This window comes from Epibacterium ulvae, assembly GCF_018678075.1.
In the GTDB taxonomy this organism is placed as follows: domain Bacteria; phylum Pseudomonadota; class Alphaproteobacteria; order Rhodobacterales; family Rhodobacteraceae; genus Epibacterium; species Epibacterium ulvae_A.
On record NZ_JAHHIR010000005.1, the window covers coordinates 172,800 to 226,595 of the forward strand.

The 53,796-nt window shown below is 59.5% G+C and carries 60 protein-coding genes and 1 pseudogene (1 of these 61 cut by a window edge); 18 read left to right on the top strand and 43 right to left on the bottom strand.

The window, feature by feature from the left end; all coding sequences use genetic code 11:
• From KMP13_RS01215 to KMP13_RS01285, 15 genes are all read right to left on the bottom strand, one after another.
• Window positions 1-354: the 5' end (the start) of a DUF2163 domain-containing protein gene (locus KMP13_RS01215; protein WP_215263613.1), read on the bottom strand. 531 nt of this gene lie to the left of the window's left edge; the window shows 354 of its 885 coding nt (coding positions 1-354); its start codon is at window positions 352-354; its stop codon lies beyond the left edge, outside the window.
• Window positions 354-986, bottom strand: a complete 633-nt coding sequence (locus tag KMP13_RS01220) for a DUF2460 domain-containing protein (protein ID WP_215263614.1) — start codon at window positions 984-986, stop codon at window positions 354-356. Before KMP13_RS01220 ends, KMP13_RS01215 begins: the two co-directional genes overlap by 1 nt.
• Before the next feature lie 16 nt (window positions 987-1,002).
• Complete coding sequence (locus tag KMP13_RS01225; protein ID WP_215263615.1) at window positions 1,003-1,662, bottom strand: phage tail tape measure protein; 660 nt, start codon at window positions 1,660-1,662, stop codon at window positions 1,003-1,005.
• Between the two features lie 12 nt (window positions 1,663-1,674).
• The gene (locus tag KMP13_RS01230) at window positions 1,675-1,884 is read right to left on the bottom strand and encodes a rcc01693 family protein (RefSeq protein WP_215263616.1); all 210 of its coding nucleotides are present in this window, start codon (window positions 1,882-1,884) and stop codon (window positions 1,675-1,677) included.
• Complete coding sequence (locus KMP13_RS01235) at window positions 1,881-2,204, bottom strand: gene transfer agent family protein (protein WP_215263617.1); 324 nt, start codon at window positions 2,202-2,204, stop codon at window positions 1,881-1,883. The genes KMP13_RS01230 and KMP13_RS01235 overlap by 4 nt, the downstream gene beginning before the upstream one ends.
• Complete coding sequence (locus KMP13_RS01240) at window positions 2,204-2,617, bottom strand: phage major tail protein, TP901-1 family (RefSeq protein WP_215263619.1); 414 nt, start codon at window positions 2,615-2,617, stop codon at window positions 2,204-2,206. The genes KMP13_RS01235 and KMP13_RS01240 overlap by 1 nt, the downstream gene beginning before the upstream one ends.
• A 59-nt stretch (window positions 2,618-2,676) precedes the next feature.
• Entirely contained in the window at window positions 2,677-3,096 is a 420-nt protein-coding gene (locus tag KMP13_RS01245; RefSeq protein WP_215263621.1) for a DUF3168 domain-containing protein, read from the bottom strand.
• Window positions 3,093-3,431: a head-tail adaptor protein gene (locus KMP13_RS01250; protein WP_215263622.1), complete on the bottom strand. Its 339-nt coding sequence runs from the start codon at window positions 3,429-3,431 to the stop codon at window positions 3,093-3,095. The genes KMP13_RS01245 and KMP13_RS01250 overlap by 4 nt, the downstream gene beginning before the upstream one ends.
• On the bottom strand, window positions 3,428-4,027 hold the full coding sequence (locus KMP13_RS01255) for a head-tail connector protein (RefSeq protein ID WP_215263623.1): 600 nt from the start codon (window positions 4,025-4,027) through the stop codon (window positions 3,428-3,430). The genes KMP13_RS01250 and KMP13_RS01255 overlap by 4 nt, the downstream gene beginning before the upstream one ends.
• A 170-nt stretch (window positions 4,028-4,197) precedes the next feature.
• Window positions 4,198-5,358: a phage major capsid protein gene (locus KMP13_RS01260; protein ID WP_215263625.1), complete on the bottom strand. Its 1,161-nt coding sequence runs from the start codon at window positions 5,356-5,358 to the stop codon at window positions 4,198-4,200.
• 12 nt (window positions 5,359-5,370) lie between these two features.
• Window positions 5,371-5,931: an HK97 family phage prohead protease gene (locus KMP13_RS01265; protein WP_215263627.1), complete on the bottom strand. Its 561-nt coding sequence runs from the start codon at window positions 5,929-5,931 to the stop codon at window positions 5,371-5,373.
• 23 nt (window positions 5,932-5,954) lie between these two features.
• Window positions 5,955-6,173, bottom strand: coding sequence for a GTA head formation protein, RCAP_rcc01685 family (locus KMP13_RS01270; protein WP_215263629.1), 219 nt, complete (start codon window positions 6,171-6,173; stop codon window positions 5,955-5,957).
• Window positions 6,166-7,380, bottom strand: a complete 1,215-nt coding sequence (locus KMP13_RS01275) for a phage portal protein (RefSeq protein ID WP_215263630.1) — start codon at window positions 7,378-7,380, stop codon at window positions 6,166-6,168. The genes KMP13_RS01270 and KMP13_RS01275 overlap by 8 nt, the downstream gene beginning before the upstream one ends.
• Before the next feature lie 225 nt (window positions 7,381-7,605).
• Window positions 7,606-8,832 carry a DNA-packaging protein gene (locus KMP13_RS01280; RefSeq protein ID WP_353055665.1) on the bottom strand — a complete coding sequence of 409 codons (1,227 nt, stop codon included), beginning with the start codon at window positions 8,830-8,832 and terminating at the stop codon, window positions 7,606-7,608.
• A 52-nt stretch (window positions 8,833-8,884) separates the two neighbouring features.
• Window positions 8,885-9,232: a recombinase gene (locus KMP13_RS01285; RefSeq protein ID WP_215263632.1), complete on the bottom strand. Its 348-nt coding sequence runs from the start codon at window positions 9,230-9,232 to the stop codon at window positions 8,885-8,887.
• 359 nt (window positions 9,233-9,591) lie between these two features.
• Between KMP13_RS01285 and KMP13_RS01290 the strand changes: the two genes are divergently transcribed.
• The 7 genes from KMP13_RS01290 to KMP13_RS01320 all read left to right on the top strand — a co-directional run bounded on the left by KMP13_RS01290 (window position 9,592) and on the right by KMP13_RS01320 (window position 15,447).
• On the top strand, window positions 9,592-10,035 hold the full coding sequence (locus KMP13_RS01290) for a hypothetical protein (RefSeq protein WP_215263634.1): 444 nt from the start codon (window positions 9,592-9,594) through the stop codon (window positions 10,033-10,035).
• A 178-nt stretch (window positions 10,036-10,213) separates the two neighbouring features.
• Window positions 10,214-11,083, top strand: coding sequence for a PhnD/SsuA/transferrin family substrate-binding protein (locus tag KMP13_RS01295; protein WP_215263636.1), 870 nt, complete (start codon window positions 10,214-10,216; stop codon window positions 11,081-11,083).
• Window positions 11,076-11,948: a phosphonate ABC transporter ATP-binding protein gene (locus KMP13_RS01300; protein ID WP_353055666.1), complete on the top strand. Its 873-nt coding sequence runs from the start codon at window positions 11,076-11,078 to the stop codon at window positions 11,946-11,948. Before KMP13_RS01295 ends, KMP13_RS01300 begins: the two co-directional genes overlap by 8 nt.
• Entirely contained in the window at window positions 11,941-12,747 is an 807-nt protein-coding gene (gene phnE / locus KMP13_RS01305) for a phosphonate ABC transporter, permease protein PhnE (RefSeq protein ID WP_215263638.1), read from the top strand. Before KMP13_RS01300 ends, phnE (KMP13_RS01305) begins: the two co-directional genes overlap by 8 nt.
• Window positions 12,744-13,388 carry a class I SAM-dependent methyltransferase gene (locus KMP13_RS01310; protein ID WP_215263640.1) on the top strand — a complete coding sequence of 215 codons (645 nt, stop codon included), beginning with the start codon at window positions 12,744-12,746 and terminating at the stop codon, window positions 13,386-13,388. Before phnE (KMP13_RS01305) ends, KMP13_RS01310 begins: the two co-directional genes overlap by 4 nt.
• Window positions 13,389-13,390: 2 nt before the next feature.
• Window positions 13,391-14,602 carry an alpha-D-ribose 1-methylphosphonate 5-triphosphate diphosphatase gene (locus tag KMP13_RS01315; RefSeq protein WP_215263642.1) on the top strand — a complete coding sequence of 404 codons (1,212 nt, stop codon included), beginning with the start codon at window positions 13,391-13,393 and terminating at the stop codon, window positions 14,600-14,602.
• A 29-nt stretch (window positions 14,603-14,631) separates the two neighbouring features.
• Window positions 14,632-15,447 carry a sugar phosphate isomerase/epimerase family protein gene (locus KMP13_RS01320; RefSeq protein WP_215263644.1) on the top strand — a complete coding sequence of 272 codons (816 nt, stop codon included), beginning with the start codon at window positions 14,632-14,634 and terminating at the stop codon, window positions 15,445-15,447.
• On the opposite strand, the gene KMP13_RS01325 is transcribed toward KMP13_RS01320, so the two are convergent.
• From KMP13_RS01325 to fabD, 22 genes are all read right to left on the bottom strand, one after another.
• Entirely contained in the window at window positions 15,448-16,074 is a 627-nt protein-coding gene (locus KMP13_RS01325; protein WP_215263646.1) for a DapH/DapD/GlmU-related protein, read from the bottom strand.
• A gap of 24 nt (window positions 16,075-16,098) precedes the next feature.
• Complete coding sequence (locus tag KMP13_RS01330) at window positions 16,099-16,632, bottom strand: AAA family ATPase (protein WP_215263648.1); 534 nt, start codon at window positions 16,630-16,632, stop codon at window positions 16,099-16,101.
• Window positions 16,629-17,486 carry a phosphonate ABC transporter, permease protein PhnE gene (gene phnE, locus KMP13_RS01335; RefSeq protein WP_215263649.1) on the bottom strand — a complete coding sequence of 286 codons (858 nt, stop codon included), beginning with the start codon at window positions 17,484-17,486 and terminating at the stop codon, window positions 16,629-16,631. The genes KMP13_RS01330 and phnE (KMP13_RS01335) overlap by 4 nt, the downstream gene beginning before the upstream one ends.
• Window positions 17,483-18,430, bottom strand: a complete 948-nt coding sequence (phnE, locus tag KMP13_RS01340; protein ID WP_215263650.1) for a phosphonate ABC transporter, permease protein PhnE — start codon at window positions 18,428-18,430, stop codon at window positions 17,483-17,485. Before phnE (KMP13_RS01340) ends, phnE (KMP13_RS01335) begins: the two co-directional genes overlap by 4 nt.
• 82 nt (window positions 18,431-18,512) lie before the next feature.
• On the bottom strand, window positions 18,513-19,433 hold the full coding sequence (phnD, locus tag KMP13_RS01345; RefSeq protein ID WP_215263651.1) for a phosphate/phosphite/phosphonate ABC transporter substrate-binding protein: 921 nt from the start codon (window positions 19,431-19,433) through the stop codon (window positions 18,513-18,515).
• A gap of 36 nt (window positions 19,434-19,469) precedes the next feature.
• Window positions 19,470-20,273: a phosphonate ABC transporter ATP-binding protein gene (phnC, locus tag KMP13_RS01350; protein WP_215263653.1), complete on the bottom strand. Its 804-nt coding sequence runs from the start codon at window positions 20,271-20,273 to the stop codon at window positions 19,470-19,472.
• Window positions 20,274-20,419: 146 nt separating this feature from the next.
• Window positions 20,420-21,607 carry an alpha-D-ribose 1-methylphosphonate 5-triphosphate diphosphatase gene (locus KMP13_RS01355; protein WP_215263654.1) on the bottom strand — a complete coding sequence of 396 codons (1,188 nt, stop codon included), beginning with the start codon at window positions 21,605-21,607 and terminating at the stop codon, window positions 20,420-20,422.
• Window positions 21,594-22,313 (bottom strand): phosphonate C-P lyase system protein PhnL, encoded by a 720-nt coding sequence (locus KMP13_RS01360; protein WP_215263656.1) that lies wholly within the window; start codon window positions 22,311-22,313, stop codon window positions 21,594-21,596. Before KMP13_RS01360 ends, KMP13_RS01355 begins: the two co-directional genes overlap by 14 nt.
• Window positions 22,310-23,107, bottom strand: coding sequence for an ATP-binding cassette domain-containing protein (locus KMP13_RS01365; protein WP_215263658.1), 798 nt, complete (start codon window positions 23,105-23,107; stop codon window positions 22,310-22,312). The genes KMP13_RS01360 and KMP13_RS01365 overlap by 4 nt, the downstream gene beginning before the upstream one ends.
• The gene (locus tag KMP13_RS01370) at window positions 23,104-24,024 is read right to left on the bottom strand and encodes an alpha-D-ribose 1-methylphosphonate 5-phosphate C-P-lyase PhnJ (RefSeq protein ID WP_215263659.1); all 921 of its coding nucleotides are present in this window, start codon (window positions 24,022-24,024) and stop codon (window positions 23,104-23,106) included. The genes KMP13_RS01365 and KMP13_RS01370 overlap by 4 nt, the downstream gene beginning before the upstream one ends.
• Window positions 24,021-25,088: a carbon-phosphorus lyase complex subunit PhnI gene (locus KMP13_RS01375; protein WP_215263660.1), complete on the bottom strand. Its 1,068-nt coding sequence runs from the start codon at window positions 25,086-25,088 to the stop codon at window positions 24,021-24,023. The genes KMP13_RS01370 and KMP13_RS01375 overlap by 4 nt, the downstream gene beginning before the upstream one ends.
• Window positions 25,088-25,624 (bottom strand): phosphonate C-P lyase system protein PhnH, encoded by a 537-nt coding sequence (gene phnH / locus KMP13_RS01380; RefSeq protein ID WP_215263661.1) that lies wholly within the window; start codon window positions 25,622-25,624, stop codon window positions 25,088-25,090. Before phnH ends, KMP13_RS01375 begins: the two co-directional genes overlap by 1 nt.
• Complete coding sequence (locus tag KMP13_RS01385; RefSeq protein ID WP_215263662.1) at window positions 25,624-26,058, bottom strand: phosphonate C-P lyase system protein PhnG; 435 nt, start codon at window positions 26,056-26,058, stop codon at window positions 25,624-25,626. The genes phnH and KMP13_RS01385 overlap by 1 nt, the downstream gene beginning before the upstream one ends.
• Before the next feature lie 3 nt (window positions 26,059-26,061).
• Window positions 26,062-26,775, bottom strand: coding sequence for a phosphonate metabolism transcriptional regulator PhnF (gene phnF, locus KMP13_RS01390; RefSeq protein ID WP_215263663.1), 714 nt, complete (start codon window positions 26,773-26,775; stop codon window positions 26,062-26,064).
• Window positions 26,776-26,894: 119 nt separating this feature from the next.
• Window positions 26,895-27,290: a carboxymuconolactone decarboxylase family protein gene (locus tag KMP13_RS01395; RefSeq protein ID WP_215263664.1), complete on the bottom strand. Its 396-nt coding sequence runs from the start codon at window positions 27,288-27,290 to the stop codon at window positions 26,895-26,897.
• A 231-nt stretch (window positions 27,291-27,521) separates the two neighbouring features.
• Window positions 27,522-27,962 (bottom strand): ribose 5-phosphate isomerase B, encoded by a 441-nt coding sequence (gene rpiB, locus KMP13_RS01400; protein ID WP_215263665.1) that lies wholly within the window; start codon window positions 27,960-27,962, stop codon window positions 27,522-27,524.
• A gap of 269 nt (window positions 27,963-28,231) precedes the next feature.
• Window positions 28,232-29,386 carry an endolytic transglycosylase MltG gene (gene mltG, locus KMP13_RS01405; protein ID WP_215263666.1) on the bottom strand — a complete coding sequence of 385 codons (1,155 nt, stop codon included), beginning with the start codon at window positions 29,384-29,386 and terminating at the stop codon, window positions 28,232-28,234.
• Window positions 29,387-30,652 (bottom strand): beta-ketoacyl-ACP synthase II, encoded by a 1,266-nt coding sequence (fabF, locus tag KMP13_RS01410; RefSeq protein WP_215263667.1) that lies wholly within the window; start codon window positions 30,650-30,652, stop codon window positions 29,387-29,389.
• Window positions 30,653-31,042: 390 nt separating this feature from the next.
• The gene (locus KMP13_RS01415) at window positions 31,043-31,786 is read right to left on the bottom strand and encodes a HisA/HisF-related TIM barrel protein (RefSeq protein WP_215263668.1); all 744 of its coding nucleotides are present in this window, start codon (window positions 31,784-31,786) and stop codon (window positions 31,043-31,045) included.
• A gap of 247 nt (window positions 31,787-32,033) precedes the next feature.
• Window positions 32,034-32,267, bottom strand: a complete 234-nt coding sequence (locus KMP13_RS01420; protein ID WP_146345061.1) for an acyl carrier protein — start codon at window positions 32,265-32,267, stop codon at window positions 32,034-32,036.
• Between the two features lie 283 nt (window positions 32,268-32,550).
• The gene (gene fabG, locus KMP13_RS01425) at window positions 32,551-33,288 is read right to left on the bottom strand and encodes a 3-oxoacyl-[acyl-carrier-protein] reductase (protein ID WP_215263669.1); all 738 of its coding nucleotides are present in this window, start codon (window positions 33,286-33,288) and stop codon (window positions 32,551-32,553) included.
• 63 nt (window positions 33,289-33,351) lie between these two features.
• On the bottom strand, window positions 33,352-34,284 hold the full coding sequence (fabD, locus tag KMP13_RS01430; protein WP_215263671.1) for an ACP S-malonyltransferase: 933 nt from the start codon (window positions 34,282-34,284) through the stop codon (window positions 33,352-33,354).
• Between the two features lie 184 nt (window positions 34,285-34,468).
• Between fabD and KMP13_RS01435 the strand changes: the two genes are divergently transcribed.
• Complete coding sequence (locus KMP13_RS01435) at window positions 34,469-35,836, top strand: cytochrome b/b6 domain-containing protein (RefSeq protein WP_353055667.1); 1,368 nt, start codon at window positions 34,469-34,471, stop codon at window positions 35,834-35,836.
• 55 nt (window positions 35,837-35,891) lie between these two features.
• Here the strand turns inward: KMP13_RS01435 and KMP13_RS20760 are convergent, their stop codons facing one another.
• Complete coding sequence (locus KMP13_RS20760; RefSeq protein ID WP_215263673.1) at window positions 35,892-37,685, bottom strand: Hint domain-containing protein; 1,794 nt, start codon at window positions 37,683-37,685, stop codon at window positions 35,892-35,894.
• A 281-nt stretch (window positions 37,686-37,966) separates the two neighbouring features.
• On the opposite strand from KMP13_RS20760, the gene KMP13_RS01445 reads away from it, so the two are divergent.
• On the top strand, window positions 37,967-39,082 hold the full coding sequence (locus KMP13_RS01445; protein ID WP_215263674.1) for a CobW family GTP-binding protein: 1,116 nt from the start codon (window positions 37,967-37,969) through the stop codon (window positions 39,080-39,082).
• A gap of 85 nt (window positions 39,083-39,167) precedes the next feature.
• Here the strand turns inward: KMP13_RS01445 and KMP13_RS01450 are convergent, their stop codons facing one another.
• Both KMP13_RS01450 and KMP13_RS01455 read right to left on the bottom strand, forming a co-directional pair.
• Window positions 39,168-39,746, bottom strand: coding sequence for a YceI family protein (locus tag KMP13_RS01450; protein WP_215263675.1), 579 nt, complete (start codon window positions 39,744-39,746; stop codon window positions 39,168-39,170).
• Window positions 39,747-40,445: 699 nt separating this feature from the next.
• The gene (locus KMP13_RS01455) at window positions 40,446-40,994 is read right to left on the bottom strand and encodes a hypothetical protein (protein WP_215263676.1); all 549 of its coding nucleotides are present in this window, start codon (window positions 40,992-40,994) and stop codon (window positions 40,446-40,448) included.
• 314 nt (window positions 40,995-41,308) lie between these two features.
• On the opposite strand from KMP13_RS01455, the gene rpsF reads away from it, so the two are divergent.
• The 7 genes from rpsF to KMP13_RS01490 all read left to right on the top strand — a co-directional run bounded on the left by rpsF (window position 41,309) and on the right by KMP13_RS01490 (window position 46,286).
• Window positions 41,309-41,662 carry a 30S ribosomal protein S6 gene (gene rpsF / locus KMP13_RS01460; RefSeq protein ID WP_215263677.1) on the top strand — a complete coding sequence of 118 codons (354 nt, stop codon included), beginning with the start codon at window positions 41,309-41,311 and terminating at the stop codon, window positions 41,660-41,662.
• 28 nt (window positions 41,663-41,690) lie between these two features.
• Window positions 41,691-41,918 (top strand): 30S ribosomal protein S18, encoded by a 228-nt coding sequence (rpsR, locus tag KMP13_RS01465; RefSeq protein WP_005982441.1) that lies wholly within the window; start codon window positions 41,691-41,693, stop codon window positions 41,916-41,918.
• 12 nt (window positions 41,919-41,930) lie between these two features.
• Window positions 41,931-42,548, top strand: a complete 618-nt coding sequence (rplI, locus tag KMP13_RS01470; protein WP_215263678.1) for a 50S ribosomal protein L9 — start codon at window positions 41,931-41,933, stop codon at window positions 42,546-42,548.
• Window positions 42,549-42,744: 196 nt separating this feature from the next.
• On the top strand, window positions 42,745-43,443 hold the full coding sequence (locus tag KMP13_RS01475) for a VPLPA-CTERM sorting domain-containing protein (protein ID WP_215263679.1): 699 nt from the start codon (window positions 42,745-42,747) through the stop codon (window positions 43,441-43,443).
• A 400-nt stretch (window positions 43,444-43,843) separates the two neighbouring features.
• Window positions 43,844-44,218, top strand: coding sequence for a glycine zipper domain-containing protein (locus KMP13_RS01480; protein WP_215263680.1), 375 nt, complete (start codon window positions 43,844-43,846; stop codon window positions 44,216-44,218).
• A gap of 299 nt (window positions 44,219-44,517) precedes the next feature.
• A complete protein-coding gene (locus tag KMP13_RS01485) occupies window positions 44,518-44,988 on the top strand; it encodes a lytic transglycosylase domain-containing protein (protein WP_215263681.1) in 471 nt (156 codons plus the stop codon).
• A 260-nt stretch (window positions 44,989-45,248) separates the two neighbouring features.
• Window positions 45,249-46,286 carry a Hint domain-containing protein gene (locus KMP13_RS01490; RefSeq protein WP_215263683.1) on the top strand — a complete coding sequence of 346 codons (1,038 nt, stop codon included), beginning with the start codon at window positions 45,249-45,251 and terminating at the stop codon, window positions 46,284-46,286.
• A 184-nt stretch (window positions 46,287-46,470) separates the two neighbouring features.
• Here KMP13_RS01490 and tig read toward each other — a convergent pair whose 3' ends face one another.
• Window positions 46,471-47,802 (bottom strand): trigger factor, encoded by a 1,332-nt coding sequence (gene tig / locus KMP13_RS01495; protein WP_215263685.1) that lies wholly within the window; start codon window positions 47,800-47,802, stop codon window positions 46,471-46,473.
• Between the two features lie 270 nt (window positions 47,803-48,072).
• On the opposite strand from tig, the gene KMP13_RS01500 reads away from it, so the two are divergent.
• Window positions 48,073-48,279, top strand: a complete 207-nt coding sequence (locus tag KMP13_RS01500) for a hypothetical protein (protein ID WP_215263686.1) — start codon at window positions 48,073-48,075, stop codon at window positions 48,277-48,279.
• A gap of 15 nt (window positions 48,280-48,294) precedes the next feature.
• On the opposite strand, the gene KMP13_RS01505 is transcribed toward KMP13_RS01500, so the two are convergent.
• Window positions 48,295-52,371 (bottom strand): non-ribosomal peptide synthetase, encoded by a 4,077-nt coding sequence (locus tag KMP13_RS01505; protein WP_215263687.1) that lies wholly within the window; start codon window positions 52,369-52,371, stop codon window positions 48,295-48,297.
• Between the two features lie 1,022 nt (window positions 52,372-53,393).
• Window positions 53,394-53,582: pseudogene (locus KMP13_RS01510) on the bottom strand (hypothetical protein); the annotation flags it as partial.
• Between KMP13_RS01510 and KMP13_RS01515 the strand changes: the two are divergent.
• On the top strand, window positions 53,550-53,796 hold a 247-nt coding region (locus tag KMP13_RS01515; protein ID WP_215263688.1), incomplete at its 3' end, for a hypothetical protein. The pseudogene KMP13_RS01510 and the gene KMP13_RS01515 sit on opposite strands and share 33 nt — an antisense overlap.

Below are 53,796 nucleotides of genomic sequence, written 5' to 3' on the forward strand. Positions count from 1 at the left end.
GCCGATGTAGCCGCGAAACTGCAACCAGCGCATATCGGGTGCGGCCCAATTGACCAGCCAGCTTTGCACCTCGGCCTCATCATACCGCCCGGCCTCAATATCCGCATCGGTGACGGCTGCGGCGGACAGCGCGCCCAAGGCCTCGCTGTTGTCCACCGACAGGCCGGTGGCCTGTTCCAACTGGCGTGCAGTCAACCCGGTGTCGGCGCGAAACGTCAGGCCGTCAAAGGTCAGATCGCAGTCATGGTCGGTAAAGCCCAACTGCTGCCCATCACGCCGGGTGATCGCCCAGGCCCGGCACAGCGTTGTGCTGCCCGTGGCCAGATGGGCGCGCAAGTCATCGGGTATCGCCATCACACACGCACCTCCACCACCGGAACATTGGGGGCTTCGCCGGCTTGGAAGGACGCAACGCTGGTCTGGATCCGGTCGGTGTCAAACCGCACCGGCACATCAAATTCGAAGCCCGCGACAACCTCGGTGCCGATTTCGGGTGCAAAGACAAATTGCACCCGCCCCAACGTGGTATCGAGGGAGTAATCCACCCCCTCGCGCAGCTCATCCTGGTTCAAGCCCACTTTGACCGTGCCTGCCACCGGTTTCGTTATGGGCCGGGCATAGCTGTTGGGGCCAGATGTATAGTGTTTCACCAGTTGAAACGCGCTGGTGATCCCGTCACCGGTGCCAATCACCTGGTCGCGAAACGTCACCTCGGCCGAGGCAACGGCGGATTTGTAATCCGACCAGTCTTTCCAGCGAAACCCGTTCACCTGCCCCTGACGGGCCTCAAAAAAGGCGATCAGCGTCTCAATATCCTCTAGCGCGCGCAGACCAAGCCCCGCGTCATAGCGGCGGCGCGAATGGGCCCAGGGGGTGTTGCGTTCCTCAAACCCATTGGCCAGCGTCACCACATCGGTGCGCCGCTCGGGGCCTCCGACCGAGCCAAAGCTGAGCGAGGCTGGAAATCTCACGTCGTGGAAGCTCATGGATTTCTCCCTTGTGTTACCGGTTGCGATTGCCACGGCTGAGCGCGCGCGACATTTGTGCGGCGATCTGGCCCTGGCTGCGTTGAAAGCTCTGCGCGTCTTGGGTCTGGATATTCATCACGATGGTCGGGCTGCTGCCGCCGCCAGCGCTGCGCACGCCGAGCGATCCATCCGCGCCGCGTGCCAGCGGCATGATCGCTTCGGGGCCGGCTTCGCCCATCAACCCGGTGCCGCCGCGCATGGGAAACTGGGTGGGGCCGGACACCACGCCGCCTCGGGCAAACGGTGTCACCCGTCCCTGGCTAAAGGCGGCGCCATCGGCAAAAGGCAGCAGGTTCCCCACCAGCCCTGCCAAACCGTCACTCAGCAGATTTCCGGCCTGATTTGCGACCGGGTTCACGGCGGCATTATAAGTGGTGCGGATCACGGATCGCGCAACAGTTTCAAGCGTTTCTGACAGGTTTCTCCCATCAAACACCAACCCGTCAAAGGCCCGGCGCAACCCGCGCGACAGGCCGCGTTCCAGCGTTTTGGCGTCCTCACCCGTGGCGGCCAACGCGGCGCGCACGCGGGACAGTTCACCATCAAAGGTGGCGGCCATCTGCGCCGCGCCGCCAAGGGAGTTCTCCAGCGCTTCAGCGCTCAATTCCAGCGCGGTGATGTCTTCCAGGGCCATGTCTCGCTCCTCTTATGGGGTTGGGGTCTTGCTCGGACCGTCCGGAAAAGCGCGCATCAGATCGCTGAGCCGGTCGCGATCCATCGGCGCAGGCGCAGCGGGCCCCAGCAGGAGCCGCAGCTCAGCCGGGGTCAGCGCCCAGAACGCATCCGGCGACAGGCCAAGGCCCGCGATGCCCGCCCGCATCATGGCCGGCCAATCAAAACCAGCCTCCGCGGTCATTGAGGCCCCGCAAAGGCACGCGCCAGCAGTTGCGCGGCGGCACGAGTGGCGGCCATCGGCCCGCCTGCGATCTCAGCCGAGGCAAGCTCAGCCGCTGTGATTGCCGAGCCACCGCCGCGTAGGCCCGCCAGCAACAGCCCCATCAAATCGCGTGAGGAAAACCCATTGTTTTCAAATCGCTGCACAAGGGAGATAAGGCTACCCTCGCCCAGGCTTTCCTCCAACTCCGCAAGCGCGCCGAGGGTCAAGCGCATCACCTGCGCATCACCGTTGAGGATCAGCGCCACCTCGCCGCGATAGGGGTTGACCGGGGTTTCCATCACGCGGCCTCAAACGTCAGGGCACCGGCGCTGGCGAGGCTCAGCTCATAGGTGGCCTCACCATTGTGGGAGCCTGCATATTCAAGCGACGTCACCTGAAAGGCACCTTGGACGGTTCCAAAGTCTGGGATAACCACCTGAAAGGACGGAACTTCTCCGTCAAAGAACAGCTGGCGCGCGCGGGCATCGGTATTGGCGTCACGAAACACCCCAGAGCCCGAGATCGCGGCAGAGCGCACACCGGCCCCCGCCAACAGTTCGCGCCAGCCGCCCTGGCTTTCGAGGCTTGTAATATCAACGGTTTCCGCGTTGAAACTGATGCGGGTGGCACGCAGTCCTGCCAGGGTTTCAAAGAATCCGTCGCCGGTCATATCCACCTTGATCAAAAGGTCTTTGCCGTTTTGGGCTGCCATGTCTCGTCTCCTTGGGGCTCATCCGCCAAAGCGGGGTGAAATTCATGGTTAACAGATGGTTAAGGGGTCGCGTTTACGTCATCCACATGCACCCGGAACCGAAGGCTGACTTCGCGCCCGCCAGATTTCAGCGACCGCGCTACCGCCCGGTCAAACCAGCGCCCCGTCACCGCACCGCGCGCCAGTGTCAAAGGGGATGACAAGAGCGCGTCGCAAATGTCGCCGGCCACCTGTTTGGCCCCGGCAAAACCGGCGCTGTCACTGATCACCCGCAACGTCATCAGGTAGAGCGCGGCCTGGGTGCCTTGATCGGAGCGATCGCGGGCTTCTTCGGTGCCGATCAGCACATAGACCGGCGGCAAGGCACCGCTGGGCAGCGCGTCATAGATATGGCCGGATGTAGATGCAAAAACCGCGCTATCTGATTGTAACGTCATATAAATCGCAGCCTGCAAGGCGGCAGAGGTTGCATAGCTCATAGCGCCACCTCCTCAACTGCGAAACAGGTGAGGTATCGCCCCAGCGCGTCTGCTTCGGCGACCGCGTGGATCAGAAAACGGCGGTTGCCTTCCAGCAGATATTGGTCCGGGCGGGGGCGTTCGGGGCTGCCTTCGGGGGCGGCGCGCAGGGTGATGCGATAGCGTTGCAATGACAGCGCCGCGCCGTTTTGGGCAGTGTTGCGCCCGGTCAAGGCGCGGACCTCGGCCCAAAGCTCCCCGATCGGGGTTTCGACCTCCTTGTAGCCACCCGCACCATCGGCGGTGCGTTCAGGAGCAACCAGAGTCAGCAAACGGTTCAGGTTCACGGGTTTCATGCGCGTCCCCCCAATGCGAGGCGCAGCACCCGGTGGCGTTCAATCAGGGAGGTGACACCAAAGGGCATGCAGCCCCGGTGCAGTCCGGTGTCGTCGCGGTGTTCATAGTAATGCGCCGCCAGCATCATCACCGCCTGCACCAAATCCGCCGCCAACGCGTCAAACCCCGTTGCCAGTCCGGCGGTGAACTCAACCCGCATATGGCCGCCGACAGGAATGCTGGGAAGACAGACACTTGTCGGACGCAATTGCGCGACCTGGGCGTCACTGTTGAGGGTGTAAAGGCCCGCGTCCAACAGGGTCTCGCCCCCGTCGCGGTCCACGGACACCAGCACCGTCACGGCTGTCACCGGCACCAAAGGCAGCGCCAGAACCGAAGGGTCACGCCAGCGGTTGACGTTCAGCGTATAATCACGCGTGATCAGCACTTTGCCGATGCGGGTTTCAATGGCGGCCAGGCTTGCGCGCAGAAACCCAAGCAAGAGCGCATCCTGCAGGCTTTCGGTGCCAAAACCGCGCCCCAGTCGCAAATGGGCCTTGAAAGCATCAAGCGGCAAGGCCGCGTCTGGTATCTGGGTGCGTTCTGTCACGATCATCGCGTTCATCTCCGCAGGCGGGCGTTGGCGTTTCGGGTGGGGTTTAAGGTCGGCGCGCACCACTTGCGGTGCCTGGACGGTTGGGTGCAGCAAGGCGGCGCAATATGGGCGATGCGCACCGACCGACGGAGACGGGCTGCCGCCCCCGTCATTCGGGCCTCATGGTCGGATCACGAGGTGCCGAATTTCAGCAGTTTGATCGCCGCAAAATCGCTGACGTCGCCGCCGACGCGTTTGGTGGCATAAAACAGCACATGCGGCTTGGCGCTGAAGGGGTCGCGCAGCACCCGCAGGTCGGGGCGTTCGGCGATGGTGTAGCCGCTGGCAAAATCGCCAAAGGCAATGGAATAGCTGTTGGAGCCCACATCAGGCATGTCCTCGGCAATCAACACCGGGTAGCCGAGCAGCATCGCAGGCTCACCGGCCGCTAGCCCATCGGTCCACAGGAAGCGGCCATCGCCGTCCTTGAGCTTGCGCACGTGGCCTGCGGTTTTGGAGTTCATCACAAATGCCCCATTGGCGCGGTATTGTGCCCCCAGCGCATAGACCAGATCGATGATCGGATCACCGCTGTCCAAAAGGCCGTTGGTCCCGGTGACCACATAGCCCAGGTTGCCCCAGCTCCAACTGTCGTTTTCGGTGACCGGATGGGTCAGGAAGCCGGTGGGTTTGTCGATGCCGTCGCCGTTCACAAAGGCCTCGGCCTCGGCGCGGGCAAAGGTGGTGGCGATGCGGCCGGCCAGCCAGCCCTCAATCTCAAACGCGCTGTCGTCCAGCAAACGCTGAGAGACCTTGGGCAGTGCCGACAGCTCATGCAGCGGGATGGAAATGCGTTCGATGGTGCCGGTTGTGGTCTCGGACGCATTTGCGGTCTCGGACGCCCAGCCAGAGCCCATCTCGGCGTGGTCGACCAGCACATCATAAGACGTGGCCTCAACATGAACCACGGAGGCAATCGAGCGGACAGAAGCGGAGGTCGCCAGAACCGCATTCACGCTCTCGGACGTTACGGGATCCACCAGATAGCCGCCATCGGTATTGACGGCCGTCGACAGCGCTTTGGTGTCAAATTCCAGCCCGCGCATGGCGGCGTCATCGCCGGTGCGTAGATAGGTGTCAAAGGCCTTTTGGTGCGGCGCTTCGACATCGGCGGTGGTGGCCAGCTGAGGGCGGGCAATGTGCTGTGCAGTCTGGCGAGTGGTTCGGTCCAACATGGTCATACGCTCATCTTGTTGTTGCAGTTTATTTTTCACTTCGCTTTGCAAGGTGCTGATTTGGTTCACAAACCCATTCAGCGCTTGATGCAGGTCATGGTCGGTCACGTCAGTCATCGGCGGTCTCCTTCACAAGGTTTCGCGTTGCAGCTGCTGGGTCGCCTGGCGCAAAGCCTGCGCCAGAACATGCAGGTTTTCGGTCCGTTCGGATTTCTGCGCGGGGCGCACGCGGGCGGTGGGCAACATGGGAAATGTCACCAGCGAGACCTCCCACAGGTCCAGCTCCAACAGCTGGCGGCCGCCACTATCGTTGCGCGCGCTTTTGGTGGTGCGATAGCCGATCGACAGACCATCCAGCGCGCCGGCGGCGATCAGGGCTGCGGCCTCGGCCCCTTGGCGGGTTTCGGTGAGGATCCGGCCGGAAACATACAGGCCCGTGGCGTCCTCGCGTAGCTCATCCCAGATGCCAATCGGCTGGGTCGGATCGTGTTGCCACAGCATTTTCACCCGGCGCCCCTGCGCGGCCAGCCGCTCTAGCGCCCCAGTGTAGGCGCCGGGCATGACCTGATCGCCGCCCTGGTCGACCTCACCAAACCGGGAGGCATACCCTTGGATCCGCGCGCCTTCCGTCAGGGTGATCGGCGCGGGGTTTTCGGCAAATTTGACTTCTAGTTGCGGCTCGATATGCATCAACTTCTCCGGTTAACCAGTTGTTAAGGAACGATCATGAAGGACTGCGCCGCCTGGGCGAGGATCACGGCCGCAACGCCGTAAACCGTGAGCCAGAGACGTTTTTCCAGCCGTTCCATCATCATCTCGATCCGATCCAGACGCCGGTTCAGCGCCTCCTGCTGGATCTGATAGATCCGCTCATGGGCCGACAGGCGCAGCCCCGGTGAACAGTCAAAGGCGCTGTAGGGTCCATCAGCCATCGGCGTGCTCCTGCATCTTGGGTGGCAGGCCCAGAAGATGGCGTTTTTCCGCATCGGTCAGGAAATCGGCAGCTGAAATGCGCCGCCACTGCGCCTCGCGTTCGGTAGCCAAGGCGGGTACTTGGTCAAGGTCGGGCGCAAGGGTCAGCGGCGTGCCCATATAGCGCGACAGCCAATCCGACAGATCCGCCGTCACCCGCGTGGCCAGCGGCAGCACGGTCAGCCGGTAAAAGGCGCGGTTGGCTTCCTGGTAGTTGGCATAGGTCGCATCCCCCTTGATCCCCATCAGCATCGGCGGCACCCCAAATGCGAGGGCGATTTCGCGGGCAGCGGAATCTTTGGTGGCCTGAAACTCCATATCAGAGGGTGAGAACCCCATCGGTTTCCAGTCCAGCCCTCCTTCCAGCACCATGGGCCGGCCGGCATTGCGCGCCCCTTGGAAGCTTTCAGCGATCTCATCCGACAGGCGGCGAAACTGTTCCTCGCTCAAGGTGCCAAGCGCGTCAGAGCCGTTCCAGACCAAGGCTCCCGACGGGCGCGCGGCATTGTCCAGCAAGGACTTTGACCAGCGCGAGGCGGAGTTGTGCACATCCACCGCCATGGCAGCGGCCTGCAGCGGGGAGAACCCGTAGTGGTCGTCCTGGGGGTGGAAATTGCGGATATGACAGATCGGAGAGATCGCGCCAGTGGCCGCAAACCGGTGCTTGCGCCCGCCCACCGCATATTCATAGGCCTGCGGCCAGCCGTCACTGCCCGGCACCACCCGCATCCGGTCCGAGCGCAGCACGTGCAGCTCTCCCGGCAGATCACTGGCAAGGTCATCCGCCATCGCCGCCGCCTCAACATAGGCATTGCCGGACAGCAGAAGATGTCCATAGAGCGCTTCCAGAAATTCGGCGCGCCCCTGTGCGGTATTGGGCCGGGTGATGAGGGCGAGCATCGGGTGGCTGTCATAACGGCGTGTGCTGTCTTGTAGGGTCAAGGGCAGCGCGGCGGCGGCCTCCGCGATCAGTTTGACGGCGCGAAAACCGACCGGATTGGCGGCAAAGCCTGCGCGGGTCAGAGTGGCCGTGTCACGGGGGCTCCAGGCGGCCTGGGCGCTGGTGGTCCTATTGACAAGACGCGCGGCGGCGCTGGCCTTGGTCTCCACCGTTGGGGCAGGTTTGGGTGCGCCAGATGGGGGACGGCGCAGACGATCAAACAGCATGGGTGGGCTCCTCTGGTGCGGTGGGGCAAGGGATCAAAGCGTGGGGACAAGAATGCGGCATGGGTCCTAACAAGGTCGTTCCGAGCCGTGCGCCGAAGCCGCAACACTTGGTTAACCACGGAGTGCAAGACATTGTTTAAAAAGAAAACGGCCCGCAGATGCGGACCGTTTCAAGTGTTGCATTGGCCGGATTTTGACCGATTATTTGCCCGTCCATTTGACCATCTAGAGGCTGCGCGCACGGGGCATGGCAAAGTTCTGCGCGGGGTCAATCATCAGCTCTGTCAGCGCCCAGACCAGCGCATCGAGCCGGTCTGGTGATCCCTGCCCCTGATAGCCCTGCGGCGTCATCTGGCACATCTGATCCTCCAACGCTTGTAACCCTGGCAGATGGCGGATTTTACCCTGTTCATAAAGCGCGGCCACCGGTTCGGCGCGGGCGGATTTGCCCTTGCGGGCGTGGCGCGGTTTGAAGGGCACCAGCGCGTCCACCTGCCGCAAGACGGTTTCCACCAATGCGCCGCCCTGGTTGACCTCAGCCACGATCCGGTCGGCGTTGTGAACCTCGGCTGCGCGCACCGCCGCTGTGGCCCATTCCAGCGGGCTGGCGCCGGTTACAGTATGATCCGCCAGCACATAGCCGCGCCAGTCTTTGGGTCCCCCATCCGTCACGGCCCCCACCACAAGGATGCCGCAAGCGTCAGAGTTTTCATGATGCGACACGGCGGGGTCCACCGCCACCACCACCCGGTTGAGGGGGGGCGCGCGTTTCACCTGTGCCGCGATCAGCTGCGCACTGCGCCAGAGCGCGCCGTCGGCTTCGCCCAGAAGTGCGCCCTCCAGCTCCTGTTGACCCAGACGGGTGCCGCCATAGCGATCTTCGACCTCGGTCAGGAAAGACGGTGCCAGATTGGCTGCATTGGCTGAGGTGGGCGCGCTGGTCTGCACGGTTGAGGGGCTGGTGATCAACTGGCGCAGCACCTCAACATTGCGCGGTGTGGTGGTCACACAGACCTGCGGCTGGTCGCCAAGGCGCAGGGCGAATTGCAGCATGTCCCAGCTGTCTTCGCCTTTTTTCCACTTGGCCAGCTCATCCGCCCAGGCGACATCAAATTGCGGACCCCGCAGAGCTTCGGGGTCATGGGCGGAAAACGCCTGTGCCTCGGCTCCGTTTGGCCAGATCAGCCGCCGTTCGCTGGCCTTCCAGACCGGGCGACGATCCGGGGGCGAACAGGCGACAATGCCGCTGTCGCCTCGGATCATCACATCGCGCACCTGATCATAGGTCTCCCCCACCAGGGCCACCCGGCAGGCGCGCCCTGCCGAAAGCGCCGTGGCCCCTTCGACCTGGGCGCGCACCCATTCGGCGCCGGCGCGGGTTTTGCCGGCCCCGCGCCCGCCCAGGATCACCCAGGCGCGCCAGTCGCCCGGCGGTGGCAGTTGGTGATCCATCGCCCAAAAGGAGAACTCATACGGCAGGGCCGCATATGTGGGTTCTGAGAGGTCATTCAGGAACGCCGCCGCCCGGCTGGGTGGCGCGCAGGCGAGCCAATCTGCTGTTGATCTCGACGCGCACCGCCTCGAAATCATAGGCGGGCGTTTGGGTGGATGCATCGGTGATGAGGGCGCTTTGGTCGACAAGGGTTTTCTCCACCTTTTGGCAATCACGGATCAGGGTTTCGAGCTTGTTGATCTGGGGTTTGACACCACCTGTGTCAGGGTTGATCGCATCTTCAGCGCGCAGTTGTTCGCGCAGGGCTTCGGCCTCGTTGCGCAGGGTGAGGATGGAATCGTGAAGCGAGCGCAAAAGATCGGCGGTTTTGCCGATCAGCGTTTCAGGAGGATGTTTCATGAGGAGATCAGGGTCCGGTTCAAGCGCCTGTTTAGCGCTGCAATGGCCCGTCCTGCCGCACCAATGTGGAGCAGACAGCTGCAAGACCACCCTACCCTAGAAATCGACAAAAGTCAATATTTTCAGACATATGGCGCGCGTCTCGGTTTAAAACCCCTAAAGGCAGCGCGCGGTGGTTGCGCAACACCCCGCACCGCGCTGTCAGGTTTTTCAGCAATCTTACAGGCGGCGGTGTCACGATCCCGTGTCACAGGCGTGCTCCACCTGAACATTTGTAAGCGATCCGCTTATCTGGAGACGATGCAGACACGTCTCCCCGTGCTGCGCGTCTTAACCTTAGTCATTGAACAAGGCCCGTTATGGAAAAATCCAAACTTGCACTCGCGCTGTTGATCATGCGCCTTAGCGCTGCTGCGTTTATGATCGCCTGGACCAGCCTGAAATTCCGTGTTCCGCAGTCCTTTGAAAACATCTTTCACAAATTCTACGGGCTGCATTTTGTCACCCAGGATCTGGCCTGGATCGTGGGCGGCATTCAGATGTTGATCGTGCTGGCTTTTGCCATCGGTATCCTGCGCACCTACACCTATGGAGCGGTTTTGTTGATGCATGGCGTGGGCACGCTGTCGTCGATCCCCAATCTGATCGATTACACCACCTATCCCAACCAGCTGATGTGGGCGGCAGTGCCGACGCTGGGTTCCATGGTGGCGCTGTTCTTGTTGCGTGCGGACGACCAATTCTCGGTCGATGGGATGCGGATGAAATCTGCGCCCGCGGTCGAGGCAACTCCGGGCGAGTAATTCCACAGCCCAATTCGCCGCGTTTGAAATTGACCTGTCAGGTGATCCGCCTGGCAGGTCTTTTTTATGCCCGCGCGCAGTCGGAGGGGGCGGCTTTCACAAAAGATTAAAGATCAGGTCACGCATCCGTCACGAAGGACTGAAATTCATTCGTATGAATTTCACCTGGAGAGAACCGATGAAACTGAAATCACTTGTACTGGGCCTCGGCCTTGCAGCGGCATCTGCGTTTGGCGCAGCGGCTGAGACTTGGAAACTGGCCGTCACCGACGTTGAAGGCCTGGAGCGTTTGCAGCTGGAATGGGGCCCTTTCAAAGAGGCGCTGGAAACTGCAACCGGCGACACCTTTGAATTCTATGCTGTAAACTCCCGCACCGCCGCCGCCGAGGCGCTGCGCGCTGAGACGGTTGATTTCGTGGTATCCGGTCCTGCGGAATATGTGGTCATCAACAAGCTGACCAAAGCCACACCGCTGATCGGTCTGGGTCGCCCTGACTATCACTGTGCCATCGTTGTACGTGCTGACAGCGGCATCAACGTGCCGGCGGATCTGAAGGGCAAGAAAGTGGCCTTTGGTGACATCGGTTCGACCTCCAACATGCTGTGCCCGATGCAGGCGCTGGCTGATCACGGTGTTGATCCGGTCAACGACATCGACAAGACCCACACCAGCCGCAACATCGCCCACGAAGCGTTGAAGAACGGCGACATCGACGCGCTGGGCTCCAACGCAGGCAGCTGGTTGCGTGTACGCAACAAAGAGACCGACCTGCCCTATGGTTTCTTCAAGATCATCACCCGTTCCGGTGATCTGCCCAACGACATGATCATGGTTGGCGCGCATGTTCCAACGGATGCAGCCGAAGGTCTTAAAACCGCGATCCTTGAGAACAAAGAGACCATCATTGCCGGGATCCTCGCCCATGAGGAAAACGACAAATACACCGGCATGGATCTGGTTGCGATCGAAGACAGCGCCTATAACTACGTGCGCTCCATGTACACCACAGCGGGCTTCCCGCAATTTGACGACTTCATCGGTGACTGATCCGGTGAACGAGATCCTGGCACCCTCTCGGGTGTCAGACCGAGCCGGGGCGCAGCGCGTCCCGGTTTCGGGTGATGTGCAGGCGGGTTCTGCTGCCGCGCCGGTTGTATTGCAAGACGCAATGCCGCGTCATGACGTGAGCGTTCAGGGGTTGACCAAAAACTTTGGCCAGACGCCGATTTTTGCCGACGTCAGCTTTCGCCTGCTGCGCGGAGAGGCCGTGGCGCTGGTGGGCGCCAATGGCACCGGAAAATCCACGCTGCTGCGCTGCCTGCTGGGGTTGATCCCGGCAAGTTCCGGCACGGTTGAGGTTCTGGGACGTCGCATCACCGACGCGCGCTCTGCTGATCTAAGGGTCTTGCGCTGTCGCACCGGGCTGGTGTCGCAAAAGCACAATCTGGTGCCGCGCCTGTCGGTTCTGTCCAATGTCCTTCATGGGCTGTTGGGATCGCACAGCGGTCCGCGCTATTGGTCGCAAAGCTTTGCACCGTTGCCTGCGCGACGTGCCGCGATAGACGCGCTTGAGCAAGTGGGGCTGGCAAATCTGGCGTCGCGACGTGCCGACCGCTTGTCCGGTGGACAGTCCCAACGGGTCGCTATTGCCCGCGCGCTGGTGGCCAAGCCGCAGTTGCTGATTGCCGACGAACCCTGCGCCTCCCTTGACCCAGCTGCGGGTGAAGAGGTGATGGCGCTGTTCTTCAAACTTGTGCGCGAAAATGGCGTCACCGTTGTCTTTACCTCCCACCATGTGGATCACGCGCTGGATTACGGCGACCGGGTGATTGGTCTGGCCGGGGGCAAGCTGGCGCTGGATGCTACTGCCGCCTCCCTCACCGCATCTGACCTGAGAGGGCTTTATGACTGACCATTCCCTTCCCCGCCGTCTGGAACGTCCTTCGGCGCTGGCCTTCCTGGGCTATGTTGTGGCCATTGTCATTGTGATCTGGGCCTTTCAGGGTGCCGGGTTTTCGCTGGACAAAGTGCTGACCTCACCACCGCGTTTTGCTGATTTCATGTCGCGCGCCTTTCCGCCCAATCTGGAATCGGAGGTCATGGCGCGTCTGGGCCGCAAGATGGTTGAAACCTTGCAAATCGCCTTTGCTGGGGCCGTGCTGGGGGTGATCCTGTCGCTGCCCGTCGCGCTGCTGGCCGCACGCGGATTGATTGCCGGTCCGTGGATCAATGGGATCGTGCGCAATATCCTGGGCTTTATCCGCGCGGTGCCAGACATCGCCTGGGCGCTGGTCTTTGTTGTTGCTGTGGGTCTTGGCCCCTTTGCCGGCACGCTTGCCATTATGATCGACACCATTGGGTTTTGTGGCCGCTTCTTTGCCGATGATATGGAAGCCGTCGACAAGGGCCCGTCCGAGGCGCTGACCGCCACCGGTGCACGCCGCCTGGATATCACTGCCTGTGCGACTTTGCCTGCGGCCGCGCCTGCCTTTGTCTCTACCGCGCTCTATGCGCTGGAGAAAGCGGTGCGTTCTTCCACCATTCTGGGCCTTGTCGGCGCAGGAGGGATCGGGATCGAGCTGAAGGTCGGCTTTGATCTGTTTGACTATCCCACTGCGATGACTGTGATCTTGATGATTGCCGTGGTTGTCATCGCGATCGAAGCGCTCAGCACCTGGGCGCGCAAAACCATTATCGGAGAGCAGCGATGAAGACCGATACCGCCGATCAGCATTGGAACGCGCAATGGTCCAAACCTCAGGTCGAGGAAAAATGGCTGACCCCGGAAGAGGATGTAAAACGCTGGGCCGCAACCCTCACCCAAGGCGCGCGCATTCTGGATCTTGGCGCCGGTGTTGGCCGCCACGCGCTGTGGTTGGCGGATCAGGGATTTGACGTGGTGGCGCTGGACGCCGCTCCCGATGGTCTGGCCGAGATTGACCGCGCGGGCGGTGTCACCACCCAATTGGGCCGTATGGATGCACTGCCGTTTGCGGATGGCAGTTTTGACCATGTCCTCAGCTGGAATGTGATCTACCACGGGGACGAAGATATCCTGTTGCGCACCATTGGCGAAATCCGCCGGGTGCTGCGGTCGGGCGGCAGTTATTTGGGCACCATGCTGTCCAAACGACGCCTGCCCCATGAATTGGCCAAAGCCGAGGGGCGCGAGATCAGTCTCAACACGTGGGTGTTTGACAGCGCGACCTCTGACAAGAAACATCCACATTACTACTGTAGTGCAGCGGAGCTGCTATCGCTGTTTTCGGGATTTGAAGTGCAGGCACTGGACGACCGGCAGCATGAAAAACCCGGATCCTACCACTGGCATCTTTTGATGGAGCGTCTTTGACCATGAACACCACAACCTTTACAGGCGCAACCGTTTACCTGCCGGACCAAAGTGTTGAAACCACAGTAACCGTGGCCGATGGCACCATTGTTGAGATCGGCGGCCCGGTTCAGGGAACTGAGGTCGCAGCCACGGGCTGCATTCTGGCCCCGGCCCTTTTGGATGTGCACGGAGATGCGTTTGAGCGCCAGTTGATGCCGCGCCCAGGCGTGTTTTTCCCGACCGAGGCTGCGGTGATTGACACCGATCGGCAATTGGCGGCAAACGGCATCGCCACCGCCTATCACGCCATCACGCTGGGCTGGGAGCCGGGTTTGCGAGATGTGGCGCGCGGACGCAACCTTATGGAAACCATGCTCAATCTAGCCCCGCGCCTGACGGTGGAAAACCGAGTGCAGCTGAGATGGGAGACCTTTGCCTTTGAGGCCTTGGACACCATTGAATGGGCGCTGGGCAGCGATCTGCACCCGTCGGTGGCGTTCAACGATCACACCTCGATGACCATGCGGGCCTATGATGTGGCCATTCAGGATCGCGCCTTTGAACTGGGTCCGGATTTCTCCATCGCGGCGCTCGATGATGCGCGGATGAAACAGCGCACCGCCTCAAAAGCCACCCGCGCGGGCCTGTCGCAAGAAGACTACATCGCGCTGTTGGGCAAGGTCTGGGAGCGCCGAGACGAGGTACCTGCGATGATCGGCAAAGTGGCCGATCTGGGCCGCGCGGCCGGAGCTGCAATGCTGAGCCATGATGACACCCGCGCCGAGACCCGCGCCTTTTTCCGCGAACTGGGGGCCGGTGTGTCGGAATTCCCGATGGTTCTGGAAGCGGCCGAAGCCGCGCGCGCTGCCGGGGATCTGATCGTCTTTGGCGCGCCAAATGCTGCGCGCGGCGGCAGCCATATCGGATCGCTTGCCGCCGGTGACATGGTTGAGGCGGGCCTGTGTGATGCGCTGGCCTCTGACTATTTCTACCCGGCGATGCTGGCGGCGGTGGCGCGACTGGACGCGGAACAGCGCGCCGATCGTCTGGCGATCTGGTCACTGGTCTCATCTGGTCCGGCGCGCGCCATGGGCCTGACAGACCGGGGTGAGATTGCCGTCGGCAAACGCGGTGATCTGGTGCTGGTGGATTGGCCCGAAGGCCACGCCCCCGCCATCCAAGGCACCTGGGTCGCCGGGCGCTGCGCCTATCGCGGCCTACCCCGTGGTTGATTGATACATTTGAAACCAAGGACTTTTCTATGACCCCGCTCAAAATTGGTGCCTGTCTCAAGGCGTGCGAAATCTCCCTGCATCGCAACTGGTTGTTTGATGCAGACCGCGACATTGAATTGCAGGACTTTATGACCTTTGCGGCGCTGACCGATGAACGCGATGCCCGCATCGTCGCCGCCAAAGATGCCCTGCAAGGCCATCAGGGGCGCATCGGTATTCACGGCCCCTATGAGGGTCTGGATTTCGACAACAAAGACGCGGAGCTGCGCCCCCTGATCACCAAACGCATGCTGCTGGCGCTAGAGGCGGCTGCGGCGATTGGTGCGCGCCAAATGGTGCTGCATTCGCCCTATCGCAGATGGTATCAAAACAACATTCTCGCCCAGCCCGATTACGCAGAAAACAAACTGGGCCGCATTCATCAGGTGCTGGGCCCCGTGGTCAAACAGGCCGAGGTCGAAGGCATCACGCTGGTGATCGAGAACATCGAAGATGTGGAGCCCGCAACCCGTCGGCGTATGGTCGAAAGCTTTGCCTCCTCTGCGATTGCCCTGTCGATTGACACCGGCCACGCCCATCTGGCCCGCCGTATGTCGGAGGCACCACCGGTGGATTATTTTGTGCGCGATGCGGGCGCGCAGCTGCGCCATGTGCATTTGCAGGATCTGGATGGCCACGCGGATCGCCACTGGGCTCCGGGTGAAGGTGAAATCCACTGGGTCGAGGTGTTTCGCGCCCTGCAAGACTGCCCCAGTGAACCCCATCTGGTGTTGGAGTTGCGCCGCAAAAGCGACATCCCCCAGGGCTTTGCCTATTTGCAGGATCTGGGGCTGGCCTGTTGATCAGCGGTATTTTTCGATAAAGGCATCGATATCAAGGGCGCGGATGTCCGGCAGCGCGGCCTTGTATTTTTCGCGGCTCCAGTCCCAAACGGCGATCTCCTGCAGGGCTTCGGCCTGCGCGGGGGTGAACCGCTGCTTGATATCACGAGCGGGAACGCCGCCGACCACGGTGTAAGGCGCCACATCGCGGGTGACCACAGCGCCGGCACCAATGACCGCGCCATTGCCGATGGTAACACCGGCGGTCACCGTCACCCCGTGGCCGATCCAGACGTCATGGCCGATGGTGACCCAGTTTTCGCGCCGCCAGTCAAAAAACTCCTGATCATCCGTGCCCAGCCCATAGGCCTCGGCCCGGTAGACGGAGTGATGCTGCAACGCGCGCCAAGTGGGGTGGTTGCCGGGATTGATCCTTGTGGCATTTGCGATCGAGCAGAACTTGCCAATGGTGGTCCAGACCACGTGGCAATTCTGGGTGATGTAGGAATAATCCCCCATCTGCGAGGACTTCATCAGCGTGCCCTTGCCCACTTCGGTCCAGATGCCAAGGGTGCAATCTGTGACGCTGGCCTCTGGATGAATGGTTGGATCTTCGCTGAGGTGGGATTTGGAACCGGCGCCGCTCATGTCTGGTAGTCCTTTGGCTGGGCTTTATGCAGATCGTTCCGCCACAAAGCGATTGATCTGTTTGAAGCTTGTCAGATGGTATTTGGGGATCTGAGCGCGTTCATAGAGTGCGCGTTTCTTGCGCTGGCTGGCGCGGTGAATGCGGAGGATGAACCACAGGAAACCGGGCAGGTTTGCCAGCTGTTCGGGGCAGCCGTCCTGCATGTCGGGGCGGATTTTGCCATGATCGCGCAAGGTGCGCCGGATGACCCGCACCAAACGGACCCTCAGCGGGGCATCCACCCAGATCAACAGATCAGCCCGCGCCAGCCGGTCGGCGTAGCTGGTGGAATGGCCGCCCTCAAACACCCATTCCGGTTCGGCAATGATCCGCGCCACAATCGGGGCCTTCTCGGCGCGGTTGCGTTCCTGCCAGCCGGGCAGCCAGTGCACCTCGCGGTCCATATGTTTGACCGGCAGGTGCAGGGCCTGCCCCAATTGGCGGGCGAGCGTGCTTTTACCCGATCCCGGTCCGCCAATGATCATGATCCGTTTTGGACGGTGTTCATCCTGCGTCATTTCGCTCCATCCCAGGTTCCGATGATCCGCGCGCGGATCAAACCTGAGAGATAATCGATGACATAAACCATCGCAATGATCAGGAAGATGATGGACCAGGCCTCGTCCCATTTGTAGGCCGAGATCCGGTCCGACAGAAGGAAACCGATACCGCCGGCGCCGACGATGCCAAGGATGGTGCCGGAGCGGACGTTGGATTCAAAGTTGTACAACAGGATCGACACCATCACCGGATTGACCTGCGGCGCAATGGCAAAACGGATCTGCTGCAGGCGTGACCCGCCCGAGGCCTTGACCCCTTCGACGGGTTTGTTGGACGTGTTTTCAATCGCTTCCGAGAAGAGCTTGGCGAATGTTCCGACCTCGGACACCGCAATCGCCAGGATACCGGCCAGTGGGCCAAGACCAAAGGCACGGATGAAAATCAGCGCCAGGATCAGGGTCTCAAACGCGCGGATCACGTCATAGCCCCGCCGCACGCCAAGGCGGAAGAAATTCAGACGGTTGATGTTCTTGGCCCCGAGAAACGACAGCGGGAAGGCAATGATCGCGCCCAGAAATGTGCCCATAAAGGCGATCGACAGGGTTTCCCCCAAGCCTTTGAGGATCTCTGAGAACTCCTCCCAGGTTTGCCAGACATAGGGCGGGAACATAAAGCCCAGCACATCGCCGAGACGTCCCAGACCGGTCCAGATACGCAGGGGGCTAAAATCAAACGCCCAAAGGCAATAACACATCAACGCGACCAACCCACCCCAAAGCCCGTAGCGGCGCAGACGGGTCGACAGGGGTTGGGAAAACGCACCGGGCACACGGGCGCGGGCGGCGGCGATATCTGTGGGTGTCAGGCTCATGGTCTGTCCTCCAGGCCGATGACTTTGTGGCGAATTTTCTCGGAGCCAAAGTCGATCACGATGACGGTCACCAGGATGATCACGAACAAGGCTGACAGGTCGGTGTATTCCTGAAAGCTCATGGCGGTGCGGAACTCTTGGCCCAGACCGCCCGCGCCCACATAGCCGATAATGGACGACGAGCGGACGTTGATCTCAAATCGCAAGAGCGTGTAGCTGATGATATTGGGCAAGACCTGCGGCACCGCGCCATAGCGGATCTGGTCGAACCAGGTGCCGCCGGCGGCCTTGACCCCTTCGAGGGGGCGCATGTCGATGTTTTCATTCACCTCGGAATAAAGCTTGCCCAATGCGCCGCAGGAATGCAGCGAAATGGCGAGCACGCCGGCCATGGGTCCGACCGAGAAACAGAACACAAAAATCAGCGCCCAGACCAGATCGGGCACGGTGCGGGCGACCTCAAGGTAACGGCGGGTGATCCACATAACGGCGCGGTTGGGGGCAAGGTTACGTGCGGCGGGAAAGGACAGAAGAAAGCCGCCGATCACGCCAAACACAGTCGCCATAAAGGCAATGAGGATGGTTTCCAGTAACAGCCCGACCCAGGCCTTCCAGCGCCAGAACCATTCAGCGAAATCTGCGCCCAATGTCTCCCACCGCAAGGTCGGCAGGGTTTGTGACAGATAATCGCCAAGCCGTGGCAGACCGGCCGGGATGATCCAGCGCCAATCGCGCGATCCATCCGGCAAGGTCACTTGCGTCACCTTGAAAAAATCTCCGATCCAGGCGGCAAAGCCAAAGACCAGGGCAAAGATCACCGTGCCAATCAGCCAGCCCCGACGGGCGGCGCGGCGTTTGGCGGCAAAGTCGCGTTCAAACTGGCTGAGAGGTGCCGCACCGCCCTCGGGCGCAACTGTCAGCAAAGGGTCAGCGGTTAGGGTCATCGAAACCTCGGTCAAAGAAAGATACAGGTCCGCAAGGAAAAGGGCGCGACTGGCGCGCCCTTTTGAGGATCATGTGGGGGATTTAGGAGCCCGCGCGGCGTTGTTTCTTGATCCAGGCGCGCATGTCGACGATCCACTGGTAACGCTCTGCGTCAACGCGCTGGAAGCCAACTTTTGGATTTGTGTCTTCGGGATCAAACGAGGAGTACAGCTTGAAGCCTTCTTCATCCGCGGTGACGAATTTCTCAAGCGCGACCGTGACGTCTTCGATCATCGCTTCCGGCAGGTTCTTGCGGAAGGTCCAGGGACCGGTGGTGATCTCAGGGCTCTGCCAGATTTTGCAGATTTGACCGGGCTCGATCATGCCCTTGGCTTCCATCCGCTGGTAGATGCCGTTGACATCGTTGTTCTGGTAGGTCGCAGCCGTGTCAAAGGTGCCGTTGAAGACGCCCTGCACATCCGCCTCGTGGCTGCCGCCAAAGGTCACGGTGCCAAAGAATTCTTCGGGCACGATATTCTCTTTGTTGACCATGTTCCAGTAAGGAACCGCATAGCCCGAGGTGGAGTCCGGGTCGGCGAATGCGTGGACTTTGCCTTCGGCGTCGGCCAGCGATTTGATGCCGCTGTCACACCGGGTGACCACGATAGAATAGTAACCGGTGGTGCCGTCTTTTTTGACGTCGGTCAGAGTTGGAACAACGCCGCCGTTGGTCGCGGTGTAAGCCGCCGCATAAGAAGACGAGCCCAGACGTGCGATTTCGATCTGGTCAGCGGCCAGAGCCTGGATCACACCGTCATAGTTACCGGCGGTGAAGATCTCGACCTCAATACCCAGCTCGGCCTCAAGGAATGTTTCTAGCGGCGTGTAACGCGCGATCCGGTCTTTTTCGTTCTCACCCGACAGAACGCCGAATTTCAGAACCTGGTAGTCATCTTTCCAACCTTCGGCCAATGCCGGGGCTGCTAGAGATGCCGCGAGAACGGCTGTGGTGATGAAACGCATGTGGAACTCTCCCTGATCGCGTTTAGTCGTTGAACTTCAAGCCGGCACGCTGCTGCGTACAGCGGTCGATGTGACGGCTGCGTTGAAATCGCGCAGGCCTTCGATGCCGTAGATGTCGCGCACCACATCGTCGGTCAGCTGGGCGGCGGTGCCATCAAAGAACACCCGTCCCTGACGCATGGCGATGATGCGGTCGCAATAGGCACGCGCGGTGTCTAACGTGTGGAGGTTGACCAGAACGGTGATGCCATCCTCGCGGTTGATGTCGCGCAGACCATCCATGACCAGCGTCGCATTCGCCGGATCAAGCGAGGCGATGGGTTCATCCGCCAGCATGATACGCGGCTTCTGCACCAGCGCCTTGGCAATGGCGACCCGTTGTTGTTGGCCGCCAGACAAGGTGCCTGCACGTTGCAGCGCCTGCGGCACCAGATCCAACCGGTCCAGCGCCCGGATCGCCATGGCGCGTTCCTCATCGGTGAAATTCATGGTCATCGACGAGAGAAACCCATGTTCCGCCAGACGCCCGATCAGAACATTGGTCAGCACATCCAGACGGTCCACCAGATTGAACTGTTGAAAGATCATCGCGCAGTCACGCCGCCACTGGCGCAGGGCCTTGCCTTTGAGGGTCGAGACCTCAACCTCGCCAAAGGTGATCGACCCTGAGGTGGGGTCAATCAACCGGTTCAACAGACGCAACATGGTGGATTTACCGGCGCCCGAACGCCCGATCACGCCGACAAATTGTCCGGGTTCAATCGACAGGGACACATTGTCAACGGCGTAGGTCTCACCAAATTGGCGGGACACGTTTTTCAGTGTCAGCGCAGAGGTCATCGCGTAGGCTCCCGGTCAATTCATCCGAATGTTTGACCTAGAGATATGCGCCTTGCGTGACCCGCCGTTCACAGCTTCGTGATGTTCCGGCGACGATTTTGCAACAGGTTGGTGACAGGCGGCAGGCCTGCCACCACCGGATGCGATCAGGCCGCCACGATGGCCGCCTGCTCCAGCGCTTGTAGCTGGCCGGTGGTATGCACCAGCCTGCCACCGTGCAACGTGGCCATCACGCGCGCATGGGGGTGGCGGTCCACCAGCACCAGATCGGCGCGCAGGCCGGTGGCGATACGACCGCGATCCATCAGCCCCAAGGCCTGCGCCGGGTTCGTGCTGATCAGGGCGGTGCTCCCTGCTAGCCCGTTTGGATCGGTCTCGGCCAAAGCCATGACCGCTGCCAACATGGCGGCCGGGTGATAGTCAGCCGCGAGAATATGCAGCAACCCTTTGGTATGGGCTTCGCGCGCCGACAGATTGCCGGAATAGCTTTGGCCGCGCATCGCATTGGGGGCACCCATGGCGTTCAACAACCCGCGTTGGGCTGCGGTCTCTGCCGCCTCAAAAGTGACCGGAAACTCGCTGATCACTGCGCCGATGTCGGCCATCAGATGCGCCTTGGCCACCGTGTCGTCATCATGACTGGCCAGTGCGACGCCGTTTGCGCGGCAGAGGTCTGATACCGCGCGCAGGTTCGACAGGATCACATCTTGTGGGCGGGTGCCTTGGGCGATGCGGGTGGTGACACGCTGGCGGGCGTCGACCTCGGACAGGCCATCGTTTTTGGCAATCTGGCGGATGTAGCGTTCCACATCGCGGTACTGCCCCTGCCCCGGCGTGTGATCCATGACCGAGACCAGATCGACCAGTTGTTCGGTGATCAGGTCATGCAGCACCTCCACCGCATTGTCGAATGTGATGTCAAACCGCGCATGGATGCGGTGATCGACACTGCAGCCCGCGCGCATCGCATGCAGTTTGCGGATGGTCTGGCTGGTGTGTTCAAACGAGCGGCGTTCGCCCAGTTTGGCCCCGCGTGAAAAGCTGACGGCGGCGTAAGCCGTGGTGACACCGGCAGCGGCCAAACGCGCATCCAGATGTGGCAGCGCGACCTCCATCGGGAAGTCGACGCCGGGGCGTGGTTCCAGTTCAACCTCGATCATGTCACCGTGCATATCGATGAACCCAGGCATCACCAGCGCGCCCTGGCAATCGATCCCGTGACCCATTGTAGCGCCGTCTTCGCGGATCTCGGCGATCAGCCCGTTTTCGATGCGCAGCGCGCCATGGTCCACAACCCGGTCGGGCAGCACGAGAGAGACATCAGACAACCACATCGGGAACTTCCTTGTTCTGTTGGGCTTCGGGGGTCAGGTCGATCACCCGGTCAATCAGATGCGCCACATCATCCGGGTGGTGAAAGACGCCGATCATCGCAGTGCCGTTCGATTTCAGCTCGGCCAAGCGCGCCACCAGCGCCGCGCGCGCCCCTGCATCGAGCGAGGCCGTGGGTTCATCCAGCAACAACAGTTTTTGCGGCAGGATCAGCGCGCGGGCCAGGTTGACCTTTTGCTGCTCACCACCCGAGAACGTGGTGGGATAGGCGCGCCACAGGCTTTGTTTGACGCCAAAGGCCTGCAGCCAATGGCGGGCCTCCTGCTGTGCGGAAGCGGTGTCCCAAGCGGCGCGACGCAGGGGTTCGGCTACCAACGCCTCGGCCGAGACACGGGGGCGTGCGACCAGAAACTGGGTGACAAATCCGATCTCGCTGCGCCGCAACAGCGCCAGATCCACATCGGCTGCGCGCAACAGATCAATCACCCCATGTTGCGAGTGAAACAGCGCCTGCCCGGATTGGGCGAGATAGGTGCGATAGAGCGTGCGCAGCAAGGTGGATTTCCCGGCGCCGTTGTGGCCCTTGAGCAGCAGAAACTCGCCCGCATTCAGATCAAAGGACACATCCGAGAACGCCGCCAGATAGCTGTTCAGATGATGCATGGTGAAGCCTTTAGTCAGGCTCTGGACCTCAAGAACGACACTCATAGCTTTGCGTGCACCAATTGTTGGGTATAGGGATGTTGCGGGTCTTGGAAGATCTGGTCGACTAGGCCGGCCTCAACCACCTGGCCGCGGCGCATGACCATGACGCGGTCGGCCAGCGTGCGGATCACGCCCAGATCATGGGAGACCAGAACCATGGTGATCTGGCGCTCCTGTTGCAGACGTTTCAGCGTATCGAGAACCAGCGCCTGAACGCTGACGTCCAGCCCGGTGGTGGGCTCATCAAGCAGCAAGAGCGCCGGTTCCAGCGCGATCGCCTTGGCCAGTTGCACCCGTTGCTGCATGCCGCCAGACAGATCGCGCGGCGGATCATCCAGCCGCTCCAGTGGAAATTCGGACGCCGCCAGCGCGTCTTGGGCACGGGCGCGCAACTCACCAAAGCGGCGTTCCCCTGCGACCAGCAGACGTTCCGCCACATTGCCGGAACTGGTGTGATCCATCAACAGCCCCAGATGCGGGTTTTGATAGACGATGCCGATCCGTTTGGCACAGAGCATCCGGCGGGCAAAGCGGTCCAGATCAAACAGGTTGCCCGAGACCTCGGGCAGATCCAGCGTATAGGTGCCGCTGTCGGGGATCTCTTCCAGGTTCATCATCCGCAGCAGGGTCGATTTTCCAGATCCGCTTTCACCGACGATGCCCAGTACTTCGCCGGGGTAGACGGTGGCAGAGACATCGCGCACCGCGTTGACCGCGCCATAGGATTTGCTGACATTGCTGATTTGCAGCAGAGCATCCGTTGCAACCAGACGCGGCGGGTTGAGGGTCAGGGTCATGTCGCGTCCTCGATTAGGCCATTGATGTACCAGGTGTCGCCGGTCTCCACCGCCTCTCCGTCGCGGGTGCGGATGGTTTTGACGCCGTATTCGCTGTCGGAAATTTCATGCGCGGCAGACCCATCAGGCAGCGGGATTTCATTCATAAAGAAGCCGCGTGCACCTGAGCGATGACAGGTCAAATCGCCGTGGTCCTCGACCCGGTAGGGCACATCGTCAAACACCAGTGGTTCCACGCGTGTATGGGGCGGCACCGCATAGATGCGTTTTTCGCGCCCCGCCGACAGGATGGTCAGATGCTGCGCCATATGAAGTTTTGGCACGTCCCACCGCGGAATTGGCGACGGCGTCATCACGTGGCGGCCGTTGACCATCGCCGGATAGCTGGCCCCCTGCATCACCCGCCCCGAACGCACGATCTGTTCATAAAGCTGTAGCCACATACGCCCGTAATCGGCATCCCCATGCATCTGGCGCGCAATCGACATATTGGGCTGCACCGATCTGAGCGGTTCGGGGTTTGGAACCTGCAACACCAGCGTCTGATGGGCCGTGAGCTTTTCTTCGGGGATCCGGTGGCGCGATTGGATAAGGTTCGCCTTGAGCGTGTCCAACGTGGTGGGCGCGCCAGAGACCTGGGCCAGAAACCGGCGGATGGAGGCCGCGTTGACACTATCGTCGGCGCCTTGGTCGATGACCTTGACGCAGGTCTTGGGATTGATCAGCGTCAGCGACACTTGCAAACCACCGGTGCCCCAACCACGCGCCATCGGCACTTCGCGGCTGGCATAGGGCATTTGGCAGCCAGGCACCGCGACCGCCTTAAGCATCTTGCGGCGGATTTCGCGTTTGGCAGATGCATCCAGAAACCCATAGCTCATCGGTTGCCAGGGTTTGGTGAGAGACGACAGGCTCATTCCGCAGGCTCCTGATCCGGGGTTTGGGGGGCGGCTTTTTGCGCATTGGCATCGCGCATCGCGTCCAGGGACGATTGAAAGGTGACGTAATGGGGCAGTTTGAAGTGGATGCAAAAACCCGAGCTTTCGACCCCTTCGGTGTGGTAGAGAAAGAACTCTTCCTCGGTGGCGGAGCCTTTGGCCGCGCCTTTACTGTTCAGATCCAATGTCGCGGCCGAGATGCATTTGACCTCGTTCCAGCCAAGGGTGGCGGCAAAACCAAGGCTAAGCTTGTCGCCGGATTTGGAGACCACCTCGGCTTGGGAAACCTTGACCCGTCCGGCAGAAAATTCAGTACCTTTGGGGTGTTTGACCATGACCTCAGCCTCAGCCAAGCGCAGCTCATTGACGGTTGGATGCGCCTTGCCGTAGCCACGCATCGCCGCATAGCCAAGCGCCAGCGTGCCGCCGGTGTCGGCGCGCGCCAGGCTTTGCAAAGTATGCGCGCGTTTGGAGGGAAACAGCACCGGCTCGCGGGTGACATCCGGGATATCATCGGGCCGCGTCATGTCGGGTTCGGGCAAATCCACCAGATCATTGGCCGCCTGCCAGGCCGCGACCGAGGGCTGCGTGGCGGGTGCCGGTGTTGGCGCGGCGTCCACAGGTTTGGGTGCAAACGGCGTGCCAGTCAGAACCTCGCTCGCCAGCAAGCGGTGCGAATAATCCAGCGTTGGCCCCAACAGCTGCCCGCCGGGAATATCCTTGAACGCGGCAGAGATACGGCGGTGGGTGAACAGGCCGTCTTGTGCCACCGGTTCGGCGACTTGCAGACGGGGCTGCGTGGTTCGCCAGGCGCGCAGCAACAGCACCGCCTCATACAGGTCACCCCCGGTCTGGGCCAGCGCGAGGGCGGCGATGTCTTCGTCATAAAGTGACGCCTCCCCCATCACCCGGTCGATCAGATAGGGCATTGCGGCGCGAATTTCAGCCACGCGAGCGGCGTCGATTGCGCCCATCTCAGTGCGAAACAGCCGCTCGGCCTGTTCGATTGCGCGGGCACCGCCACGGGTCGCGACATAGGCCATCAGAGCACCTCAAGTGTTGTGGAACGTGGCAGGCCCATGACCCGCGCACCGTCCAGAAGGAACAGATCAAACCCCATCGGGTAGCGGATCCGCTGCTTGCGCAGCTGCCAGAAATCCGCCGGTAGGCCCGCAATCTGCACCGTGGTTTCCCCATCGATCCCCGGCCCCGTCAGACCTAGGCGCACCCCATTGTCAAAGGTCGCGTTGACCACCACCGTCGCGCCCGCATCGGGGTAGAGATCACTGCCGATGCAAATGTCATTAAGGGGCGCGGCTGTGGTCATCTGCCCCAGGAACACATGATCCGCCTGCGGTATCTCTGCGATCAATGCGCCGGTTTGCATCACCTGCGGCAGCAGACGCGGATCGGCGCAAGCCACTCGGCATTCGCGATCCAACAGGGCTTCGATCACGCCCGCCTCGCCGGATGTCGGCAAGGTCTGGATCTGGCCCGGACGGCTGAGCGCCGACAAAAGTGCTGCGAAACTCGCGTTGGCGCGGGTCTCATCCGCAGTGGGCTGGGGGACGGGTTGCATCAGAAAGTCTCCATATCCACGCGGGTGGCTTCGACCCGGCACAGGGTGGCGCGGTCTTCGTCTTCGTGCAGGCGGTGCTGGGCGGCGACAAAGGCCTGGCAGTTCGGCACGGCGAGGCCCGCGTCCAGTGCAAGATCAACCAAAGCCATGGCCATTGCCGCCTCCAGATCGCGCCCTTTGCGCATGCCGTATCCCTCATGGGGACCACGACGCAGATGTGCCTCGCTGACCAGAATTTCGCCGAGATGAAAGGCGGTTCCCTGCGCCGTGTCGCGCATGGGCAGCATCACCAGACCGGTGCGGCTGTGCAGCACCTCAAGGTCGCCGAGCTGCGGCATCAAGCCCTCGGCAAAGGGTTTCAATGCGTCCGGCGCGCTGCGGGCCAGAACGGACAGGAGATCACTGTGCGACCATTTGGTGTCGGGCTGGGGCATCGCCTAATCCTCCAATGCGATGGCGAATTTGACCCGCACGGCGGACCAGATCACCTGTTTGAAACTGATCGGGGTGCCATCCAACAGCGTGTCCACCGCGCGCACCACCATCACCGGCGACTGCGGGTGTTGTTTCAGCATTTTGGCTTCCTCGGCCCGCGCCATGCGGCTGTGGAGCGTCGTCTCACCGCGCAGGTAATCGGTGATACCATAGGTCTTGTAGGCCTCGGTCACCGAGCCCAGCACATCCATCCGCGCGGTGAAATCCGGGAACCGTTCAATATCGTGGTAAGAGGTGCCCATGTTGATCGGCAGCCCATTGCCAAGGGTCATGCGGCGGCTTTCATTGACCATCGCGCCCTCGACCAGGTTCAACGCTTCGGCCACCCGTTGGCGGGCGGCAACGATCTGCGCGTCCAGCAGCTCGCGTTTCAGATCAACGCCTTGCCCCTGCAAGTTCCGCCGCAGACGGGTGCGTTTTCCGATGGCATATTCCAGCAAAGGTCCGGTTTCGACAAAGGTACCGCGCCCCTGTTCAACGCTCAGCAATCCCGCCCGCGCCAGATCCGCGACCGCACGGCGCACCGAGTGACGCCCGGCGCCGTATTTGGCCACCAGGTCAGGCTCTACCGGCAGGCGATCACCGGGTTGCAAAGATCCGTTGGAGATGTCATTGGCGATCTCATCCCGGACCAAGCGCCATTTTTCTTTCTGCATATTTCACCATTCATTCGAATGAATTCAAACTATGCAGGCGCGGTAACAGAGCGATGACAGCGAATTGAAGCTTTTGCCACAGGCGCGGTTTCGCCTGCGGCCCGGTGTTGTTGGTAGAATTAGACGCCGCGCTCGGCAAAGACCTCTTTGGCGGCGAACAGCCCGTTCAGGGCGGCAGGAAACCCCGCATAGACCGCGATCTGCATCAAGATCTCGGTGATTTCATCGCGAGAGAGCCCGACGTTCAACCCGGCCTCGATATGGACCTTGAGCTGCGGTATGGCGTTGCCCATGGCGGCGAGCGCAGCAATGGTGGCAATCTCGCGGTCGCGCAGGTTAAGCCCGGGGCGGCTGTAGATGTCGCCGAACGGAAATTCAAACAGATAGGTGGCAAAATCCGGCGCAATATCCGCCAGCGCATCAATCACCCGCTGCCCCGCGTCGCCGTCAATTTCAGCCAGAGCCCGTTTGCCGCGCTGCAACCGGGTTTCGTTGTGATCTGTGGGTTCAGTCATTTTGCTGCGTCCTTTTCCATGTGATCCAAATGCCGGCGGGACGGCGTAGACCCGTCCTGACGCCACATTGGCTACTGGGGTGGAGCAGCTTCAGGTCAAGCAGCATTTTCGCCCGCGCGGCCATTGGTCAGCGCGCTGTTATCTGGCGCGGCAAAACACCAAACCCGCGCCTGTTTCCGGACGCGGGTTTGCAGAAGTTCAGAAGCCTGATGGCAATTGTGTGGCGCGGGCTTACCCCTCGATCATATCCACACGGGTGGCGTGGCGACCGCCTTCGAATTCGGCGCCAAGGAAAGCCTCGACGATCTCAATCGCAAGGCTTTCGCCCACAACACGCGCCCCGATCGAAAGCATATTGGCGTTGTTATGCTCGCGCGTCATGCGGGCCGAGAACGGATCGGCGCAGACGCCGCAGCGAATGCCGGGCACCTTGTTGGCGGCCATCATAATGCCTTGCCCCGTGCCACACAGGATAATGCCCAGATCGGCCTCACCGGCGGCAACGCGCTCAGCTGCGGCCTTGCCATGCAGGGGGTAATGGGTGCTTTCCGGCGTTTGCGGGCCAATGTCGGTGACCGCAAAGCCGAGGGTTTCGGCGTGTTTGGCAATAACCTGGCGCAGTTCAATCGCGGCGTGGTCGCTGGACAGGACAAGGCGTTTTGATGTGGACATGGCATCGGTTCCGTATGGCTAAAAGGGCTGTTTCGTGGACCGCATATATACAGCAACCGCCAAGGTCCAGCCCATCCCGCGTTCTGTCGCGGTTTGGGTTTCCGGGATCGGGTGTTTCTCAGGACCATAGAGATTGCCAATGGGCAGTTCCACACAATGAGCGCGTTACGCTTCGCATTGTGGCGCGGATGGCCCAAGCGTCAGTCCTCAAACCAAAAAACCCCGCACCTTTTGGATGCGGGGCTTTTCTGTTTCGGTGTGGCCCGTGATCAGTTGTTCTGACGCTGCGCTTCGATTTCACGCCATTTGGCGACGTTGGCGTTGTGTTCGGCCAATGTTTCGGCAAAGGCGTGGCCGCCGGTGCCATCCGCCACAAAGAAGATGTAGTCGGAGGTGTCCGGGTTCACCGCAGCCTCCAATGAGGCCAGACCCGGATTGGCGATTGGGGTCGGTGGCAGGCCTTCGATCACATAGGTGTTCCAGGGCGTCGCGCGGCGCAGCTCGCTTTGACGCAGGCCACGGCCCAGCACGCCTTTGCCTTCGGTGACGCCATAGATCACGGTCGGGTCGGTTTGCAGACGCATGCCCCGGTTCAAACGGTTGGTAAAGACCGAGGCCACCTGACGCCGTTCAGCAGCGACGGCGGTTTCTTTTTCGATAATGGACGCGAGGATCAGCATCTCTTCTGGCGTGGTGACTGCGGCGTCTGGTGCACGCGCGGCCCAGGCGGCGGCCATGCGTTCTTGTTGGCGCTCGACCATCTGGGTCAGAACCGCCGCGCGGTCGGTGCCGGGACGGACTTCATAGCTGTCGGGTGCCAAGGCGCCTTCGGCCGGAAGATCACCGGCTGCGCCATCCAGCACGTCCAGCGATTTAAGCGCCTCAACGATCTGCCAGCTGGTCACACCTTCGGCCAAGGCAATGCGGTAGCGGGTGTCAGATTCGCCGCGCACACGCGTGTAGTCGGCAGGTGTTTCATCAATACCCGGCTGGAACTCGGCCTTTTCCACAAAACGGTTGGTGGCCGGGTCAAGTTCCCGCACTTCTGCCAGAACGCGGGTCACACCGACGCGGTAGACCACTTCGGTGCCACAGGTCGACGCGCCGCCGCGGGTGATCTGGTCGGTGATACCTTCCATCGTCGCGCCTGGGGCCACCAAATAGCTGCCGGCCTTCAACAGGCTGGTTTTATCGGCGTATTTGGCCCCAATGCGAAAGATCGGTGCCGAGCTGACCGCGCCCTCGTCCTGCAGCTTTTCGCTGACACGGGTGAAATTGGTGCCGCTTTCGACACGCAGGCAGATGGCGGCATCCAACGGGCCGTCAGAGGTGTATTGCGACTTTCCCCACAAGATGACGCCGCCCAGAAGGAACAGCGCCACCGCAAGGACGGTCAGCATATTGGAGGCCAGGCTGCGCCACATTTACTCAGTCTTTCCGAAGATAACCGAGGCGTTGGTGCCGCCAAAGCCAAAGGAGTTCGAAAGGGCCACGTTGATCTTGCGTTCGCGTTTGGCGTTGGGCGCCAGATCGACCGGGGTGTCCACGGCTGGATTGTCCAGGTTGATGGTCGGCGGGGCGACTTGATCGCGAATCGCCAGGATCGAGAAGATCGCCTCAATCGCGCCAGCTGCACCCAACAGGTGACCGGTGGCGGATTTGGTCGAGGACATGGTGACGTTGGCGGCGTGATCGCCCAGCATGCGTTCAACCGCACCCAGTTCGATAGTGTCGGCCATGGTCGAGGTGCCGTGGGCGTTGATGTAATCCAGATCTTCCGGCTTCAGTTTGGCGCTGGCCAGCGCCGCATTCATCGAGCGTTCTGCACCATCGCCGTCCTCGGACGGAGCCGTGATGTGATAGGCGTCGCCGGACATGCCGTAGCCCAGAACCTCGGCATAGATTTTTGCGCCGCGTGCTTTGGCGTGGTCATAGTCTTCCAGAACCACAACACCCGCGCCTTCGCCCATGACAAAACCGTCGCGATCCGCATCATAAGGGCGGCTGGCGGCTTTGGGATCGTCGGCGCGTTTGGTCGACAGGGCCTTACAGGCGTTAAAGCCCGCAATGCCGATTTCACAAATCGCAGCCTCGGCCCCGCCGGCAATCATCACTTCGGCGTCTCCTGCGCGGATCATGCGAGACGCATCGCCAATAGCGTGTGCGCCTGTGGAACAGGCGGTTACCACCGAGTGGTTCGGTCCTTTGAACCCGTGACGGATCGAGACCTGACCAGAGATCAGGTTGATCAATGCGCCGGGAATAAAGAAGGGCGACACGCGACGGGCGCCTTTTTCTTTGATCATCACGGCAGTGTCGGCAATCGACGACAGCCCCCCGATGCCAGAGCCAATCATAACGCCGGTGCGCAGACGGCTTTCTTCGTCCTCGGGCGTCCAGCCCGCATCCTGAACAGCCATTTCCGCCGCCGCGATACCATAGAGGATAAAGTCGTCGATCTTCTTCTGATCTTTCTTGATCACCCAGTCACTTGGGTTGAAGGTCGCATCCGCGCCGTCACCGCGCGGAACTTCGCAGGCATAGGTGGTCGCGACGCCGCTCTCTACAGCATCAAAGCGTGTGATCGGGCCAGCACCGGACTGCCCGTCCAATAGACGAGTCCATGATTCCTCTACGCCGCTCGCCAACGGAGTTACCAGACCCAATCCTGTCACAACTACTCGACGCATTCTTTGCTCTCCTCTGCCTCGGCAATACCGGACACCAAATAGCTTGGAATGGCGTATGGGCGCAAGTGGCGGTTAACCAGTAGGCGCAACTGCGTTTAAATGGAGATTTCCCGATAATTTTTTATGCCGGTTAAGACTTTCGCAATAATTTCAAGTGCAGGTTGTACGCATTACGTAAGGAACTACCCCCCAAAAACACCCGCTTTTGGTTCCAAGGGTGAGACCGCGCGGGTTGAGGACCCCCTGCCTCAACCCGTGCATTTTTCCGCCGCATTGCCGCGAAAGAGCACGCGATCTACTGCGCCGTCGCAACAGTCTGATTCTCGGAAATTGCTTCCCCGTGGCACTGGGTCGCAATTGTTGCGCGTGTCCTCGTGGTGAACATCTTGATCACAACATGGCGGCAATCGGCTCCGGTTCGGGCCGCGCCGTCTCCAGCGCATGGGCGAGGTCGAAATGCTGCTGTATCAACGCCGTGCCAACCAAAGTGCCTGCGATATTGCGGACGTATTTCAGACGCGCGATGTCATCCAAGGTGCGCACGATCCCGCTGGCAATAACCGGAGAGCGCACCGATCGCGCCAGCCCTGAAATCAGCGCCAGAGGTTCTTCCACGTCGCCGATGTCATTGTCGATGTCGGTCACGATGAATCCCGCCAAGGGCAACGGATCATAGGCGCGCATCATGGCCTTGGGCTCCCAGGCACCAGTGGCGCGCCAGCCTTCGGTCATCACCTTGCCTTGCCAGACATCCACCGACACCACGATCTGATCCGGGTAATGGTGCGCCAGCTCCATGATCAGACGCGGATCGCGGGCTGCCATCGTCGACAGAACCACCCGGCCCACGCCGCGGTCAATCCAGTCGGTGACGTGTTTTTCCGTCCGCAAGCCGCCTGCGAATTGCACCGGCACCTGCGCCGCGCGCACCAGATCGGCCATAAACTCTGTCTGATTATAGTCCCCCTGCACCGCATTCAGATCGGTCAGATGGATCCATTCCGCCCCCGTGGCAGCATAATCGCGCACACAGGCCTTGGGATCGCTGTGCCAGATGATCGGATCATCCAGACATCCCTGTTCCAGAACCACACAGGCACCGTTCAAAATCTGTAGTGTCGGGTATATCATCATGGTCTGCGCCCTCCCCTTTGCGCGTCTCAGATGACCTGCCCCAATAACCCAACGTTTCGCGTTGTTGTGGGGGCACCATATCATATTCGACGCCGCGCATGGATGGCGTTCTGTGTAGTGTCATCCGGCGCGCGCATTTCCGCCCAAATCACATTTCCGCACATTCAAGGGGTGACGTACAAAAAAGGCGCCGCCCCGACCTGGGACAGCACCTGGAATACAGAATGATCCGTTTTCGGATCGAAGCTTAGGAAGCCTCAGAGATGAATTTGACCGCGTCGCCAAAAGTCTGGATGGTTTCGGCCGCATCATCAGGGATCTCGATGCCGAACTCTTCTTCGAAGGCCATGACCAGCTCGACGGTGTCCAGGCTGTCTGCGCCCAGGTCGTCGATGAACGAGGCGTTCTCGGTCACTTTTTCTTCTTCAACACCCAGGTGCTCTACAACGATCTTTTTAACACGATCTGCGACGTCGCTCATGTCATTTCCTCATTTTTTCAGGGCCTAAGCCCGGTTTTTGCCGTTGCCCGATCGGGGTGGCGTTCATTGCCCGATCTGGGCGGTTGGCTCCCCCTGATAGGAGGAGACCCGCACTGTACAGATGCACATGCGGGCACGAATATGCGCCGCCCTATAACACAGACTTTAGCCGACGCAAACGTTTTCACATCGTTAATCTCTCACGAATGAGGGCGACGTGACGTCTGGCGCAAGATGGGCGTCTGGCGGGGCTAAAGCAAGCCCTACCCCACCAAATTCCCTATCAGAGCATGGCCATGCCGCCGTTGACGTGCAGGGTGGTGCCGGTGGTGTAGCCTGCTTCTTGCGAGGCGAGGTACAAAACGGCCGAGGCGATCTCTTGGCTGGCGCCCATACGACCGGCGGGAATTTGGGTCAGGATGCCCTCTTTCTGCTTGTCGTTCAGCTTCTCGGTCATTGCGGTTGCAATGAAGCCCGGTGCCACGGCGTTGACGGTGATGCCGCGATTGGCAACCTCATAGGCCAGCGATTTGGACATGCCGACCATACCGGCCTTGGACGCCGCATAATTACCCTGACCCGGGTTGCCGGTTGCGCCCACCACGGATGAGATGTTGATGATCCGACCCCAACGGGCCTTCATCATACCGCGCAGAACACCGCGACACAGGCGCATGGTTGAGGTCAGATTGACGTCCAGAACGCTCTGCCATTCCTCGTCCTTCATCCGCATAAACAGGTTGTCGCGGGTGATACCGGCATTGTTGACCAAGATATCAACCGAGCCCATCGCTTCAGCCGCCTGTTTTGGCAGCGCTTCCACGGCTTCTGCATCAGACAGGTTGCAGGTCAGGACGTGGGCACGCTCGCCAAGCTCAGCCGCCAATTCGGACAGCGGGCCCTCGCGGGTACCAGAAAGCGCAACGGTCGCACCCGCTGCATGCAGGCTGCGCGCGATGTCGCCGCCGATGCCACCGGACGCGCCGGTGATAAGGGCGTTTTTGCCAGTCAGATCAAACATGTGGTTTCCTCTATCTCAAAACGGGAGGCCGCAGCCCAGGCTGGGCCCCCTTGGGAATTTCAGTCAGGCGCCGATGAGGGCTGCAACGTTTTCGGGGGTGCCCACCTGTTTGGAGGCCAGGCTGCGGTCGATCTTACGGATCATACCGGACAGGGCCTTGCCTGCGCCAATCTCCCAGAACTCGGTCACACCTTTGGCGGCCATCGCTTGCACGCTTTCACGCCAGCGCACGGAACCTGTCACCTGCTCCACCAACAATTTGCGAATTTCATCGGGGTCGGTCACTGCATCGGCGCGTACATTGGCGATCAGCGGCACGGCGGGGGATGTAATTTCAACGCCTGCCAGTGCTTCGGCCATAACATCGGCGGCGGGCTGCATCAGCGCGCAGTGGAAGGGAGCGGACACCGGCAACATCACCGCGCGTTTTGCGCCTTTTTCCTTGGCAATCTCAGCGGCGCGTTCAACGGCGGCTTTGGCGCCGGACACCACCACTTGGGTTGGGTCATTGTCATTGGCGGCCTGGCAGACATCACCCTGGGCGGCATCCTCTGCAACCGTGCGCACAGCTTCTAGATCCAGGCCGAGAATGGCGGCCATCGCGCCTTTGCCCACCGGAACCGCGCTTTGCATCGCTTGCCCCCGGGTGCGCAGCAAGCGCGCCGTGTCAGCCACCGAAATCGCGCCAGCCGCGGCCAGTGCGGAATATTCGCCCAACGAATGACCGGCGACAAAGGACGCCTTGTCGATGGCCACACCTTCGGCCTCCAGCGCGCGCATCGCAGCCAGCGAGGTCGCCATCAGCGCGGGCTGTGCGTTTTGTGTCAGGGTCAGGGTTTCAATGTCGCCATCCCAGATCAACTGGCTCAGACTTTCGCCCAGGGCTGCGTCCACCTCGTCAAAGACGGCCTTGGCCGCCGGATATGCGTCTGCCAGCGCACGCCCCATGCCGATGGTCTGGGCACCTTGTCCCGGAAACACAAATGCGATTGTCATCAAAGGACCTCGTCGTTTTTCACCATTTGGCCTGATTTACATGCGCTTTGGGTCCGGCACAAGCAATGCCCGCATCTGGCGCAGGTCTATCGTGCAGATTTGCGTAATTCACATTACAGATGACACGTGGAATCTAGTCCACAGACCACGTAACGCGCTCGTTTTGACCAAAGGACTTTGCCCCGTGTCGCTGACTAACTCCTTCTCCCGCTACGGATCCGTCGCCAAAAGCTTTCATTGGGCCACGGTTCTGTTGATCTTTACGACCTTTCCGGTTGGCTATTTTGCCAACGAGCTGGCCCATCAAATCAACGCGCCCGACTTTGATGGCAACGCCGGTGTCATCTCGCGCGCCACGCTGTTGTTTTCCCTTCATAAAACCCTTGGCGTGACCGCGTTTTTCACCGGCCTTTTGCGCATACTTTGGGCGATCACCCAGGAAAAACCAGGGCTTTTGCATCCCAACAACACAGGCGAAGCACTGGTGGCCGAGGCCGTGCATTGGCTGCTGTATGCGTTGATGATCCTGGTGCCCCTGTCGGGCTGGGTGATGCATGCGTCCGAGGTGGGTTATGCGCCGATCTGGTGGCCCTTTGGTCAAACCCTGCCCTTTGTGCCGCAATCCCACACGGTGGCCGAAGTGGCCGCTGGCGTGCATTGGCTGTTTGTCTGGACCCTGTTTGGCGTGGTTGGTCTGCATGCGGCGGGTGCGTTGAAACACCATGTCATCGACAAAGATTCCACATTGGTACGCATGCTGCCCCGCAGCAGCGCGCTGCCGACGCCGCCGGAACAATCCCATGACCTGAAACCGCTGGCGCTGGCGATTGTGGCCTTGCTTGCGGTGCTTGGCGCAGGTCGCAGCATCGGAGCCTTTGCCGGTCATGACCACGACCACGGCCCAAAAGCGGTTGAGGAACAGGCAGCTGTCGATGACCACGCCCACGATCATGGTGATCACGACCACGGGGCGCATGATCACGGTGCAGATGATCACAGTGCACCTGATCACGACGCAGTCACCGCAGCAGAACAAACCCCGCCAGACACCTCCGCCGGGCCAGACAGTTGGACGGTTGACAGCGGCAGCTTGGGGATCGCGGTTGTTCAAGGGGGCAGCACGGTTGACGGCGGGTTTGCAGATTGGGCCGCCGACATCACCTTTGCCGCGCCAACGCAACCGGGCCCGGCAGGTGCTGTGACCGTGACCATCGACATCGCATCCCTCAGCCTGGGATCGGTCACAACCCAGGCGCTGGGGGTGGATTACTTCAACGCCACGACATTCCCAAAAGCGGTGTTTACGGCTGAGATCGAGAAGCTGGAGAGCGGCTATCAAGCCGTCGGCACCCTGACCATTCGCGACAAGACGCAGCCCTTTACCCTGCCATTCACCTTGGACATCGACGGTGACACAGCCACAATGGTCGGTGTCTCTAGCCTGCAGCGGCTCGACTATGATGTCGGGCTTTCCCAAAAAGATGAAAGCACCGTGGGTTTCACCGTGGATATCAAAGTCGATCTGACCGCGACCCGCGCCGCTGACGGCTAACGGGCGGGCCTGCCCAAACCACAAGTCAAGAAAGGCGCGGTTTGGCGCGGCTTTCTTACCCCATAAGTGACGTGGCGAAATACGACACCTGCGGCGGCATCACGAAGGCCTCAGGCGTTTCGGATGCTTTGGGCATGTCACGCTGATAGAGATCGCGCAGCTGCGCATAAGGACGTGCAGGCGCGCCGTAACGCCGGGTAATTTCCAGCCGCATCCGTTTTTGGTCCGCAATAAATTGGAAGGCTGACGCCAGTTCTGGATAGGCCACGATCAAAGACAAGCGAGCGCGGACCGACAGACCAGCCAAGGCGACGGGGCCGGGATACATGCTTTCGGACCAGATACCGTCGACCTGCACGATGGCATGGCGCGGCAAAAGAAAGTGGATGTAATCCACCGCACGCACATCCTCGGCCACCGTGATCCCACAATGCCTATACGCTGCCAGATGTTTGGCCCGCACCAAGGTGTCATCACACAAAAACCCGTGCTGCGGGGAGACGAGCAAAGTGTTCCGATTGCCCAAGGCCCCCGGTTCCAGCCGAATGGGACGCTGGTTTGGGCGCGCGCGCAGACCTTTTTGCCCGACCCTTTGACGATTGACCCAAAGCACCGGCATCAAACCGGTGTCCAGTGTTTGCACCAAATCACCGGGACGCAGGTCTTCAACCCGTTTCCCACCTTTGGCGGTCAAGATCCGAGCGCCGGGCGTATAGCAGGGAATACCAATGGAGTTGAGTTGTGCTGCGCTCGAGAGCTGCGTGGGGTCGACCCCTTTGAGCGTGACCGTTTCACCGTCCGGAAACGAGATCACTGCATTGCCGCCGCCATCGTCACTGACGGTCACATCCCAAGCGTTGACCGCCCCATCTACTCCGTTACCGCCGGTAAGTTCAGAGACATCCAATTGGTCGACGGTGAAGCCATTGCCATCCCCATCGGACATGTCGAAATCAGCAATGGAATCGTCACCAAAGCTGTCCTCTAGCACAAAGACGTCATCACCATCGCCGCCGGTCATGACATCGTTGCCAGCGCCGCCTACGATCGTGTCGTTACCGGCATCGCCATCGATTGTATCAGCGCCATCGCCGCCATAGATCAGATCGTCCCCGGTGGTAATCTGATCGCCGTCCGCGTCCGTGTATCCCAGCGCCATACTGTCCGCGCCGCTGGTCCCGTCGACCTGACCGTTCAGCTCAGCGGTTTCCTCTGGCGTCAGCTCCCCTTGGTAGATAGTGAAATCGCTGACGGTGCCGTCCAGGTAATGTTCGAGGTTATCCGCAACACCGTCGCCACTTTTCCATTGGCTTGCGCCCAGGGTCCAGGGTTCACTGTTGCCGCCCAGCGAAATATCAGCCCCATCGGTCACCGGATCGGTGTTTGAACCGACCAAGACACCGTCAATATAAAGCTCCATCCCGTTGTCGGGGCCGAAACTGTAGGTCAGCGTGTATTCTTCACCCGGAGTGATCGTGACGCCGGAAGGTTTGATATAGTAACTGTCACTATCAGACTGGTGACGGATCCAAAGCGAGCCATCCTCTTCGACCCGCACGGTAAAGTGCCCACCGTCGTCATACTCCCGAGAGTCGCGCGAAACGATCGTCTGTTTGCTGCCGATACTATCGACAGAGAACGTCATTTCGATTGTTGCGTGATCAATCTCATACTCGGTGCTGGCCGGAATCTCAGCGTAGTCGCCACTGCCATCCAACTCTAAAACGCCGCCAGAGACCGAAGCATCGCCATGCAACAAGGCATCGTTGTCGTTGGAGGACGTATCATTCAGCGGATCGGAACCATCGTCAAAGTTCCAATGTCCGATAATCTTAGCTTCTTCACTCATAAACAACCCCGTCGCGAATTGCAGCCAAAGTTCTGTTACATATATGAAAAATTGGTTTTATTGGGTGCCAAAATTGTATCGAATTTTAGACAGCTTTATTGCCATTGCCCAAATCGGCTGCGGGTGGCTGCCGAACTGGCGTGACGGAAAACCATATTGCGCCCGCATATGTTATACCATATCCATCGCTAAAGCTCGGCGCGTTCCAGTTGTCTTTGAAGCCATTGAGTGTCACACCCGCTACCGTTTTCATTGCCGCCCCAAGGCCGACAGGAGTTTACATGTCCGAGACCCGCTTACCTGTCACGCTCCTCACAGGATTTCTGGGGGCGGGCAAATCGACCCTGCTGAACAAAGTCCTGTCAGACGGCACCTCTGGTCGCATCGCGGTGGTGGTGAATGAATTTGGCGAAGTCGGGCTGGATCATGACCTGATCGAAGCCACCAGCGAAGAGGTTGTTCTGCTGACGTCGGGCTGCATTTGCTGTTCGATCCAGGGCGATCTGGCCGAGACTTTGCTGGATCTGGTCAAACGCCGCGACGCAGGTGATCTGGATTTTGAGCGTATTGTCATTGAAACCACCGGCCTGGCCGATCCGGCCCCCATCCAGCAGACCATGCTGGTTGATCGCACTTTGACCAGTATTGTCTATCTCGACGGGGTGGTGACCTTGGTTGATGCGGTCAACGGGCAAAAAACGCTGGATGCCCAGTTTGAGGCGGTGTCCCAGGCCGCCACCGCAGATCTTTTGTTGCTGACCAAAACCGACCTGGCCCAGCCGGAAGAGATCCAGAGCCTGCGCGCACGTCTGGAAACCTTGAACACCACCGCACAAATGGCAGAGGTCGCCGCCGCCGTCAGCGATCCCACAATGCTGTGGGGGCTGTCGGGCATGCGCCGGGATGTGACCACAATAGACGCCCTCGCCTGGATGTCGCGTGATACCGCCCCTGCCCCGGCCGCAGATCCGTTTGCCAATCTGTCGGGCCTCAATCTGCAGCCCAAGACTGAAAGTTTCTCGCCTCATGATGCGCGCATCGCCTCCGCCTCAATCACACTGGACGGCCCATTGGAAGATGTCGTGTTTGACAAATGGTTGGACACGCTGGTGGCGCTCAAAGGGCGTGATCTGTTGCGGCTAAAGGGGATCGTGTTCATCAAAGGCATGGAGCATCCCTTTGTTTTTCACGGGGTGCAGCATATTTTTGACCTGCCGGTGCCGCTGAAAAACTGGCCCAAAGGGGACACGACCTCGCGCATCGTGGTGATCGCCCGCGATATGACCCCTGCGCAGTTGGAGCGCAGCCTGGATATGTTGCGCGCCACCAAAGGCGACACAAAACAGGCTGCCGTATTCCCCGGCTGGAAAGAGCTCGAGGCGGAGAACTGGCCGTAACGCCCGCGCCTTGATGCCGAATTGAAACTAAAAAACCGCCACCCCGGATGGGACGGCGGTTCGGTGGCTTGCGCGGGTCGTGCGATTACTCGGCTTTACCGGCCTCGATCGAGATCACAACCGGGATTTCGTCGGTCACAAATGGTACGTGCTTGCCCAGACCAAAATCGGTGCGCAGCAATGTGGTGGTGGCGTTGAAGCCGGCCCATGGACCTTTGGAGAACGGGTGCGCGTCGGTTTTGCCGTTCAGCTCAGCATTCAGAACCACAGATTTGGTCACACCGTTCATGGTCAGATCGCCGGTGATCAGCGCAGTTTCCTGGCCGGTCACTTTGATGTCGGTTGAGACAAAGGTGACGCTTTCGTTTTCTGCCGCGTTGAAGAAGTCTTCGCTCATGAAATGTGCCAAGCGCGCTTCCCAGCCTGTCAGCATGGTTGTGACAGGGAATTCGATCGATACGGAAGAATTGGCGACATCTTCCTGGTCAAACATGATCTCGCCTTCAAAACCGGAGAACATGCCATAAATAGTCGAAAAACCCAGGTGGTCAAAAGAGAACAGGATGTTGCTGTGACCAGGGTCCAGGACATATTTTTCGGGCGCGGCAACAGCTGCGGTGGCGCCAGCGGCGATCAGGGCGGCTGCGGTCAAAATGCGTTTCATGGGAAGGCTCCATTGAGATCAATTTATGTTGTCGAAAGATGCCAGTTTACCCATGAAAAGAAAGCAGCTTTTTCTAACAATCACTGTGTGTTGATACACAGATGTTCGCCACGAAGACGCGCAGCTGAACATGACAGGCCGCGCGCGCAACATTGATCAGCCTAGTCGCGGCCTTCGAGCTAGCCTCTTTGCGCGTCAGGCGTGATCAACGCGGCGGCAAATCCCGCGTGGATATCCGCTGCAATACCGACCAATCCGGCCGCCGGCTTCTTCGACCAGGATCTAGCCGGCTGCAAAATGCCATGGGTCCAGATGACGGTTCCAACTACGATCAAGCCGCCCGGCTACCACATAGGCAAGGTCCAGCGCCGCAGCTCCCAGTGGTCGGATACGCGGCGGTCAAGGCGCGTTCCACCCTTTGGGCGCAGCGCTGATCCGCGGCGCGAACAAAACCCGCAACATCGCCCGCGTTCAGTTGACCGCTTTGGAGGGTGGCAAAATGGTCCAGCATCTGCGCGCCCGCCTCCTAAACCGCGCCAATCATCGCCCTAAGCTCGCCCGTTTGTTGCAATGTAGCGTTCCCCACATCAACTCACTCAACAATCACCGCATCACATCCAGAACGCGCAGGGCGGCAAACAAAATGGGAGGCACGCAGACTGCGCCCTCCCTTCCCGAAAACTCAATGTGGGGGGTGATTTAGGACAAGATCGGTAGATGCCCGGACAGACGGTCGCGCAATAAGGCGCGCGCTTTGCGGTCGGGGATGGGCAGTTCGGCCAAGGGCACGCCGTCGCGATCGACCACTTGTAGACGTTTTGCTTCCAGTCGCACACCGCCCAGACTGTCAAAGGAGCGGCGCAGCAGAACCGCGTCCTCACCCGTGCGGCTACGGCGCATGAGTCGCAGCTCGCGGGCGTCGGGATCAAAGCAGATCTCGGGGCTGAACCAGTCTTCGGCGCGGCTGAACAACTGCCAACCCAGGATGACCATCAACCCGCTGGTGATTGCATAGTGCAAAAGCGTGGAGGGCGACAAGGTCACGCCAAAGGCCAGAACGGCGCCGCCACTAGTGCTGATCAGCAAGCCTGCGACCTGAACACAGCGCAACGCAAACCCCAACGTCGCCATTAAACATACAGGCCCGGAATTGGTAGGTTGCACAGAAGACATCGTGGGCTTTGCGGCGCTTTCGCCAGCCGTAGAGAATTGTGCCGCTTGCATACGCCCGTCGGGCAGATCCGCCATTGTCATTATCCACTCCCTTCTGTGAGCCTAAACAGGTACAGGACGGACACCGGCCGCGCCGCACGATTAACGCTTCGTTAAACCCTTTCTCACCCGCAATTGCGGCGCAAGTTGGGCTGAGACGTGAAGAGAAATCACAAGGCCTGCGTCGGATCAACGGCCCGGCGTCAAAGCGCCTTGCGAAAACCACAAAACCCTGTATATGGGGCACTTCTTCCGCATCACTTTTCGATCCGCGCAGACTCTCGTGGTGGGGCCGCGGAAGGTCATCTGCCCTACCTTTGAAATGCGCCTTGAAAGAAACAGGAGCTCACATGCCCCTTTATGAGCATGTTATGATTGCGCGTCAGGACCTGTCCAACACGCAAGCCGAAGGCCTTATCGAACACTTCGGTGCTGTACTGTCCGACAATGGTGGATCCATTGTCGACAGCGAGTACTGGGGCGTGAAGACCATGGCCTATAAGATCAACAAAAACCGCAAGGGTCACTATTCCTTCCTGAAGTCTGACGCACCTGCGCCAGCGATCCAGGAAATGGAACGCCTGATGCGCCTGCACGACGACGTTATGCGCGTTCTGACCATCAAGGTCGAAGAGCACGCCGAAGGCCCGTCGGTTCAAATGCAGAAACGTGACGAACGCGACAACCGTCGCGAGCGCCGCTGATCTTAGCTTGAGAAAAGGACGCTAAACCATGGCAGCCAAACCGTTTTTCCGCCGTCGCAAAGTATGCCCGTTCTCGGGCGACAATGCGCCGAAAATCGACTATAAAGACACTCGTCTTCTGCAGCGCTATATTTCCGAGCGTGGCAAGATCGTGCCGTCCCGTATCACTGCTGTTTCTGCCAAGAAACAACGTGAACTGGCGCGCGCAATCAAACGTGCCCGTTTCCTGGCGCTGCTGCCCTACGCCGTGAAGTAAGGAGAGACTGATATGCAAGTTATCCTTCTGGAACGTGTGGCCAAGCTTGGCCAAATGGGTGAAGTTGTTGACGTAAAGCCTGGCTTTGCACGCAACTACCTGCTTCCGCAAGGCAAGGCCAAGACCGCTTCTGAAGCGAACCTGGCCTCTTTCGAAACCCAGAAAGCGCAGCTTGAAGCGCGCAACCTGGAGACCAAGAAAGAAGCAGAAGCCCTGGGTGAAAAGCTGGACGGCCAGCAGTTCATCGTGATTCGATCTGCTTCCGACGCGGGCGCGCTTTATGGTTCCGTCACCCCGCGTGACGCAGCCGAAGCCGCAACCGCTGCTGGTTTCACCGTAGACAAGAAACAGGTCGTTCTGATCAACCCGATCAAAGAGCTGGGCCTGCACTCTCTTGCGGTAAACCTGCACCCGGAAGTTTCCGTTGAGATCAAAATGAACGTGGCGCGGTCGGAAGAAGAAGCCGAACTGCAAGCCTCGGGCAAATCGATCCAAGAGCTGGCTGCCGAAGAGGAAGCCGCTGCGGAATTCGAAATCGCTGAGCTGTTTGACGACATCGGGAGCGCCGCATCTGATGATGACGACGCACCGGTTGCAGACGAAGCACCCGCAGAAGAGACCGAAAGCTAAGCTTTCGCCTTCTCTAAACTGTTTTGCAAAGGCCGCCCCCCGTGGGCGGCCTTTGTCGTTTTGCACGTCCCATTGTTTCCGGTTCAGCAACCGACTTTCGATCCATAGTCACATGTCTGTGCAAAGGCAGTGATTGCGATTGCGACCGGACAAATTTTAGACAAATCTTTCAGGTGTCAAGTAACTGGAGATAAATATGCCATTTAAATTCAAGATTTTATCCACCATTGCCGCGACATTGCTCGCGGGCGCAGTCCAGGCGGCAACCATAGTCAGCTATGATATTCGTAACGCTGATCCGTCTTTCACCGGCGGGTGGACCAATACCTTTGACGGCACCATCACCCCGTCTGCCGAAGGTATTCCCGGCCTCGTCGACCTGATTGGCGGCAGCGGCACACTGAACGATGGTATTTTGCCAGCCAGCTCCCAGAACAACCAATTGTTCTTATCGACCTTGTCGCTACAGAATGCCTCCATCACGCTCTATTTCGCCCGCGCCATTCGTCTGGGCACGATTGAGTTCCAAAACAACCCTGTTCATTCCGGTAACAGCATCCTTGGCGGTATACGCGAAGTCACGGCGATTGGCGGTGGCGGTGATTTCTTTGCGGCAGCCGAAGGCAAAGGCTTTGGCCCGATTGGCAGCTCAGGCTTTGAGATCAGTGATCGGTTTGATTTTTCCGACACCCCCTTTGCCGACGTGGAATTGACGTCGATTACCCTCAGAAACTTCTTTGTAGATGAGACAAAGCGCACAAACGCATTCAACATCGGCGAGATTGTCGTAACCGAGGCAGTTGACGTCGCCCCCGTGCCTTTGCCCGCCTCCGGCATGTTGTTCCTCGGCGCGCTGGCTGGTTTCGGCATGTTGCGCCGCCCCAAACAAGGCTGAGACACCGTAAAGCTTTGAGAAAAAGTGACCGGCGCCTTGCAGGGTGCCGGTTTTTTTTAAGGGATAGGACGCAATTTCAACTCTGGATGGATAAAAAACCATCTGGACACATCACCGCACCGCAGGGCCAGTGCTCATGGTGGTGCAACGACGTGTTCGACCGCCGGCAAATGTCGGCGATCCCGCTTCCAAACGGGTCCCCACCGTGCGGGAGACAACTTCAGAACGGAGTTGGGCGCAGGTCCACGCCCACGCGTGGACCTGTGTGCGCCGTCTTCAAAATCTCTGTATCAACAGCATGCATATTTGATGAGTTACAGCTCCGCACCCGTCGGCTATTTGAAGAGCAACGATCATTTGCAAATGGGCATCGTTACACTTCAAACCCTAAGGAGCTGATATGCCTATAAAATTCCGCCACACCCTGGCCGCGATTGGCCTTGCACAACTTGCCGCCTGTGGCCCCTCACCCGCAGACGACCCCTTGCATCTAACGGGGCCTGCCAATGCATTTTATGCAACCGATCTGGCAGAGTGTCGGACACAGGTCGCCAAGTTCGACACCAAGCTTGTCAGCAAAGGCGCCACAAGCGGTGCCCTGATTGGCGCGGTCGCCGGAGCCATTGATGCCGATGATGAGGTCGAAGGCGCCTTGGTCGGCGCGGCCATTGGCGCAGGCTTAGGCGCTTTGGAAGGGGAAGTGGACCGCCAAGACAACGAGCGCGACATGACAGTGCGCTGCATGCAAAACAAAGGCCACTCCGTCGTCGGCTAACCCCCTATCGATCAAGAAAAGAGAGAGCCCGGATATGAGGGAAACAGATCCAGCTCTCTCTTCTTTAACGTGGTCAGGCAAGAGGCCATAAGCCCGACCATGCCATTGGGGGGAAGCGCCTCTGACTTCGCTGTCAAATTGACCAAATTCCCCGCTCTTAACAAATTCTTAGTCTGTAAAATTCGCGAGAATCTGCGCATCTTGCGCGGGGGATCGCGCAGGCTGATTTACCCTCTTGGCGCGCGATGGGATTGTTGCACACTGCACCCCATAGCCGGTTTGATACAAAGGAACGATTGATGGACCGACGCACTTTATTGGCCGGCTTTGGCTGGATGGCTCTGGTTGCCGCCTGCAGCGCCTCGGAACCGGTGGCAGCGCCGGTGGTTTATGACCCACCGCTATTTCCCAATGAAACGCCTGAGCTGCGTCAGAAGATCAACTTCTGGGCCGACCATTATGAGGTGCCGCGCAGCCTGGTGCACCGGCTTGCCATTCGCGAAAGCACCCACCGCCCCTGGGCGATAAACCGCCCCTATTACGGTCTGCTGCAAATCTTGCCGGCCACGGCCCGATCTATGGGGTTCAAAGGAAAGCCGCAGGACCTCTTGAATGCAGATACCAACCTGGAGTTCTCGGTAAAGTACCTGCGTGGTGCATGGTTGTTGTCTGATGGCAGCGAGGATACGGCGGTCAAACACTACTCTCGTGGCTACTACTACGAGGCCAAACGCCGGGGTCTATTGAAAGAAACCGGGCTGCGCCCCTAACAGTCTGCCCTACGCTGCGCTGCCGCATCACTTTCAAATTTTCAACTCAAGCAACCGTGAAAAATGTGTTTACCCTTCACGGCTCTCATACTCATTGATTTTTAGATGTATTATCGTACGTGTTTTTATTCATTATATTTAACAGGATAGTCAAAACGCGACATGACGCCTTTGTGAGAATTTCTGTAAAGCTATCGTAACCACTCACAGCAATGTTACGGGAATACACCTACATTGCATTTGCAGAAAATCGTTCCCCAATGGCCACGACATTCCAAGTTATCTACCTCGGCAACCTGCCCGACATCGATTCCGACGAAGGAAACTGGATCGCCGAAAGTGCCGATGATCTCGTTGGCTTGGAATTTGGTTCCGTCAATGAACCGCTTGCGGGCAGCACCGCAACCTGGAGCCAGGTGGGTGGAAGCGACAACACCTATGATATGAACAACGATAGCGATTCAGATCAGTTCTCGATCAACGGCGGCGATGCGCAGACCTTTGACGGGATTGCTGTCTATAATGCCACAATTACCTATACCGATGGTACGACGGAAAATATTACGGCCTCGGTCGCGCAGGACGCCAATGGGGAATCCTATCTGACGCCCGAGTTCTACGACAACGCGGATCAGGCTGCGCTTGAGGCCAAGATGATCCAATCCATCTCCTTGGATTCAGTTGCGGGTGATAACCATGTCGGCCTGATCTCCTCGAGGATCGATATGGAGTTGGTCACCTGTTTCACCACAGGCAGCAGAATACGCGCTGAATTGGGTATCATTCCAATCGAACATCTGACCCTCGGCGACCGGGTGATGACGCTGGACCATGGGCTGCAGAGCATCCGTTGGATTGGCAGGTCAACCGTTGCGGCGCATGGCGCTCTTGCGCCGATCCAGTTTGCGCCTGGAACCGTTGGCAACAGCCGCCCACTACGGGTCTCTCCGCAGCATCGGATGTTGGTGGAGGGCGGCGTGTTGGAGCTCTACCTCGGTGAGGCGCAGGCGCTGATCCCCGCCTGTCACATGGTCAACGACCGCGACATCACACGCGCGCCCGGCGGCACGGTCACCTACTATCACCTGATGTTTGACTGCCATGAAATGATCTGGGCCGAAGGCGCTCTCAGCGAAAGCTTTTACCCCGGCGAACAAGGCATTGGCGCGCTGAGCCCCGCGGCACAGCGTGAGATCCAGACCCTGTTTCCAGACCTGGCACGGCAATCGCCACAGGCCGCCTATGGCCCGCTGGCCCGCCCGCAACTTCCCAAACAGGTCTGGCACGCGCTCCAATAGACCCCACCCCAAACCGGCCGCCAAATACGCCCGCAGCGCACTTGCGCGCTGCCACGCCCAACAGCCTGTGGTCCTCGGAACGAGGATCTTCATGTTGGCGGGAGCCCCCTCCCCTCACGTGCGACACACGAAAAAGGCCGCCCGGTTGGGGCGGCCTTCTTTATTCAAAATGCTCGGGCAAAGATTACTCTTCGTCCAGAGCCTCAACCGCTGTTTGCAGATCGTCTTTGGACACTTCTTTTTCCGAGACTTTGGCCTGCTCAACGATGTGATCAACCACTTTGTCTTCGAACAGAGGTGCACGTAGCTGTTGCTGCATCTGCGGGTTCTGCTGAACGAATTCAAAGAACTGGCGCTCTTGACCAGGGTACTGGCGCGCTTGGTTCATGATCGCTTGGGTCATCTCTGCATCAGAGACTTCAACTTCGGCTTTCTGGCCCAGTTCAGCCAACAGCAGGCCCAGGCGCACGCGGCGCTCAGCCAGAGAATTGTGCTCGTCTGTGGCTTCAACCTCGGGGTGGTCGTGACCTTCCACTTCGGGGTTTTCTTCGTGCCACAGCTGGTGTGCGATCTGCTTGGCTTCTGCTTCAACCAGTGACGGCGGCAGCTCAAAGGAGACCAGACCATCCAGTTGATCCAGCAGCGCACGTTTCATGACGGCGCGCGACGCACCAACATATTCTGCTTCCAGACGCTCAGCGATCTGACCCTTCAGGCCTTCCAGATCTTCTGCACCAAATTTCTTGGCCAGCTCGTCGTTCACTTCCGCAGCTTTCGGCGCTTTGACTTCTTTCACTTTGCAAGTGAAGACAGCCGCTTTGCCTGCCAGATGCTCTGCACCGTATTCTTCGGGGAAAGAGACGTTTACGTCTTTTTCTTCGCCCGCTTTCGAGCCAACCAGCTGCTCTTCGAAACCAGGGATGAAGGAGTTGGAGCCCAGTGTCAGCGGGTAGTCGTCGCCTGCGCCGCCTTCAAAGGCTTCGCCGTCAACTTTGCCCAGGAAGTCGATGACAACTTGGTCGCCGTCTTCTGCAGCAGCACCTTCTTCACGCGCTTCAAAATCGGTCGCGGTCGAAGCCAGGTTGTCCAGCGCTTCTGCAACACCGGCTTCGTCGGCTTTGACAACCAGTTTCTCCAGCTCAACGCCTGAGAAATCAACGTCTGGGATGGTCGGCAGCGCCTCGTAAGACATCTCGACGTTGACGTCGTCGCCTTCTTTCCAATCTTCATTGGTCATTTTGACGTCGGGCTGCAGCGCCGGGCGGTCGCCGCTGTCTTCAAAGTGCTGATTCATCGCACCATCAACAGCTTCTTGCATGGCTTCGCCCATCAGACGTTCGCCAAACTGCTTTTTCAGCAGCGCCATCGGCACTTTGCCTTTGCGGAAGCCTTTCATTTCGACTTCGGGCTGTGCCTCGACCAGCTTCTCATTCACCTTTGCGTCCAGCTCAGCTGCTGGAACGGTGATTGCGTAGCCGCGTTTCAAACCTTCGTTCAGTGTCTCGGTGACCTGCATCGTATTCCCCATAAGAGATTCGGGGCATGCGCGCAGACGCAGCCCACAGACAATTTGTGGCGTTCTATGTGTCCCGCACGTCCGGCGCAAGAGGCATTGCCCATTTGGAAGGCTCACAATAAGGAAAACCGTCATTTTTCCGCATAGACCTGAGATTAACGATTGTTAACCAAGTGTTCAGACTCTTGGCTCAAGCACCGGCGTTTCCCGATTTTAGCCACTTTCCCACCCTAGCCTTTACCCCACGACTTGCATCTAGGGAGATGGGATATGCAGATTGCCACCGGCCACGCGCTGAATGGGTTTACACAAACAACGCTAGACGTCGCATTGGACATTCAGGAATTGGTGCTGCGGCGCCGGATGTTGTTTCGGCTGCTGCGCGGGTTCGACTTTGACGCGCCGGTTGCCCGCAACGAGGCGATCTCAGACACGGTGCCCGCCTGGATGCAAACGCCGGAATTCGCGCCGCGCTGACCTGTATCTACGTGTTTAAGCGCCGTTTTGCTTGGCGGATTTCGGCGCTGGCACGGTGGCGCTTTCTAGCAGACGTTTGCGGGTGCGTTCCAACAGCTCACGTTGTTGCTGTTCGAGGATCTCAGCAAAATGCAGCGCTAGGGTGGTCACATGCGGCTCTTCCAACATGCTGAGATGGCCGCCCTCTGTGTCAACGACGGTGTAGCCATTTTCGGCCACAGGCGCCCAACCGAGACCGCTTTTGATGCCTTCTTCACTGTCAAAGAAATTGTTCTGCGCGCGAAAGATTGTCAGCGGAACATCAATTGGGCGCGGCTCATAGGAAGCGACGGCCAATTCGTTCATCGCAACCAGTTTCGACACCGAGGTTGGGGTCTGGCTGTTGCCCTGCGCCGCGGCCTTTTGCGCCCGGCGTCGCGCCTGAGCGTATCGGAAATTATCAAACCTGCGGCTGAGAATATGGCGCGGCAGCGCAAGGCCCAAATGGCGTGCCTGACGCAGATGCGATTTCAACCGCGCAAGGCCCGATTGTTCCAACCGGCCACCGGGACCTGTTGCATCGAACATGGCAAAAAAGGCCACGTCACGCCCGGCTGCGCGGAACTGGCGCGCCATCTCAAACGCCACATAGGAGCCAAGAGACACCGACATCAAATTGATCGGCCCCTCTGGGTAATATTCCATAATATCTAACACATAGCGCCGTGCGGTGAATTCAATTCCGGTCGGCGTGTTTTCATCCAAGGCGCCAACGGACACGCCAAGGATCGGTTGCTGCTCCCCCAGGTGCCGCGCCAAGGGGCGGAAATAACATTCCTCTTTGCCCAGGACGTGGACCGCAAACAGCGGCGGTCGGTTGCCCTTGGGCTGGATGGGCACGATATGTTTGGGGGCGCTGCTACCAGTTTCCAGAATGCGCGCCAGCCCACGGGCGGTTGGATTTTCTTTCAGATCCATAATGCCCAGCTGTTCGCCGGTCTCGGTCTCAATCCGGCCCAACAGCTCTACCGCCATCAGGGAATGGCCGCCAAGATCATAAAAATCATCCGTGACAGAAACGGATTTACGGCCCAGAACGCGCGCCATGATGGTTTGGACCCGGCATTCCAACGCGGTCTCGCCTCCGTCGGGGAGTTTCACAACCTTGGCCTGGTGGTCGCCCGACTGCGGCAAGGCTTTCATGTCGACCTTGCCCCCGGCCGTGGTTGGAATGATGTCGACAAACCGGATTTCAGGACGCATTTGCGCAGGCAAGCGATGTCGCAGGTTCTGGCCGATGGCGATGCGATCCGGGGTGGTGTCCACTTTGACCCAGGCCATCAGCCGCGCGGTGGGCTGGTTGCGATCGATCACATCCACAATCACCTGCGCATCGGGCAGGATGTCCTCCATCGCCCGTTCCACATCCCTGAGATCAATGCGAAATCCGCGCAGTTTGACCTGCCTGTCGCTGCGCCCCAAAAACCGCAACTGCCGATCATCGCCCCATGTCACCCGGTCACCGGTCAGATACATCCGCCCGCGTCCCGAGAAAAGATCAGGACGAAAGGCATCGCGCGTTTGCTCCGGCAGGCCCAGATACCCTTGCGCTACGGCCGCGCCACCAATGGCCAGCTCCCCTTCCACACCCTGCGGGCACAGGCTGCCATCAGCCGCCACAACATAGGCCGTCGCATGTGCGGTGGGCCGTCCAATTGGCACCTCTTGGCGTGCGTTCATTTCGGTGGCCTCAAAAAGCGTGCTAGTGATGGTGGCTTCGGTCGGACCATAGCCGTTCATCCAGCGGGTGTTTGGCGCCACATGCTGCCATTTCTGCAGCACATTTGGTTTCACCAGTTCGCCGCCGACGATCGCCAAGCGCAGGCACTCCGGCACACAACGCCCCTGCTCTACCAGATACTGCGTCAACACGGTCCAAAAGGCGGTGGGCATATTGGCAACCGTGATCTGCTGCGTCTCCAATGCAGCAAAAAAGGCAGCCGGCGACTGGGCCATCGCCGCGTCGCGCAACACCAATCTGGCGCCTGACAAAAGAGTTGGCAGGATCTCTTCAAGCGCGACATCAAAAGAGAGGCTGGCGAATTGCAAAACACGATCTGCAGGCCCAAGGTCAAATGCCGGACCGATCGCCGCCGCATGTGCTGCGATATTGGCGCGGGTGACCACCACGCCCTTGGGAACCCCGGTCGAGCCTGAGGTATAGATCACATAGGCCGGCGTCTCGGGATCACGTGCGCCAACGCTGGGCGCCGTGTCGGCCATTGTGCAGGCGGGGGAGATACATGAGATCTCGCCAGCAACTTCGGACGCGCGGTTATGGGCGATCACCAGTTTTGCACCGCTGTCTTGCAACATATGATGTTGATGCCCAGCGGGGTACGTCGGATCCACCGGCACAAAGGCCGCGCCGCGTTTAAGAACCGCAAGGATCGACACGACAAAATCAACCGAACGTTCCATGGATATCGCAACCATATCCCCGGCCCCAATGCCGCGTTCGTGCAGCAGATGGGCCAGACCATTGGAGCGTTGATCAAGGACGGCATAGGTGCAGGGCTCGGCCTGGTCTCCTGCATTTTGTGTCACATCCACCAAGGTGGCCGCAGACACGGATTGCACCGCAACCGCGTCTGGCTGCGTTTTCGCGATATCGTAAAAGCGATCTACAATATCCGCAGGCTCCGCATCCAGCGCCTTGTCTGGGCCGCCCAGATCCACCAATGCCGCCCGTTCAGATGCAGACATCATGTCCAACGCACCGATGTTTGTGTTTGGCGTCGCTCCGGCCATGGATTGCAACAGGGCGCGCAGGTGATCACGCAGCAAACGCGCGACTTTTGCAGTGATTAAAAATGGGTCAAATTCGAGCAGGATTTTGAGCGTTTCTTCGCCATAGACCGCCAATGTCAGCGGCATGCCGCCTTCTTCATGCAGCGATATTTCCGGCCGCAACATTCCGTGATAGCGATCAAAAACAAGCGAATCCATGCTGCCCCGTTCGAACATCACCACCGTGCTGAACAAAGGCTGGTGCCCCCCAAGGCCGCCCCATGTTCTGACTTCGCTGATGGGTGATTGTTCGAACGGGTGCATGGCGCGGGTATCCTGCCGCAGGCCATTCGCCAATTGCCCCAGCGTTGTGTCCCGCCCGACCGTCATACGCAGAGGCAGCGTGTTGATCAGACACCCAATGGTGCCTTGACTGTTAGCAACCGCATGACGCCCCGACCGAACCGTGCCAAGTGTCACATCGTCCCGCCCCTGCCAACGCGCCAGAACTAGGCCCCAGGCCGCTTGAACGAAATTCGCCAGCGTTGCGTCGCAGGCCGCACCCATCTGGATCAAAGGCTTGGTGATCTCAGGACCAATCTCTGCGCTTACGACTTTTTTCCGCGCCACCCTGTCGGGCGCCGTCGAGATGGTCGGTTTAGCGGTGGGTAACGCCAATGTGCCGCTGTTCTCAAATCCCTTTAAATAGCTTTCGAAAAACGACTTAGCCTGTGGATCGTTGCCTCCGGTCCGAACAACTTCGCCGGCCACATGGAGAAAGGGTTTGGCCGTGGTTTGCAGTTCCGGCAGCGTCCCGGTTTCCAACCCTGTCAGCAATTCAACCATGATCTGCGCCATGCTGCGCCCGTCGACAATGGCGTGATGAGCGGTGATCACTACATATCCGCTGTCGCCTGCACAGCGGATCCAAGCCAGCCGCCAGCCGGGACCGTTTTGCAGATCCAAGCCTGCGTCGCGGTCTTCACACAGAAAATCATTGAGCGCGGCATCGTGGGATTGTGGCGTTCGATTTGACCAATCGAGCGCGACCACGGCGATATCCACATGGTCCAATGTGAACTGCAAGGGGCGGCGTACTTTTTGCCAGGAGATGACGCTGCGCAACACATCATAGCGCGCCACCAGTTCTTGCCAAATCGCGGTCAATTGGGTTTGTTGCGGGAAGTCCGTGTCGAACCGCAATACCAATTGTTCCAGATTGACCCACGGCTGATTGGAGCCCGCACTTTCGTAAATCATCGCCATTTGCATGGCGGTGACGGGAAAACTTTCGCCGTTTTTGTTCAATCGTTGTTCGACCATCGCACCCTGCTGTTCGCTTGCGGATCACGTGCGTGATCCCTGGAAACGGTTCTTCGTTTTAACCGATATTCCAGAATTCCGTTGAAATTTCTTTGAAACCCTGTGAATTTCCGCCTTTCGCAGCCCCATTCCCCAAACAATAATTGAGAAACAGCGGCCATTATCACTGGCTCGGAAACAGCGAAAAGATCTAGATTAAATTCTTCTTTTGACGCACTAAATTGTGTTTTCAAATCGGCGCTTCAACGGCCTATATATCATTAAGAGCGCATGGTAAAACCGTGAGATTTTCCGTTCGTTTTGGCACCACGCGGCGCGCGATCCCTGGAAAAAAACCGAGTGCCTGCACTGCACAAACCTTTAAAGTGCCCTAATTTGCATGTTTACAGGAATTGCGAACAACGGCACGCGCCCTTAGATTGTTTTTTACGGACACTCGTCAACCTGCGCTAAAACATAGCTGGTGCCGCACGTCGCAATCTTTTTACCGCCTGTTGACCATCTTTTTTTGTTTCCTAATTATACAGAAATTCAAGGAGAGAGAGAAATGTCGCCGCACCAATCGTCTGCCGCATCCATCCATGCCCGACACTCCGGCCCCAGCGCCGATAAGGTCGATCAGGATGACCTCGAGGATGCCGAGACGTCGCAGCGCCCTTCAGGAGGTAAAGACATGACCAAAGCCCCAAACGGCTGGTGGATTTTTCCAGCCATTTTATGCGCCCTTGTCTTTTGGGTCACTGTCTTGTTTTGGCTGATACTATAACAGCTGTGATGGCGGTTCAAAGCGTCTGACGCATCTATGCTGCGCGGCCCGACCTGCTTTTATTGCAAGCTAGCAGCCGCCATTTCACCCGCCACATTATGGCCGATAGGCCCCGAATGGGTATCGTTCGGATAATAGACGTCCAGATGCGTGACGACGGCATTTTTCAACGGCGTATTCAAATCGACAGAGTGCCCCGAAAGGCTTTGTTGAACAAACCGGCTGAATGAGGGACTTCCTCTTACCTCAGACGGACTTATACTGCGACCAAGGTTCTGGAGATGCCGAGTGCGGTGAAACCATTGAGGATGGCGGCCAGGATCTGGATCTCGGCAACCTTTCCATCCAAGTCCCGGGCGCAGAGGCGCTGACCAAGTAATTGCGGGCATTGGCGCAGGTTTTGCCGGTCCCCATGGAACTGCAGGCTGCAACACGGGCGGCGATGGCATCACGAAAGTTGGTGACACTACAAAGCATCAGCTCTTTGCAATCGCACGCTGCAACCAAAGACTATCAAACTGCCGAAGCGCAACCGAACACTCCAGCCCGGCTTTGTTGCACAAATCGGTTTGAGGATTCACTGTTTGAATCCAGAGTGATAGCTGGAAGGTATGAGCAGTTGGTCCCCCACAAAGTACAAGAGCACGAACTGGTCGGCC

Bases quoted from the DNA above. Each gene is read 5' to 3' on its own strand.
- KMP13_RS01220 (WP_215263614.1), bottom strand. From the start codon at position 986: ATGAGCTTCCACGACGTGAGATTTCCAGCCTCGCTCAGCTTTGGCTCG.
- KMP13_RS01225 (WP_215263615.1), bottom strand. From the start codon at position 1,662: ATGGCCCTGGAAGACATCACCGCGCTGGAATTGAGCGCTGAAGCGCTG.
- KMP13_RS01230 (WP_215263616.1), bottom strand. From the start codon at position 1,884: ATGACCGCGGAGGCTGGTTTTGATTGGCCGGCCATGATGCGGGCGGGC.
- KMP13_RS01235 (WP_215263617.1), bottom strand. From the start codon at position 2,204: ATGGAAACCCCGGTCAACCCCTATCGCGGCGAGGTGGCGCTGATCCTC.
- KMP13_RS01240 (WP_215263619.1), bottom strand. From the start codon at position 2,617: ATGGCAGCCCAAAACGGCAAAGACCTTTTGATCAAGGTGGATATGACC.
- KMP13_RS01245 (WP_215263621.1), bottom strand. From the start codon at position 3,096: ATGAGCTATGCAACCTCTGCCGCCTTGCAGGCTGCGATTTATATGACG.
- KMP13_RS01250 (WP_215263622.1), bottom strand. From the start codon at position 3,431: ATGAAACCCGTGAACCTGAACCGTTTGCTGACTCTGGTTGCTCCTGAA.
- KMP13_RS01255 (WP_215263623.1), bottom strand. From the start codon at position 4,027: ATGATCGTGACAGAACGCACCCAGATACCAGACGCGGCCTTGCCGCTT.
- KMP13_RS01260 (WP_215263625.1), bottom strand. From the start codon at position 5,358: ATGACTGACGTGACCGACCATGACCTGCATCAAGCGCTGAATGGGTTT.
- KMP13_RS01265 (WP_215263627.1), bottom strand. From the start codon at position 5,931: ATGCATATCGAGCCGCAACTAGAAGTCAAATTTGCCGAAAACCCCGCG.
- KMP13_RS01270 (WP_215263629.1), bottom strand. From the start codon at position 6,173: ATGGCTGATGGACCCTACAGCGCCTTTGACTGTTCACCGGGGCTGCGC.
- KMP13_RS01275 (WP_215263630.1), bottom strand. From the start codon at position 7,380: ATGCTGTTTGATCGTCTGCGCCGTCCCCCATCTGGCGCACCCAAACCT.
- KMP13_RS01280 (WP_353055665.1), bottom strand. From the start codon at position 8,832: ATGGATCACCAACTGCCACCGCCGGGCGACTGGCGCGCCTGGGTGATC.
- KMP13_RS01285 (WP_215263632.1), bottom strand. From the start codon at position 9,232: ATGAAACATCCTCCTGAAACGCTGATCGGCAAAACCGCCGATCTTTTG.
- KMP13_RS01290 (WP_215263634.1), top strand. From the start codon at position 9,592: ATGGAAAAATCCAAACTTGCACTCGCGCTGTTGATCATGCGCCTTAGC.
- KMP13_RS01295 (WP_215263636.1), top strand. From the start codon at position 10,214: ATGAAACTGAAATCACTTGTACTGGGCCTCGGCCTTGCAGCGGCATCT.
- phnE (WP_215263638.1), top strand. From the start codon at position 11,941: ATGACTGACCATTCCCTTCCCCGCCGTCTGGAACGTCCTTCGGCGCTG.
- KMP13_RS01310 (WP_215263640.1), top strand. From the start codon at position 12,744: ATGAAGACCGATACCGCCGATCAGCATTGGAACGCGCAATGGTCCAAA.
- KMP13_RS01315 (WP_215263642.1), top strand. From the start codon at position 13,391: ATGAACACCACAACCTTTACAGGCGCAACCGTTTACCTGCCGGACCAA.
- KMP13_RS01320 (WP_215263644.1), top strand. From the start codon at position 14,632: ATGACCCCGCTCAAAATTGGTGCCTGTCTCAAGGCGTGCGAAATCTCC.
- KMP13_RS01325 (WP_215263646.1), bottom strand. From the start codon at position 16,074: ATGAGCGGCGCCGGTTCCAAATCCCACCTCAGCGAAGATCCAACCATT.
- KMP13_RS01330 (WP_215263648.1), bottom strand. From the start codon at position 16,632: ATGACGCAGGATGAACACCGTCCAAAACGGATCATGATCATTGGCGGA.
- phnE (WP_215263649.1), bottom strand. From the start codon at position 17,486: ATGAGCCTGACACCCACAGATATCGCCGCCGCCCGCGCCCGTGTGCCC.
- phnE (WP_215263650.1), bottom strand. From the start codon at position 18,430: ATGACCCTAACCGCTGACCCTTTGCTGACAGTTGCGCCCGAGGGCGGT.
- phnD (WP_215263651.1), bottom strand. From the start codon at position 19,433: ATGCGTTTCATCACCACAGCCGTTCTCGCGGCATCTCTAGCAGCCCCG.
- phnC (WP_215263653.1), bottom strand. From the start codon at position 20,273: ATGACCTCTGCGCTGACACTGAAAAACGTGTCCCGCCAATTTGGTGAG.
- KMP13_RS01355 (WP_215263654.1), bottom strand. From the start codon at position 21,607: ATGTGGTTGTCTGATGTCTCTCTCGTGCTGCCCGACCGGGTTGTGGAC.
- KMP13_RS01360 (WP_215263656.1), bottom strand. From the start codon at position 22,313: ATGAGTGTCGTTCTTGAGGTCCAGAGCCTGACTAAAGGCTTCACCATG.
- KMP13_RS01365 (WP_215263658.1), bottom strand. From the start codon at position 23,107: ATGACCCTGACCCTCAACCCGCCGCGTCTGGTTGCAACGGATGCTCTG.
- KMP13_RS01370 (WP_215263659.1), bottom strand. From the start codon at position 24,024: ATGAGCCTGTCGTCTCTCACCAAACCCTGGCAACCGATGAGCTATGGG.
- KMP13_RS01375 (WP_215263660.1), bottom strand. From the start codon at position 25,088: ATGGCCTATGTCGCGACCCGTGGCGGTGCCCGCGCAATCGAACAGGCC.
- phnH (WP_215263661.1), bottom strand. From the start codon at position 25,624: ATGCAACCCGTCCCCCAGCCCACTGCGGATGAGACCCGCGCCAACGCG.
- KMP13_RS01385 (WP_215263662.1), bottom strand. From the start codon at position 26,058: ATGCCCCAGCCCGACACCAAATGGTCGCACAGTGATCTCCTGTCCGTT.
- phnF (WP_215263663.1), bottom strand. From the start codon at position 26,775: ATGCAGAAAGAAAAATGGCGCTTGGTCCGGGATGAGATCGCCAATGAC.
- KMP13_RS01395 (WP_215263664.1), bottom strand. From the start codon at position 27,290: ATGACTGAACCCACAGATCACAACGAAACCCGGTTGCAGCGCGGCAAA.
- rpiB (WP_215263665.1), bottom strand. From the start codon at position 27,962: ATGTCCACATCAAAACGCCTTGTCCTGTCCAGCGACCACGCCGCGATT.
- mltG (WP_215263666.1), bottom strand. From the start codon at position 29,386: ATGTGGCGCAGCCTGGCCTCCAATATGCTGACCGTCCTTGCGGTGGCG.
- fabF (WP_215263667.1), bottom strand. From the start codon at position 30,652: ATGCGTCGAGTAGTTGTGACAGGATTGGGTCTGGTAACTCCGTTGGCG.
- KMP13_RS01415 (WP_215263668.1), bottom strand. From the start codon at position 31,786: ATGATGATATACCCGACACTACAGATTTTGAACGGTGCCTGTGTGGTT.
- KMP13_RS01420 (WP_146345061.1), bottom strand. From the start codon at position 32,267: ATGAGCGACGTCGCAGATCGTGTTAAAAAGATCGTTGTAGAGCACCTG.
- fabG (WP_215263669.1), bottom strand. From the start codon at position 33,288: ATGTTTGATCTGACTGGCAAAAACGCCCTTATCACCGGCGCGTCCGGT.
- fabD (WP_215263671.1), bottom strand. From the start codon at position 34,284: ATGACAATCGCATTTGTGTTTCCGGGACAAGGTGCCCAGACCATCGGC.
- KMP13_RS20760 (WP_215263673.1), bottom strand. From the start codon at position 37,685: ATGAGTGAAGAAGCTAAGATTATCGGACATTGGAACTTTGACGATGGT.
- KMP13_RS01445 (WP_215263674.1), top strand. From the start codon at position 37,967: ATGTCCGAGACCCGCTTACCTGTCACGCTCCTCACAGGATTTCTGGGG.
- KMP13_RS01450 (WP_215263675.1), bottom strand. From the start codon at position 39,746: ATGAAACGCATTTTGACCGCAGCCGCCCTGATCGCCGCTGGCGCCACC.
- KMP13_RS01455 (WP_215263676.1), bottom strand. From the start codon at position 40,994: ATGGCGGATCTGCCCGACGGGCGTATGCAAGCGGCACAATTCTCTACG.
- rpsF (WP_215263677.1), top strand. From the start codon at position 41,309: ATGCCCCTTTATGAGCATGTTATGATTGCGCGTCAGGACCTGTCCAAC.
- rpsR (WP_005982441.1), top strand. From the start codon at position 41,691: ATGGCAGCCAAACCGTTTTTCCGCCGTCGCAAAGTATGCCCGTTCTCG.
- rplI (WP_215263678.1), top strand. From the start codon at position 41,931: ATGCAAGTTATCCTTCTGGAACGTGTGGCCAAGCTTGGCCAAATGGGT.
- KMP13_RS01475 (WP_215263679.1), top strand. From the start codon at position 42,745: ATGCCATTTAAATTCAAGATTTTATCCACCATTGCCGCGACATTGCTC.
- KMP13_RS01480 (WP_215263680.1), top strand. From the start codon at position 43,844: ATGCCTATAAAATTCCGCCACACCCTGGCCGCGATTGGCCTTGCACAA.
- KMP13_RS01485 (WP_215263681.1), top strand. From the start codon at position 44,518: ATGGACCGACGCACTTTATTGGCCGGCTTTGGCTGGATGGCTCTGGTT.
- KMP13_RS01490 (WP_215263683.1), top strand. From the start codon at position 45,249: ATGGCCACGACATTCCAAGTTATCTACCTCGGCAACCTGCCCGACATC.
- tig (WP_215263685.1), bottom strand. From the start codon at position 47,802: ATGCAGGTCACCGAGACACTGAACGAAGGTTTGAAACGCGGCTACGCA.
- KMP13_RS01500 (WP_215263686.1), top strand. From the start codon at position 48,073: ATGCAGATTGCCACCGGCCACGCGCTGAATGGGTTTACACAAACAACG.
- KMP13_RS01505 (WP_215263687.1), bottom strand. From the start codon at position 52,371: ATGGTCGAACAACGATTGAACAAAAACGGCGAAAGTTTTCCCGTCACC.